This window comes from Acinetobacter sp. TUM15071 (assembly GCF_008980925.1).
Classification (GTDB): Bacteria; Pseudomonadota; Gammaproteobacteria; order Pseudomonadales; family Moraxellaceae; genus Acinetobacter; species Acinetobacter dispersus.
In genome coordinates, this window is the sequence record NZ_BKGB01000024.1 from 1 (window position 1) to 51,979 (window position 51,979).

At 39.8% G+C, this 51,979-nt stretch carries 51 protein-coding genes; 25 read left to right on the forward strand and 26 right to left on the reverse strand.

The genetic code is table 11. The annotated features are described in order from the left end of the window. The first annotated feature begins 194 nt into the window (after nt 1-194). Both GBI66_RS17565 and GBI66_RS17570 read left to right on the forward strand, forming a co-directional pair. Nucleotides 195-878, forward strand: a complete 684-nt coding sequence (locus tag GBI66_RS17565; protein ID WP_151716974.1) for a dihydrodipicolinate reductase C-terminal domain-containing protein — start codon at nt 195-197, stop codon at nt 876-878. 118 nt (nt 879-996) lie between these two features. Further along, the gene (locus GBI66_RS17570; RefSeq protein ID WP_151716975.1) at nt 997-1,722 is read left to right on the forward strand and encodes an AAA family ATPase; all 726 of its coding nucleotides are present in this window, start codon (nt 997-999) and stop codon (nt 1,720-1,722) included. A 198-nt stretch (nt 1,723-1,920) separates the two neighbouring features. Here the strand turns inward: GBI66_RS17570 and GBI66_RS17575 are convergent, their stop codons facing one another. From GBI66_RS17575 to ribF, 5 genes are all read right to left on the reverse strand, one after another. Next, entirely contained in the window at nt 1,921-2,463 is a 543-nt protein-coding gene (locus GBI66_RS17575; RefSeq protein ID WP_151716976.1) for an NADPH-dependent FMN reductase, read from the reverse strand. 105 nt (nt 2,464-2,568) lie between these two features. Continuing rightward, a complete protein-coding gene (locus GBI66_RS17580) occupies nt 2,569-3,051 on the reverse strand; it encodes a peptidylprolyl isomerase (RefSeq protein ID WP_005154218.1) in 483 nt (160 codons plus the stop codon). A 1-nt stretch (nt 3,052) separates the two neighbouring features. Continuing rightward, nucleotides 3,053-3,583, reverse strand: a complete 531-nt coding sequence (lspA, locus tag GBI66_RS17585; protein ID WP_171494338.1) for a signal peptidase II — start codon at nt 3,581-3,583, stop codon at nt 3,053-3,055. Between the two features lie 4 nt (nt 3,584-3,587). Continuing rightward, a complete protein-coding gene (ileS, locus tag GBI66_RS17590) occupies nt 3,588-6,425 on the reverse strand; it encodes an isoleucine--tRNA ligase (RefSeq protein WP_151716978.1) in 2,838 nt (945 codons plus the stop codon). Between the two features lie 328 nt (nt 6,426-6,753). Further along, entirely contained in the window at nt 6,754-7,755 is a 1,002-nt protein-coding gene (gene ribF / locus GBI66_RS17595) for a riboflavin biosynthesis protein RibF (protein ID WP_151716979.1), read from the reverse strand. 206 nt (nt 7,756-7,961) lie between these two features. Between ribF and GBI66_RS17600 the strand changes: the two genes are divergently transcribed. Continuing rightward, nucleotides 7,962-9,095 (forward strand): TDT family transporter, encoded by a 1,134-nt coding sequence (locus GBI66_RS17600; protein ID WP_151716980.1) that lies wholly within the window; start codon nt 7,962-7,964, stop codon nt 9,093-9,095. A gap of 63 nt (nt 9,096-9,158) precedes the next feature. Then, nucleotides 9,159-9,725 (forward strand): hypothetical protein, encoded by a 567-nt coding sequence (locus GBI66_RS17605; RefSeq protein ID WP_005218986.1) that lies wholly within the window; start codon nt 9,159-9,161, stop codon nt 9,723-9,725. A gap of 106 nt (nt 9,726-9,831) precedes the next feature. On the opposite strand, the gene GBI66_RS17610 is transcribed toward GBI66_RS17605, so the two are convergent. The 12 genes from GBI66_RS17610 to ubiG form a co-directional block, all read right to left on the reverse strand. After that, nucleotides 9,832-10,173 (reverse strand): hypothetical protein, encoded by a 342-nt coding sequence (locus GBI66_RS17610; RefSeq protein WP_151716981.1) that lies wholly within the window; start codon nt 10,171-10,173, stop codon nt 9,832-9,834. 321 nt (nt 10,174-10,494) lie between these two features. Then, nucleotides 10,495-11,106: a TetR/AcrR family transcriptional regulator gene (locus GBI66_RS17615; protein WP_005154234.1), complete on the reverse strand. Its 612-nt coding sequence runs from the start codon at nt 11,104-11,106 to the stop codon at nt 10,495-10,497. A 243-nt stretch (nt 11,107-11,349) separates the two neighbouring features. Continuing rightward, on the reverse strand, nt 11,350-12,150 hold the full coding sequence (locus tag GBI66_RS17620) for an ABC transporter ATP-binding protein (RefSeq protein WP_151716982.1): 801 nt from the start codon (nt 12,148-12,150) through the stop codon (nt 11,350-11,352). 13 nt (nt 12,151-12,163) lie between these two features. Next, nucleotides 12,164-12,967: an aliphatic sulfonate ABC transporter permease SsuC gene (gene ssuC, locus GBI66_RS17625; protein ID WP_005186375.1), complete on the reverse strand. Its 804-nt coding sequence runs from the start codon at nt 12,965-12,967 to the stop codon at nt 12,164-12,166. Continuing rightward, a complete protein-coding gene (gene ssuD / locus GBI66_RS17630) occupies nt 12,964-14,139 on the reverse strand; it encodes an FMNH2-dependent alkanesulfonate monooxygenase (RefSeq protein WP_151716983.1) in 1,176 nt (391 codons plus the stop codon). Before ssuD ends, ssuC begins: the two co-directional genes overlap by 4 nt. 32 nt (nt 14,140-14,171) lie before the next feature. Continuing rightward, nucleotides 14,172-15,158, reverse strand: coding sequence for an aliphatic sulfonate ABC transporter substrate-binding protein (locus GBI66_RS17635; RefSeq protein ID WP_151716984.1), 987 nt, complete (start codon nt 15,156-15,158; stop codon nt 14,172-14,174). A 12-nt stretch (nt 15,159-15,170) separates the two neighbouring features. Continuing rightward, on the reverse strand, nt 15,171-16,163 hold the full coding sequence (locus GBI66_RS17640) for a sulfonate ABC transporter substrate-binding protein (RefSeq protein ID WP_151716985.1): 993 nt from the start codon (nt 16,161-16,163) through the stop codon (nt 15,171-15,173). 319 nt (nt 16,164-16,482) lie between these two features. Further along, nucleotides 16,483-17,835: an amino-acid N-acetyltransferase gene (gene argA, locus GBI66_RS17645; protein WP_005209772.1), complete on the reverse strand. Its 1,353-nt coding sequence runs from the start codon at nt 17,833-17,835 to the stop codon at nt 16,483-16,485. A gap of 112 nt (nt 17,836-17,947) precedes the next feature. Next, entirely contained in the window at nt 17,948-18,331 is a 384-nt protein-coding gene (locus GBI66_RS17650; protein WP_005186388.1) for an RcnB family protein, read from the reverse strand. A 180-nt stretch (nt 18,332-18,511) separates the two neighbouring features. Continuing rightward, nucleotides 18,512-19,258 (reverse strand): YciK family oxidoreductase, encoded by a 747-nt coding sequence (locus GBI66_RS17655; RefSeq protein ID WP_004656765.1) that lies wholly within the window; start codon nt 19,256-19,258, stop codon nt 18,512-18,514. Nucleotides 19,259-19,288: 30 nt separating this feature from the next. After that, on the reverse strand, nt 19,289-19,987 hold the full coding sequence (locus GBI66_RS17660; RefSeq protein WP_004801757.1) for an HAD family hydrolase: 699 nt from the start codon (nt 19,985-19,987) through the stop codon (nt 19,289-19,291). Further along, entirely contained in the window at nt 19,984-20,700 is a 717-nt protein-coding gene (ubiG, locus tag GBI66_RS17665) for a bifunctional 2-polyprenyl-6-hydroxyphenol methylase/3-demethylubiquinol 3-O-methyltransferase UbiG (protein WP_004801759.1), read from the reverse strand. The genes GBI66_RS17660 and ubiG overlap by 4 nt, the downstream gene beginning before the upstream one ends. 421 nt (nt 20,701-21,121) lie before the next feature. Here ubiG and GBI66_RS17670 point away from each other — a divergent pair, with 421 nt between their 5' ends. Then, nucleotides 21,122-21,742: a thiol:disulfide interchange protein DsbA/DsbL gene (locus tag GBI66_RS17670; RefSeq protein WP_005209785.1), complete on the forward strand. Its 621-nt coding sequence runs from the start codon at nt 21,122-21,124 to the stop codon at nt 21,740-21,742. Between the two features lie 53 nt (nt 21,743-21,795). On the opposite strand, the gene GBI66_RS17675 is transcribed toward GBI66_RS17670, so the two are convergent. After that, a complete protein-coding gene (locus tag GBI66_RS17675) occupies nt 21,796-22,431 on the reverse strand; it encodes a TetR/AcrR family transcriptional regulator (protein ID WP_004801761.1) in 636 nt (211 codons plus the stop codon). 107 nt (nt 22,432-22,538) lie between these two features. Then, complete coding sequence (locus tag GBI66_RS17680; RefSeq protein ID WP_004801762.1) at nt 22,539-23,189, reverse strand: TetR family transcriptional regulator; 651 nt, start codon at nt 23,187-23,189, stop codon at nt 22,539-22,541. 312 nt (nt 23,190-23,501) lie between these two features. Between GBI66_RS17680 and GBI66_RS17685 the strand changes: the two genes are divergently transcribed. The 4 genes from GBI66_RS17685 to GBI66_RS17700 all read left to right on the forward strand — a co-directional run bounded on the left by GBI66_RS17685 (nt 23,502) and on the right by GBI66_RS17700 (nt 29,020). After that, complete coding sequence (locus tag GBI66_RS17685; RefSeq protein ID WP_151716986.1) at nt 23,502-24,527, forward strand: flavin reductase family protein; 1,026 nt, start codon at nt 23,502-23,504, stop codon at nt 24,525-24,527. Between the two features lie 33 nt (nt 24,528-24,560). Continuing rightward, complete coding sequence (locus GBI66_RS17690; protein ID WP_171494339.1) at nt 24,561-25,703, forward strand: acyl-CoA desaturase; 1,143 nt, start codon at nt 24,561-24,563, stop codon at nt 25,701-25,703. 108 nt (nt 25,704-25,811) lie between these two features. Next, entirely contained in the window at nt 25,812-26,528 is a 717-nt protein-coding gene (gene rph, locus GBI66_RS17695) for a ribonuclease PH (protein ID WP_004801766.1), read from the forward strand. A gap of 311 nt (nt 26,529-26,839) precedes the next feature. Continuing rightward, nucleotides 26,840-29,020, forward strand: coding sequence for a phosphocholine-specific phospholipase C (locus tag GBI66_RS17700; protein WP_151716988.1), 2,181 nt, complete (start codon nt 26,840-26,842; stop codon nt 29,018-29,020). Between the two features lie 64 nt (nt 29,021-29,084). Here the strand turns inward: GBI66_RS17700 and GBI66_RS17705 are convergent, their stop codons facing one another. Continuing rightward, nucleotides 29,085-29,324: a hypothetical protein gene (locus GBI66_RS17705; RefSeq protein ID WP_151716989.1), complete on the reverse strand. Its 240-nt coding sequence runs from the start codon at nt 29,322-29,324 to the stop codon at nt 29,085-29,087. A gap of 197 nt (nt 29,325-29,521) precedes the next feature. Between GBI66_RS17705 and GBI66_RS17710 the strand changes: the two genes are divergently transcribed. Then, the gene (locus GBI66_RS17710; RefSeq protein ID WP_151717010.1) at nt 29,522-29,707 is read left to right on the forward strand and encodes a hypothetical protein; all 186 of its coding nucleotides are present in this window, start codon (nt 29,522-29,524) and stop codon (nt 29,705-29,707) included. Here the strand turns inward: GBI66_RS17710 and nadC are convergent. After that, nucleotides 29,704-30,549: a carboxylating nicotinate-nucleotide diphosphorylase gene (gene nadC, locus GBI66_RS17715; protein WP_151716990.1), complete on the reverse strand. Its 846-nt coding sequence runs from the start codon at nt 30,547-30,549 to the stop codon at nt 29,704-29,706. The two genes, GBI66_RS17710 and nadC, sit on opposite strands and share 4 nt — an antisense overlap. 145 nt (nt 30,550-30,694) lie before the next feature. On the opposite strand from nadC, the gene ampD reads away from it, so the two are divergent. Continuing rightward, on the forward strand, nt 30,695-31,288 hold the full coding sequence (gene ampD, locus GBI66_RS17720) for a 1,6-anhydro-N-acetylmuramyl-L-alanine amidase AmpD (RefSeq protein WP_151717011.1): 594 nt from the start codon (nt 30,695-30,697) through the stop codon (nt 31,286-31,288). Between the two features lie 62 nt (nt 31,289-31,350). Continuing rightward, entirely contained in the window at nt 31,351-32,901 is a 1,551-nt protein-coding gene (murJ, locus tag GBI66_RS17725) for a murein biosynthesis integral membrane protein MurJ (protein ID WP_171494337.1), read from the forward strand. A 46-nt stretch (nt 32,902-32,947) separates the two neighbouring features. On the opposite strand, the gene GBI66_RS17730 is transcribed toward murJ, so the two are convergent. The 5 genes from GBI66_RS17730 to GBI66_RS17750 form a co-directional block, all read right to left on the reverse strand. Beyond that, nucleotides 32,948-33,631 (reverse strand): FKBP-type peptidyl-prolyl cis-trans isomerase, encoded by a 684-nt coding sequence (locus tag GBI66_RS17730; RefSeq protein ID WP_151716992.1) that lies wholly within the window; start codon nt 33,629-33,631, stop codon nt 32,948-32,950. A 46-nt stretch (nt 33,632-33,677) separates the two neighbouring features. Continuing rightward, nucleotides 33,678-34,385: an FKBP-type peptidyl-prolyl cis-trans isomerase gene (locus GBI66_RS17735; RefSeq protein WP_151716993.1), complete on the reverse strand. Its 708-nt coding sequence runs from the start codon at nt 34,383-34,385 to the stop codon at nt 33,678-33,680. Nucleotides 34,386-34,561: 176 nt separating this feature from the next. Then, nucleotides 34,562-36,745: a polysaccharide biosynthesis tyrosine autokinase gene (locus tag GBI66_RS17740; protein ID WP_151716994.1), complete on the reverse strand. Its 2,184-nt coding sequence runs from the start codon at nt 36,743-36,745 to the stop codon at nt 34,562-34,564. A 17-nt stretch (nt 36,746-36,762) separates the two neighbouring features. Next, nucleotides 36,763-37,191 carry a low molecular weight protein-tyrosine-phosphatase gene (locus GBI66_RS17745; protein WP_151716995.1) on the reverse strand — a complete coding sequence of 143 codons (429 nt, stop codon included), beginning with the start codon at nt 37,189-37,191 and terminating at the stop codon, nt 36,763-36,765. Nucleotides 37,192-37,196: 5 nt separating this feature from the next. Continuing rightward, nucleotides 37,197-38,297, reverse strand: a complete 1,101-nt coding sequence (locus GBI66_RS17750; RefSeq protein WP_151716996.1) for a polysaccharide biosynthesis/export family protein — start codon at nt 38,295-38,297, stop codon at nt 37,197-37,199. A 637-nt stretch (nt 38,298-38,934) separates the two neighbouring features. Here GBI66_RS17750 and wecB point away from each other — a divergent pair. From wecB to GBI66_RS17815, 13 genes are all read left to right on the forward strand, one after another. After that, a complete protein-coding gene (wecB, locus tag GBI66_RS17755) occupies nt 38,935-40,059 on the forward strand; it encodes a non-hydrolyzing UDP-N-acetylglucosamine 2-epimerase (RefSeq protein ID WP_151716997.1) in 1,125 nt (374 codons plus the stop codon). Between the two features lie 39 nt (nt 40,060-40,098). Next, nucleotides 40,099-41,355, forward strand: coding sequence for a UDP-N-acetyl-D-mannosamine dehydrogenase (wecC, locus tag GBI66_RS17760; protein ID WP_151716998.1), 1,257 nt, complete (start codon nt 40,099-40,101; stop codon nt 41,353-41,355). A gap of 15 nt (nt 41,356-41,370) precedes the next feature. Then, entirely contained in the window at nt 41,371-42,561 is a 1,191-nt protein-coding gene (locus GBI66_RS17765; RefSeq protein ID WP_151716999.1) for a UDP-N-acetylglucosamine 4,6-dehydratase, read from the forward strand. After that, entirely contained in the window at nt 42,561-43,709 is a 1,149-nt protein-coding gene (locus GBI66_RS17770) for a LegC family aminotransferase (protein WP_151717000.1), read from the forward strand. The genes GBI66_RS17765 and GBI66_RS17770 overlap by 1 nt, the downstream gene beginning before the upstream one ends. Nucleotides 43,710-43,714: 5 nt before the next feature. Beyond that, the gene (gene neuC / locus GBI66_RS17775; RefSeq protein ID WP_151717001.1) at nt 43,715-44,851 is read left to right on the forward strand and encodes a UDP-N-acetylglucosamine 2-epimerase; all 1,137 of its coding nucleotides are present in this window, start codon (nt 43,715-43,717) and stop codon (nt 44,849-44,851) included. After that, entirely contained in the window at nt 44,841-45,935 is a 1,095-nt protein-coding gene (locus GBI66_RS17780) for an N-acetylneuraminate synthase family protein (RefSeq protein WP_151717002.1), read from the forward strand. Before neuC ends, GBI66_RS17780 begins: the two co-directional genes overlap by 11 nt. Next, nucleotides 45,936-46,577, forward strand: a complete 642-nt coding sequence (locus GBI66_RS17785; protein WP_151717003.1) for a sugar O-acyltransferase — start codon at nt 45,936-45,938, stop codon at nt 46,575-46,577. Continuing rightward, nucleotides 46,570-47,631, forward strand: a complete 1,062-nt coding sequence (locus GBI66_RS17790; protein ID WP_151717004.1) for a nucleotidyltransferase family protein — start codon at nt 46,570-46,572, stop codon at nt 47,629-47,631. The genes GBI66_RS17785 and GBI66_RS17790 overlap by 8 nt, the downstream gene beginning before the upstream one ends. Continuing rightward, entirely contained in the window at nt 47,631-48,335 is a 705-nt protein-coding gene (locus GBI66_RS17795) for a cytidylyltransferase domain-containing protein (RefSeq protein ID WP_151717005.1), read from the forward strand. Before GBI66_RS17790 ends, GBI66_RS17795 begins: the two co-directional genes overlap by 1 nt. Next, nucleotides 48,332-49,222: a polysialyltransferase family glycosyltransferase gene (locus GBI66_RS17800; RefSeq protein ID WP_151717006.1), complete on the forward strand. Its 891-nt coding sequence runs from the start codon at nt 48,332-48,334 to the stop codon at nt 49,220-49,222. Before GBI66_RS17795 ends, GBI66_RS17800 begins: the two co-directional genes overlap by 4 nt. Nucleotides 49,223-49,233: 11 nt before the next feature. Continuing rightward, nucleotides 49,234-50,325, forward strand: a complete 1,092-nt coding sequence (locus tag GBI66_RS17805; protein WP_151717007.1) for a hypothetical protein — start codon at nt 49,234-49,236, stop codon at nt 50,323-50,325. A gap of 3 nt (nt 50,326-50,328) precedes the next feature. After that, nucleotides 50,329-50,817: a DapH/DapD/GlmU-related protein gene (locus GBI66_RS17810; RefSeq protein ID WP_151717008.1), complete on the forward strand. Its 489-nt coding sequence runs from the start codon at nt 50,329-50,331 to the stop codon at nt 50,815-50,817. A 37-nt stretch (nt 50,818-50,854) separates the two neighbouring features. Further along, nucleotides 50,855-51,979, forward strand: a 1,125-nt coding sequence (locus GBI66_RS17815) for a lipopolysaccharide biosynthesis protein (RefSeq protein WP_151717009.1), incomplete at its 3' end; no start/stop codon positions are given.

A 51,979-nucleotide genomic window follows, 5' to 3' on the forward strand; every position in this document is an offset into this window, starting at 1 on the left:
CTTCCCGAACTCAGAAGTGAAACCTCTTAGCGCTGATGGTAGTGTGGCACTTGCCATGTGAGAGTAAGTCATCGCCAGCTTTTAAATATCAAACACCCCCAACCTAACGGCTGGGGGTGTTTTTTATTGGGTGGAAGAAAATAGGTCGTGGGAAATAGATTAAAATAAAGAAAATCTTCTACAAATCTTAATTTATGACTAATGTATATATTATTGGCTCTGGTAAATTAGCGAATGAATTACTCAAAGGACTGGATTTTAATCAAGAATATAAAGTCTTCGCTTGGGCTGATCGAAATAATAATGAAGCTGAGATAGCGATTGTCGTACATGCTGGTTCTGGCAGAGAGCTAAATGAGGCAGTTTCTTATTGTAAACAAACAGGTTCTACGCTTATTGAGCTATCAACGGATATTGATTACAAGCAAGATTATTTGAATATCCCAGTAGTTTTATGCCCAAATACCAATATATTAATGCTTAAATTTATGAAAATGATTGAAAAAAGTGGGCGAAATTTCAGCCAATATCAAATAAGTATCATTGAATCTCATCAAGCCAATAAAACATCTGTACCTGGAACAGCGGTGGCGATGGCCAAGTCACTCAGTATGCAGGATGATGCAATCGAATCCGTACGTGATGTGAAAAGACAGCAATTTGAGCTTGGGATTCCTGAACAAAATCTAGCTCGACATGCATATCATCGTATTCAAATATCAGATGATAAATCGTGTTCAATTGTTTTGGAAACAAAGGTTTTAGGTGATTCACCATATGTAGATGGGGTGAAAGACATTATTTGTGCTGTAGGGAGCAATCACTTAGAAAAACGGTTATATGATGTCATGGAGCTCATTGATAATCATTGGATTTAGATAAGGTCTGAAGAGATCATTTGAGCAATACGACAGTACAAGACGTTCATAAATGAATGAAGGTATTTTTCGAACTTAAAATCTAGCATGCTATAACAAATCGTTTTGCCAATGTTTTATGCAAGAAAGACCTTATATTCGAGCTGTGAAGTTTAAATCTCCTGAGTCCTTGGATTGGGCCAGTTATCCTTATGTCGTTCCTGCTGTTAATGATTTAGAAAGTATCGAGTTCCATCCAGAAGTCACTTTTTTTGTTGGTGAGAATGGTTCAGGGAAATCGACTATTCTTGAAGCTTTAGCACTTGCTTTGGGTTTTTCAGAAGAAGGTGGAACACGGAATGTGCAATTAAATACGGCAACAACGGCTTCTGATTTGCATCAGGCGATTCGAACAATAAAAAGCTATAAGAAGCCTCAAGATTACTACTTTTTGCGTGCCGAGAGCTTCTATAACGTTGCAACCTATATGAAACAAGTAAACTATTTGGTGGAGTATGGGGGCGATATACATTTGCGCTCGCATGGAGAGGCTTTCTTAAAACTATTAACAATTAAATTAAAAGGGAAAGGTTTATATCTATTGGATGAGCCAGAAGCAGCCTTGTCTCCAACAATGTTGATGACAACTTTATCGGTTTTGGATCGCTTATGTCGGGAGCAATCTCAATTTATTATTGCCACCCATTCTCCCATTTTATTGGCTTATCCAAATGCCAAAATTTATCAGTTTTCGGATTCAGGGATTAAAGAAATATCTTATGAAGAAACAGAGCATTTTCGGGTAACAAAGGATTTTTTAAATAATTATCAAAAGAGAATCCAGCAGTTGTTAGAGAAAGAATAGATAAAAAGAAGCCCCATCATCCTGACGGGGCTTCTTCATATTCAGTTTATGTCGTTGATATCCTATTAACGACCACGTCCTGTGTGTTTTATTATTCTCAATGAGACTTCCTGTCTCTCTATGATTCATATATTAGCGACTAAGTCGAAAGTGGAACAGACGTAAATTGACCTGATCAATGTACGCTTAGGCGTACAACTAAGCGATATGATACTTCTGTAGTTTGCTAATCAGCGCTGCTAATCCTTTCACTTCAAACTCATTAGCTTCAAAGTTGTCGTCTTTATTACGTTTAAAGATGTCGCGAATTTCAATCACAGCATTTGGATCAACTAGACCTAAGCTTGAGGTTACTTGGCGAATTTGACTGATTGAACGTGAGCCATTGGTTGAACCATAGCCGATAAAGGCTGCAGGTTTGCCTTGCCATTCTTTACCCACATAATCCAAGGCATTCTTCAGTGCTGGACTATAGCCATGGTTATATTCAGGGCTAATGAAGATAAACGCCTGTGCCTGCGCAATTTTATCCGCCCATTGCTGTTGTTTCGGCTGATCATAGATGCCTGTCGCAGGTGGATGAGAACCTGCAAATAGCGGTAAGTCCCATTCCTTAAGATCAACAACTTCGGTTTGAATATCTTTTAATGCGAGTTCAGTTGTCGCTTGTTGTACCCAATTTGCGACTTTGATCGCTGTACGACCTTCCCGAACACTACCAACAATAATATAAATCAGCATGTTTAAATTCCTGTGTTATTGCTTTGATTTTAAAAATGAATGCCTTTAAATGATCTTATACTTTTTTTAGGCGATAAAAAAAGCTCTCATTTGAGAGCTTTTTTGTTACATCAATTTGATGCCTTGCTGGCCTGCTGGGGTGACTTTGAAGATTTCCACTTCAAAAGTAATATTTTTGCCTGCCAGTGGATGATTAAAATCGATTTCTGTGGTGTCATCATTGACTGATTTTACAACGCCAAACAGTGTAGCTTTGGCCTTGTCTTCAAACTCAATCATATGACCCACGATTGGGCGTTGTTCAAATTTAACCGTATCAAAGATTTGGATATTTTCGGCATTCCAAGGTCCAAAAGCATCTTCAGGTGGTAAATGTACAGTACGACGGTCGCCTGCACGTAAACCAAATAAAGCCTTTTCAAACCCTGGTAACAGGTTGCCATCACCAATCACAAGGCTGACAGGCTCTTCACGACCACGGGTATTGTCGATTTCAACACCATTTTCAACCGATACAGAAAAATGTAAGTCGACTTTTGAGCCTTCTTGAATACGGATTTCTTCGTTTGGTTGGATAATTTCGTTCATCTTATGCATCCGCATTTTGGTTGCGTTTCTTCTCTAAGAAGAAAGTATCAATCAGCAGCAAAATCGTGCCTAGGGTAATTGAGCTATCTGCAAGGTTGAAGGCTGGGAAATGGCTGTTTTGATAATAAACATGAATAAAGTCGACCACATAGCCTAAGCTGACACGGTCAATCAGATTGCCAATTGCTCCACCAAGAATCAATGCAATTGCCATCGGTAATACAATCATTTTCTTAGGCATGCGCATCAGCCAGAAAACAAAAATCACCGAAACAAAACCTGCTAATGAGGTAAAGAAGTAGCGTTGCCAGCCACCTGCATCCGACAAAAAGCTGAATGCTGCACCATAGTTATGCAACAGCGTCCAATTTAAAAAGGGCAGTACAGGAACAGGATCTGCATAATTTAAATGTGAACTGGCAATCCATTTGGTCCATTGGTCCAGCACAATGGCAAGGACTGAAAGTCCAAGCCAAAGCAGGTTATGCGGATAAAATTGGAATAAGCCTTTTTTTGCTGGGCTAGTTTGCACAGAATTATGCATATTTTCTCACTTCGCCACTGCCAGTGACATTGATAATACAACGAGCGCATAAACCAGTATGACCAACGTGTGTATTTACATCAGGCAATACATGCCAGCAACGTACACACTTTTCACCATCTGCCGCCGAAACTTGCACACGCAGACCTTGGAGGTCTGTACTTTCGCCTTGTTCAGCATAAGGGTGAACGATGACTTGAGAGGTAATCAAGACAAAACGTAATTCATCAGCCAATTGGTTTAACAATGTTTGTAATGCTTCATCTGCCCAAAGTTCAACTTTAGCAGATAGATTACTACCGATGAGTTTAGCGTTACGTGCTGCTTCAATCTGTTTATTTACTGCTGATTTTACGCTAATCAATGTTTGCCAATCTGCTTCAGACAGTAAGTTTGCTGTTGATGCAGTTGGGATGTCATACCATTCAGCGGTAAACACATATTTACCCGTTTGTTCAGGAATGAGTGGCCAAGCTTCTTGTGCCGTGAAGCTCAAGATTGGCGACATCCAGCGAACAAAGGCCTGTACGATATGATATAGCGCAGTTTGTGCCGAACGACGTGCCTGTGAATCCGCTTTGGTGGTGTACTGACGATCTTTGATGATGTCGAGGTAGAAACCACCCAAGTCATTAATACAGAAGCTTGTTAGTGCATTAGTGACGATATGGAAGTTCATCTCTTCATAGGCTTGCTGAATGGTTTTTTGAACCTCAGCAGCGCGTTGCAAGATGTACTGGTCCAATGCAATCAACTGGTCGACTGGTAACGCATCTGTTGATGGTTTGAAGCCATTCAAGTTTGCCAACAAGAAACGTAAGGTATTACGAATACGACGATAACCATCTGACGCGCGGCTAAAGATTTCTTTACCAGCTGTCATTTCGTAACGGTAGTCAGCAGATGCGATCCAGAAACGTAAGCCATCAGCGCCCATATCTTTGATAATGTCTTGTGGGGTAATGATGTTGCCTAATGATTTAGACATCTTACGACCTTTCTCATCAACCACAAAACCGTGGGTGAGTAGACCTTTATATGGTGCGCGTTCATTGATCGCGATCGAGGTTAACAACGACGATTGGAACCAGCCACGGTGTTGATCTGAACCCTCAAGATATAAGTCTGCTGGATCTTGTAGATCATCACGTTCACGCAGCACAGCGTAGTGTGTAGTTCCTGAGTCAAACCAAACGTCTAAGGTATCGCGTACCGCATTATATTGTTCTGCATCAGCACCGATGAACTCACTCGCTTCACGGTTATACCAACCATCGATACCTTCTTGTTCGATCAGTTTAGCCACTTCTTCGATCAATTCAGGCGTACGTGGGTGCAATGCATTGGTATCTTTGTGCACGAAAAATGGGATTGGCACACCCCAAGTACGTTGACGTGAGATACACCAATCTGGACGACCTTCAATCATCGACTGAATACGGCTTTGTCCCCAATCAGGCACAAATTCGATATCATTTTCAATTGCATTTAATGCATTTTGGCGCAGGCCATTGGCATCCATGCTGATGAACCATTGTGGTGTCGCACGGAAGATAATTGGAGTTTTATGGCGCCAGCAGTGCGGATAGCTATGTTTAATTGGCTGATGGGCCCATAGACGACCGACTGTACCCAATGCTTCAATGATTTGAGGGTTGGCTTTATAGATATGTTCCCCTGCAAAAATAGGTGATGTTGGTAAATAAACACCATTACCACCCACTGGGTTTTCAACTTTTAATTGATACAACAAACCGACTTTATAATCGTCTACACCATGGCCTGGTGCAGTATGAACGGCACCTGTACCGCTAGTTGCAATCACGTGCTCGCCTAAAATGACAGGGACTTGACGATCTGCCAACAGCGGATGTTGTAAAAGAAGGTTCTCAATTGCAGCACCTTTGAAATCAGCGAGTACAACTGGGTTTTCCAGTTTGTAACGTTCGATCGCTGACTCAACCAAGTCTTTCGCCAAAATAAAGTTTTGCGTACCGCGGTCAGTGGTCACTTGAACCAATTGATAGTCGATATCAGCATGTAGCGCGACTGCTTGGTTGGCAGGCAAGGTCCATGGTGTGGTGGTCCAAATGACGATATCCGTGGCATCTTGAACATCAACATTCAAACGTGCGCTGAGCTCTTTAAGATCAACAACCGTGAAGCCAACATCAATGGCATCTGATTTTTTATCTTCGTATTCAACTTCGGCTTCAGCCAATGACGAACCACAGTCCATACACCAGTTCACAGGTTTTAAACCTGGTTCGATATGACCTGCTTTGGCAATCGCACCCAAGGCACGCACGATGTCAGCTTCTTGCTTGAAGTTCATGGTGAGGTATGGATTGTCCCAATCACCAAACACGCCCATACGCACAAAGTCTTTCTTCTGTAGTTCGACTTGCGTATACGCATATTCACGGCAAGCCTTACGGAAAGTTGAGGCATCAACTTTAACGCCCACTTTACCGACTTTTTCTTCGACTTTAAGCTCAATTGGTAGGCCGTGACAGTCCCAACCCGGCACATACGGTGCATCGAAGCCATCTAAAACGCGGCTTTTAATAATGATGTCTTTTAACACTTTATTGACTGCATGGCCTAAATGGATTTGACCATTGGCATATGGAGGGCCGTCATGCAGTACATATTTTTTCTTGCCAATACGCGCTTCACGAATCTGCTGATAAATGTTGTCGGCATACCACTCTTCTAACCATTTGGCTTCACGCACAGCCAAGTTTGCCTTCATGGCAAATTCAGTCGCTGGCAAATTGAGTGTGGCTTTATAATCCACTGCATTTTCAGGAGTTTGCTTATCGCTCATGCAAGTTTTCTTCCAGTTTGATCAGTTTGTAAACTGACATGTATTACTTTAGGGTCTGTTAACACTTCAGCCATGCCTTGCGTTATTGGCTAAAACCACACAAACAAGGCATGAAACGTAGGCAATGGCGATCCCCTTGTCAAGTTTCATAACGATGTTTGGGGCAGTTTTAGCTATAACCCTTCAGGACAGGGATATTTTTTGCCGCTACTGCGTTATAACTTGGCTCATTTAGAATGACTAAATTTCGCAAGTCATGCCTTGTATCGTCTAAAAAACTCCTCTATCGCAAGCATTATGAAGTGTAAACAAACCCTACTAATTAAATTTAAAAAGGAAATTCAGCTGTGTTAGTACGATAGTCTCGTAACTTTTGCACATCATCATCAATTCCGGCTTTGAGGGCTTCAAGCGAAGGGTAATTCAGTTCACCATGCAAATAGTGAAGAAAGGTTACCCGCATCAATAAGCCATACAGATTAGCAGAAACATCAGGGAAATGTACCTCTAATCGCCATTCTGGCTGGTCTTGTTTGATGGCGGGGCGTGTCCCCACATGACCTGCACCAAACAAACTGTCAGCTTGATAGCCTGCAATCCCGTTTAGGGCTGGATTTGCATGTTGTACTTTCGCTGTAAGTGAAGCATTTTCACAGACCACATCCACCGCATAAATCCCGTTTAAACAGGGTTTATGACGGTTTAAACGCACATTAATCGTTGGAAAATCAAGGGTACGACCAATCTGATCGCCATATTGCACTCGGCCTGTGATGCTATAAGGACGGCCCAATAGTTTTGCCGCTAATGCCAGATCACCCTGTTGAAGGACCTGACGAATACGGGTTGAACTGACACGTTCATTATTTAAAGCCACAGTATTTAAATTGGTGACATCAAAACCGTAGTCACGTAAGAATTCACTGTTGCCTTGGCGGTCTTTGCCAAAATGAAAATCATCGCCTAGCACCAAGCTTTGTGCATTGAGTTTTAATTTGAGTAGGTCGGCAAATTCAGTGGCATTTAAACTTCTAAAATATTGGTCAAATTTCGCAACTGCAATGTAGTCCACACCGAGCTCAGTTAAATATTCTACTTTTTCTCTGAGCGAGCTGATTCGTGGCGGTGCATCATAACCTTTAAAAAATTCAAGTGGTTGTGGCTCAAAAATCATCACCAATGTTTTTAAGCCTTGCGCTTCAGCCAACGTTTTGAGTTGAGCAATCATCGCTTGATGGCCGAGATGGACACCATCAAAATTGCCAATCGTTACCGCAGTTGGGGGTAACTGAAAATCTGGCGATAATGCGTTGAGACGAAGCAACTTCATGGGCGTTAAATACAGTGATTTTGCAAAGGCTATATATTGCCATATTCTCAGCGTTTCGTCTTGTTGTTGTGTTTTTACACAGGAAATTTTCAATATTTAGAAGTTTTATATCAATTAAATTGATTCATTAAATAAAAATAAATCAATTTTTCTTATTTAGGGGTTCTATTAAAATAGCTTCATAGTCGCTTGATATCGAGATAGAGATGAAAAAGCCGTTTTATCAGCTAGAGCAGAGCACCGATGTGATTCGCCATTTTACCCCGAACTGGTTTACTGCAACCATGGGAACGGGTGTGGTGGCGATGATTTTAGCACAGCTGCCTTTCGCTTCATCTGTCTTATTTATGCTTGCGACCAAATTATGGCAATTTAATATTTTATTATTTAGCACCTTTAGCGTGCTGTATATCTTACGCTGGATTTTATTTCCAACTGAAGCCAAGCAGATTTTTACTCACCCCAACATGAGCTTATTCCTCGGTGCGATTCCGATGGGTTTAGCGACGATTGCCAATGGTTTTCTCAGTTTCGGTACCCATTTATATGGCGATATTGCCGTTCAGATTGCCACTTACCTTTGGTATATCGATGTGGTTCTTGCAGTAGTGATTGCGTGGGTGGTGCCATTTTGTATGTTTAGCTGCCAAGATCATCAATTACATCGTATGACTGCGGTATGGTTACTCCCAATTGTGGCCTGTGAAGTCGCTGCCAGCTCTGCGGGGCTGCTATTACAACACATAGCCTGTGATCAACATGCATTAACCATCTTGATCACAGGCTATGTGTTGTGGGGTATTTCTGTACTACCTGCTTTTGCGATCTTAACCATTTTGATGTTGCGTTTGGCCTTGCATCAATTGCCAGAGAAAGAAGTCGCAATTTCTAGCTGGTTATGTTTAGGGCCGATTGGAACAGGTGCATTAGCGTTATTATTACTGGGTGAGCAAGCGCCACGGATTATGCAGGCGATGGGCTTTGAAGGCTTAGCGACATTACTTCCAGCCTTGGGCATTGTGGCCAGTTTGGTGTTATTAGGTTTTGGTTTATGGTGGTTTGGGATTGCGATCTTGACCACACTGCGCCATATGCGTACTGGTATTCCATTTAACTTAGGTTGGTGGGGACTGACTTTCCCATTCGGTGTCTTTATCTTGGCAATCTTTAATTTAGCGCATCAATTACATATCGATTTCTTACAGTATGCGGCTGTGGTTTTAAGTGTGTTATTGGTTGGTCTATGGGCATTGGTAATGAAGAAAACACTGGCAGGGGCGTATAGCGGTCAATTATTTTTCTCTCCCTGTTTGGTCGCCTTACAGCAGAAGATGCAATAATATCAAGGTGTGCCGAAGCACACCTTTTTTGTGTCTCTATTTTGATTTGAACGAGTCTTTTTTATGAATGCTGATATTGCTCTGATTATGGCTTTGCCGAATGAATCTAAAGGTTTATTTGAGCAAGCAGGTATTGACGTTCATTACAGTGGCATCGGCAAAATTAATGCGGCATTCAAGGCATTTGAGGTGATTCAAAAGACGGGCTGTAAAACCCTCATAAATTTAGGGAGTGCAGGCAGTTCGCACTTTGATGCACACAGTTTGGTTGAGGTGATTACTTTCGTACAACGTGATATGGACGTGTCTCCTTTAGGTTTTGCAGTTGGGGTCACCCCGATGGATGATGAAATTCCAGCAGAGATCCATACTCAGCCACATTTTGAGCTTTTACCTAAAGGGATCTGTGGAACGGGTGATTCTTTTGAAACAGGGATTCCTAAAGTCAGTTGTAACCTCGTCGATATGGAAGCCTATGCCTTGGCTAAAGTGTGCCAAAAGTTAGGTGTGCGTTTGATTTCAGTCAAATATATTACAGATGGTGCCAATGATACTGCGCATCTGGACTGGGAGGAGAACTTGTTGCTTGGTGCACAAAAATTATTGGCGCTGTATCAAGCACATTTTTAAATGTAAATATCTAACGTTGTAGTATGTATGGGTAGACTTTTGTGTGTTGGTAGATTGTTGAAATAAAATAATTATTTTTTATTTAATTCGAGTGGTGGCAATTATATTAAATGAAAGGGTTTTCACTTTCCCATGGCTCATACTTAAAAATAATTTGACCATTTTCAACACAAATGATCCATGTATAAAAATACTCTTCACCAAGTCCACGACATTCAAAATTAGAACTAGGAAATAGCTTTATTATTTTTTCTATTAGCTCAAAACAATAAATAGGATCAACATTAAGACTATCTTTACCATTAGCAAATGCTGTGGCTAAATTGCTATAGACCTCTTCATGAATTCCATCATTTTTCAATATTTCCAAAATTTTTTGCTTTTCTGACGAAAGGTCCAACTCATCAAAGTCAGTATGTCTAATTTGTAATTCTGTGAAAAAACTCATTATTTTTAAATCTCCTATTATCAAGTGGAATTACTATACATTATAAAATTTATCTAAAATTAACATAATATACCTTATACAAGATGCTTGAGATTTTTAAATTTAGTATCAATATCTTAGCGAATACCGTTTTGTGTTCTGCGCACTAGAACGGTTTTTTCGTGATTCTTCATGTTTCATATAGGTTTATTGGTCATTGTTCCATTATTTTGTTTAGATCAACTTAATAAAATTCTCACGCATTTAATCGAAAAAAGCGACTCACAAAGTCGCTTTTTAAGTGTACGCCAATCGCTAAAACTCAGGCTTTTATAAGAAAACTTAACGAGGTAACACGCCGTATAGCATCACATGGATAGTATGTTCGATGGTACGTTGATACATGCTACGGTTACGTAAGGTTTTACCTGTGACCATTTCCATTTGCGTCGAAAAATCAGCATAATTTTGCGTGATCGCCCAAATGTTGAGAATCAATAGTTCTGGATCGACCTCTGCCGACAATTTTCCTTGTTCTTGCCAAGTTTGAATCACCTTGGTTTTACGCTTAAATAGCTTTTTCAAAGGGCCTTTTAAGATTGGCAAAATATGCGGCGCACCTTGAATAATTTCGAGAGCAAATAAACGTGACGCTTTCGGTTGATCACGTGAGCTTTCAATTTTTTGAATCAAATAGTGAGTAAGTGCTTCAGTTGGCTCAAGCTCAGACTCTAAGGTTTGTAAGGGTGCAAGCCACTTTTGCAATACAGTGGTGAGCACTTCGACATAAAGCGATTCTTTATTTTCATAGTAATAGAAAATATTCGATTTATGCATATTTGCGAGCTGTGCAATCTCATCGAGGCTGGCACCACTAAACCCATAGACGGAAAAAACATCTAGGGCAGCATTCAGCAGTTGATTGCGCTTTTGTGTACTTTTCTTCTGTTCCATCTGCGAGCTTGATTCAAAAAATGTCATTGACATTGTAAGATAAATTGTCGGATTTGTGCACAATTGCGCAATTTTTTTATCGAAAAAAATATACTTTTTAGGCCAATGCTAACGATGTATTTGATAATTATTGAAATCTAAAAAAATGCATACATATTTTGTAAATAATTTTTTTCTGATCAGGGAAAAAGAGCGCTAATTTTTTATTATTTTGGTCACATTTTAGTGCAAATGAATGCGGCTTTAGGTGGCTAAAACCGCATCGAGGACTTGTTGCTCGAGTTGAGCGAATGCAATACTTTTTTTACGTGGTCGTGGTAGATTGACCTGAAAACTATGGGCGATATGCCCTTGATCTAAAAGAATAATCCGATCGGCAAGTTGAACCGCTTCACTGACATCATGCGTAACTAAGATGGCGGTAAACCCTTGTTCTTTCCAAAGGCGTTCAATCAGGTTCTGCATTTCCAAGCGAGTCAGTGCATCTAAGGCGCCGAGTGGTTCATCTAGCAGCAAAATACGGGGTGTATGGGAAAGCGCTCGTGCAAGCGCAGCGCGTTGGCGTTGCCCACCTGAGAGCTGAGCTGGCCATTGCGTCGCCTTGTCTTTTAGCCCGACTTTTTCTAGCAATGCTTCTGCAAGCTGATGCTGATTTTTAGGCAAACCCAATTGTACGTTTTGTATTATGCTTTTCCATGGTAACAGGCGTGGATCTTGGAACATTACACGAATATCGTGGTTGATAATGCCTTCACGGAAATTGCGAGCGGATTGGAACTTGATTTCGCCATAACTGGCTTTTTCGAGTTGGGCAATCAAACGCAGCAGGGTGCTTTTACCACAGCCGCTACGGCCAACGATGGCAACAAACTCACCCGCTTGAATATTCAGATCAAGGTCTTCAAGGACTTTGACCTCGCCATAAAATTTATACAGTTGCTCAATCAGAATATGAGCACCATTGTCTGGCGAGGTTATGGTTTCTGGTTCAGTAACGGGCTGAATCAGGTTGTTATCGTAGAAATTTAAATTTAAGTTACTCATCTTTATGTCCTTATTATTTTTGATATCCTGCATGCCAGCGCAGTAGATAACGTTCCAACACTTGAGCCAATACATCTGCTAATTTTCCGAGCAGGGCATACAGTAAAATCCCGACCAAGACGATATCTGTTTGTAAAAACTCTCGTGCATTCATGGTCATATATCCAATTCCTGCTTGCGCAGAAATAGTTTCTGCGACGATTAACAGCACCCAAACCAGACCTAAAGAGAAACGTAGCCCAACTAAAATTGAGGGCATCGCACCGGGTAAAATAATGTCTTTATAAAGTTGCCAACGATTGAGTCCGTAACTTTTTCCCATTTCTATCAGTTGAGGGTCAACCGAGCGGATACCGTGATAAGTGTTGATGTACATTGGGAAAAACACACCGACGGCCACTAAAAATAGCTTGGCAGTTTCATCAATCCCAAACCATAAAATCACCAGTGGAATCAGGGCCAGCGCGGGGATATTACGGATCATTTGCAAGGTGGTATCCAGTAAAGTCGATGCGATACGGGACGAACCATTCAATAGCCCCAAAACCAACCCTAAGCCACCACCAATCAATAAGCCAAGTAAGGCACGACCAGCACTCACTTTGACATGTTGCCAAAGTTCACCACTGATCAGTAAGTGCCAGAAGGCACTCACGACAGCAGTTGGGGCAGGTAAGACCCGACTTTGCAACAAACCTGAGCTAGAAGCTGCTTGCCAAATTAAAATCAATAAAATCGGAAACAGCCAAGGCAGGAGACCTTTGCCTATTTTTTGTGTTCCACGTGAAACATCATTCAAAAAAGGTTTTGCACTCATGCGTCCTCCTTGATCAAGGTTTTTGGTTCCTTGGTCTCAGGGACATAGTTATTGGCAATGATTTCTCCGAAAGGCCCAGTTAAATGCGGTTGCGCCAGTTTTTCACGGGTTTTGAGTGGCAGTAAAGGGAACACCAGTTCGGCAAAGCGAATTGACTCTTCCAAATGTGGGTAACCTGAGAAAATAAAGGTATCAATACCCAAGTCTGCATATTCTTGAATTCGTGCAGCAACGGTTTCTGGGTCACCCACTAGCGCGGTACCTGCACCACCACGGACTAAGCCGATGCCCGCCCATAGGTTCGGTGATACTTCAAGTTGATCTTTACGACCACCATGTAATGCAGCCATACGTTGCTGACCTACTGAATCCATTTGCGCAAATTTTTTCTGTGCTGCGGCAATCGTTGCATCATCTAGGTATTGAATCAGTTCATCTGCAGCGGCCCAAGCCTGTTCATTGGTTTCGCGCACAATCACGTGTAAGCGAATGCCATAATTCAGGGTACGGCCTTTGACTGCGGCTTTGGCACGTAAATATTCAATTTTTTCTTTCACAGCAGCAGGAGGTTCACCCCAAGTTAAATAGGTATCAACTTGCTCAGCAGCAAGCTCGGTTGCCGCTTCTGATGAGCCACCGAACCAAAGCGGTGGATAAGGTTTTTGTACGGGTGGATAGAGTAGTTTGGCATCATCCACACTGAGACGCTCGCCGTGAAAGCTAAACGGTTCACCCGTATGTGAGCGAGTGAGAATTTCGCGCCAGATTTTGACATATTCAGATGCAGTTTGATAACGGGTACTGTGATCTTCATAGAGTCCATCACCTTTGAGTTCCTGTTCATCACCACCTGTGACAAGGTTGAGCAGGATACGGCCATTGGAGAGACGATCAAAAGTGGCTGCCATGCGTGCAGCAAGTGCTGGTGTGGTCAGCCCAGGACGAAGTGCGACTAAAAACTTAAGCTGGGTGGTTGCATCAATTAAACTGGCTGCCGTAATCCAAGGATCTTCACAAGAGCGTCCTGTTGGAATGAGTACGCCTGCATAACCCAGATTATCCACGGCAACTGCAATCTGTTTCATATAAGCATGATCGACCTGACGAGCACCCTTGCTGGTGCCTAAATAACGACTGTCACCATGAGTGGGGATAAACCAGAAAATATTCATGTCGATGTTCCTTATGAAAATGAAATCAATGTTTATTGGGCAGACCAGACACTGTGCTGAATATCAATTTGCACAGGAATGAGTTGCTCTTGTTTAAATAAATCGGCGATTTGTTGCTGACTCTTTATGACCTCAGTTGTGAGGATGTGCACAGGTGATGGTTTTGGTCGTTTGTCTAAAACACGTTGCGCCACAGGAAGGCTCAGCCCCGTACTTTGTGCGTAAATCTGTAGTGCCTGATCTTGATGCTGCACAATCCACTGATCCGCGATGTTGATGCTCTTAATCAGCTTTGGCGCAGAATCAGGATGCTTTTGAATAAAATCAGGATTACCAATATAAAAAGAATAAGTGGTTGGAAAAGCAGAGCCATCGACCAAGGTTTTGCTATGGCCTTGCAGTTCTGCTGTACCTAAGTAGGGTTCCCAAATTGCCCAAGCATCAACAGCCTGCTTGTCAAAGGCTGCGCGTGCATCGGCAGGAGGTAACCAAATCGGTTGAATGTCTTGCCACGATAGACCCGCTTTCTGCAAGGTTTTTGCCAAAAGTTCGTGTGCACTTGAGCCCTTTTGAACTGCGACACGTTTGCCTTTTAAGTCTTGCAGGCTGCTGATTTTATCGTTGGCATGTACCAATATAGCTTGGCCTGTTGGTGCAACCACTTCATAAGCCACATAGCTCAATGGTTTAGCTGCGGCTTGCGCAAAGATGGGTGGGGTATTGCCGACATAACCAAAATCGACTGCACCAACGGCAAGTGCTTCAAGCATTTGTGGACCTGCTGGAAATTCTCGCCATTCAATTTTGGCCTTCGGAAATTCTTGCTCAAATAACTTTTGTTGTTTGGCAACTAACAAATTGAGGGAGGATTTCTGGAAGCCAATGGATAGGGTTTTGACAGCCGTCTTTTCAGTTGCTGAAGTTGCCTTCTCCGTACTCTGTTCTGGCTTCTGGCAACCACCCAGTGAAAATGTAGAGATCAGTAATCCCAAAACAGAAACTTTAGCTAGCAACTTCATGGTGATCCTCAATTATTTAACGTCGTTCTTTAATACGGCATCTTGGATCACAAGCTGCTTCGGAATCAGTTTCTGTGCAAAGAAGGCATCAGCGACATATTGCTGCTCTTTTGCGACTTTTTCAGAGATCGGTTGAACCCCGAAGCCCATACGTGAAATGGAACTTTTTAAGACATCAAACTCAAGCCCAGTCGGCTTTTCCAGCAATTTTGCTGCATCATCTGGATTTGCTTTGACCCAATCCGTGGTTTGATTGAGTGTGGTGACTAAGGTCGTTAAAACCTGAGGGTGGCTTTCAGCAAATTGGCGGTCGGCCAAATAGAATTGATGATTACTGACTAAGTGTTCACCAGTGGCAATCACACGGGCATGTATTTGGTGTTCAGCTGCGGCGAAGAAAGGATCCCAAATCACCCAAGCATCTACAGCACCTTTTTCAAATGCCGCACGTGCATCTGACGGTGGCAGGTAAACAGGTTGAATATCGTTTAAGCTGAGATTGTTTGCTTCTAATAGTTTGAGTAAGAGGTAATGGACATTTGAGCCTTTATTCAACGCAACACGTTTACCTTTCAGATCTTGGATCGATTGAATCGGTGAATCTTTTTGTACAATTAACGCTTCTGCCGTCGGTGCAGGCGGTTGGTTGGCGACATACACTAAGTTGGGATTGGCTGCTTGAGCAAAAATTGGTGGTGCTTCTCCAGCCTCACCAAAGACCACACTGCCGACATTTAAACCCTCTAACAGTTGTGGGCCTGCAGGGAATTCAACCCACTTAACATTGACACCTTGAGCAGCAAGATTTTTTTCTAATTCACCTTTTGCTTTGAGAATCGGCAGGATGCCATACTTTTGAAAGCCGATATTTAATGTTGTGGTTTCTTGTTTTGTTGTCTCTTGCTGCTCTGGTTTTTTTGCACAACCCGCAACACCCATCAGGCTGGCAAGACTTGCTGCGATGATGCTATATGTTGCCCATGAACGATGGATTGAAATGGTCATGTTGGTTGTGCTCCCCGACAAATCAAAAGATTTAAATAAGATGAGCAACTAAACTAAAACTTTTTTTATTGCATAAAAAATAAGTAATCGGGCTTTGCTTATGCTGAAAAGTGCAAAATAGAAAATTGCATAATCTTATCTATGGATTGAATAAGTGTTGAAGAGCTTTTTTTGAATAAAATATTGTTTTTAATTGGATTATTTTTTATTTTATCGGTTGGTGAATTTATTCTTCATACTCACTTAAGCAGAGATAATGATGAAGTAGAGATATCTTTATCAAAAATAAAAATATCTCCTTCAGTCTGCGTTGCGATGACTACAATGCTTTTTTAAAGACGAGAGAATTACGTTGATAGTTATACAGTGCTTGGCGCGCATTGGGTAAATCATCTACGCTGGCAGGACTAAAGCCTTGCTCTAGGAACCAGTGAGCAGTTCTAGTGGTCAGCACAAATAGTCGCTGAATCCCTTGCTGTTTGGCTCTGCTTTCCAAGAATTGCAAAATTTGGCTACCACGATTGGATTTTCGATAGCTTGAATCCACTGCGACGCAGGCAATTTCAGCAGAACGAATTTCATCTGATCCAGCTGGAATTGGGTACAGTGCTGCACAAGCTAAAATCATACCGTCACGTTCAATCACTGCAAAATGTTCAATTTCACTTTCAAGACGTTCGCGAGAGCGATAAACCAGAATCCCTTCCTGTTCGAGCGGACGCAGTAGATTAATCAAGCCACCGACATCGTGAATATTGGCAATACGCACTTCTTCATAGTGGGCATCGGTGATCAAGGTACCAATACCATCGCGAGTGAATAGTTCTTCAATCAATGCGCCGTCATAAGCATATGAAATCAAATGTACGCGATGTACGCCAGATAAAGAGGCTTGTTGCGCTTGTTTGAGGTGTAAAGCAAATTCTGGATATTGTTGTTGGTTTTGTTGAATATAGGGTTCAAGCTGACGTGGACTTAATTCACGTAATAACTGTTGCTGTTCATTCATCAAGCCTTGTTTTTCGCCCAAGAAGATCAGTTTATCTGCTTTTAAAGCCGTCGCTGTTTTAGTGGCCACGTCTTCGGCCAGTAAATTAAATACTTCACCTGTGGTTGAATAACCTGTTGGTCCAAGCAAAACGATATTGTGATTGTCTAAATGACGTTGAATAGCATCGGTATCAATGGAGCGGACTTCACCTGTCAGTTGGAAGTCGATGCCATCGCGAATCCCATACGGTTTGGCGGTGACAAAATTGCCAGAAACGACATCAATGCGAGCACCATACATTGGTGAATTGGCCAAACCCATGGAGAGAAGGGCCTCAATTTCGAGACGAATAGAACCCACCGCATTCATGACACCACGTAAGGATTCACGTGTAGTAATGCGACGGCTTTGATGGAAGGGTGTTTCGATATTGCGTTCGAGTAGATTTTGATTAATTTGCGGACGTGCGCCGTAGACCAAAATTAAACGAATCCCTAAAGAATGTAATAGGGCAATATCGTGGATAATATGTTGAAAATTTTCGTGTTGGACTGCTTCACCAGAGAACATCAAAACGAAAGTTTTATCACGGTGAGCATTGATATAAGGTGCGGAGTGGCGAAACCAATGCACATAATCTTTTGTTGTACTATGTGAATTTTCAGTCATTTGCTTCGCCATGTTGATCTCAGATATGCAGCACTTGCTCTGATTCTAACGAAAAAAATCAAAAGATAAATCTATTCCTAAAGCATCTATTCAACTTTAATTCTGACGAACCATGAAAAAGGGCTTAGAAGCCCATGATTCGGATAATACTGTTGTCATCTGAGTTGACTAAAATGTAGTCATTATTGATTTTGTACCACTGTTCGTTACGACCTGGGCGAGGCAGATTACTGTCTTTATAGTCGACTTTATAGCCGTTACCACGATAATGTTGTGGCATGACGTAGCCTTCCTGCCAACGATGTTGTTTTAGGCGCTCTACACCACGTTCTTCACGCATACGACGTTCGCGTTGACGATTCTCACCATCTGGGCGATCAAAGTTACGACCACCTTGCCAGCCGCCACCGCGCGAATCATCGTCACGATCATGCGGGCCCGCAAAACTCCCCATACTACTAAACAGGACTGTCGAACCTAAAACCAAGATAATGAAAAATTTTTTCATGATGCACCTTATTGACTTCGGATGTCTCTCATGTGAAAACTGTACCTTAAAAATGCAGAGAAACTGTGAAGATCGATTCATTTTTCCATTAAAAAAATGAAGATCCACCACACATTTCTCTCAAAAAATCAGCTTTAAGGTCAGTGTTCAATGTTATTTAGAATTATTGTAAGGGTTGAATTAAGCTTGAGCATCAATACTTTGACCATTCATATCTAAACTGTCATCACCCATCAGATAAAGATAGGCAGGCATAATGCTGTCAGGTGTTGGAAGTACTTTTGGATCTTCCTCTGGATAGGCTTTGGCACGCATCGCTGTACGAGTACCCCCTGGATTGATACAGTTAAAACGAATGTTTGGATAGGTATTTTCTGCCGCAAAGATTTTGCTCATGGCCTCAGTTGCAACTTTAGACACTGAATAGGCACCCCAAAGCGCACGTGCTTCACGGCCTACGCTTGAACTGGTAAATACCACTGAGGCATGTTCAGATTTCTCTAGCAAAGGCAACAAGGCTTGAGTGAGGGCAAACGGTGCACGCAAATTTACTGCGAGTACATCATCCCAAACATCGACAGGATAATGTGCCAGTTCAACCCGATCACCCAACATGCCTGCGTTATGCAAGATACCATCCAAACGACCAAACTGTTGCTCCAGCGTACTGACAAGCAGCTCGTAATCATGTGTTGATGCGGTCGACAGTTGTAGTGGCAAAATTGCAGGTTGTGGTGCGCCTAAGCCTTCAATTTCATCATAAATGACTTCAAGTTTATTCAAGGTGCGACCATGTAATACAACGGTTGCACCGTGCAGGGCATAACTCATCGCAGCAGCACGACCAATCCCATCACCAGCGCCTGTGATCAGGATAATACGATCTTTCAATAAATCTGGACGAGGTTGATATTCTGAGTATTTCATTGTTATGCCTCCTATTCTTATCTTAAAAATTTAATTCATCATACCCTGATTTTCTGACAATACAGTGATTTTCTGTTTGATCAGCTGATGCAGTTCAGGAATGGTTTGAATAATGGCATCGGCTTGCCAAGCTGCAAGATCATCGCGTGATTCGACTGGCAAATAACCGTAAGCAGCCAAAATGGTATACATATCGGCATGACGACCTGCGTCAATATCGCGTGGATGATCACCGACATAGATAATCTCTTTCGCATCAAGCTCGAGTTGCTTTGCAGCCAAATACATCGGTTCTGGATCAGGTTTGGTTTTGCTGACATCTTCTGGGCAAACCAAGACTGCACAACGTTCAGTCAGATCCAATTTTGCCAATAGAGACTCACTTAGACCACGAGGTTTGTTGGTGACAATGCCCCACGGAATTTGATGTGCTTCCAGTTCTTCAAGTAATGGGTACATGCCGACAAACAGGTCGGTATCGACCACAATATTGTCACCATATACATCTAAAAAGCGTTGGCGATGCGCTAGAAATACAGGGTCTGTGACCTCTAATTCAGGATAAACCAACTTCACCATGGCACGCGCACCTTCCGATACTTGAGTACGAATGGTATCCGCATCAACTACTGGGCGTTGTTCATCACGACACATTTGTTGAATGATGCGAATGAAGTCTGCGGCAGTGTCAATTAATGTGCCATCTAGATCAAATAAAACCGCTTTCATTCAGCACCTGTATTGGTGGTATGCACCATGTAATTCACGTCAACATTGGGTGCTAACCAATAGTGTTTGGTAATTGGGTTGTAGTGCAAGCCTGTCATTTCTTTCAGCGTTAAACCTGCATTGCGAATATCATGCGCCATTTCTGAAGGACGGATGAATTTATGATAATCATGCGTGCCTTTCGGCAATAAACGCAGCACATATTCCGCGCCAATAATCGCAAATAAATACGATTTAGGATTACGGTTAATGGTCGAGAAGAACACATGACCGCCTGGTTTCACCAAGGTTTGGCAGGCTTTCACGATTGAAGCAGGATCAGGCACGTGTTCCATCATTTCCATACAGGTCACTACATCGTATTGACCTGCTTGCTCGAGTGCCAATTGTTCAACGGGGATTTGACGATATTCAATGTTTTGTACATTGTCTTGTTGTGCATGTAAACGACCTACAGCAAGGGGTGCTTCGCCCATATCGATGCCAAGGACATCTGCTCCGCGACGTGCCATGCTTTCAGCCAAGATGCCACCACCACAGCCGACATCCAGTACTTTTTTGCCAGCCAAACCACCGACACGCTCATCCACCCAGTTTAAACGTAAAGGATTGATTTGATGCAGCGGGCGGAATTCAGAATGTTGATCCCACCATTTGGCAGCCAATGCTTCAAATTTTGCGATTTCTTGTGGGTCAACATTCAATTGCGACATGGAAGTACCTCTATCAATATTTTATGGAGATGTTTTGTTGATCGAATCCTTAGAATATTAAACTCAGCAGTGTCTTGCTGAGTTCTCATCTCTCTTCAGGATAGACCTTCGGTTCGACCTACTTTTCTTTCGGGAAAAGTAGGCAAAACCATTGTCATCTGCAAAACCTGTTCACTTCTTGCATTTATCCAATCTATTGCAAAAACAATATATTGTAGATAGCCCGCAGGTTGCAGATGACGTTGTCGAGTATCTAGTTTCAGAGAATGTTTTGAGTCTGAATTTAGCCTAGTGTAGCGATTCTGGCAAAAAAAGCGATAAATCCAATAAAAAACTTCACAGAAGCAAAACGAATTGCTCGTGTTTGTTTTATATTTAGCATATAAACTTACGAAAAATGCTTAGAGGAAAAGCAAAGCCAATGAAAAAGTTAGTATTAGGTGGTTTGAGTGCAGTTGCGTTGGCATTCTCAATGAATGCGATGGCAGCAGATTTTGTGGCGGGTAAAGACTATACCGTGATTGCCAATCCGGGTAAGACATCAGCTCCTGCTGGTCAACTCGAAGTGCGTGAGTTCTTCTGGTACGGTTGCCCGCACTGTTTCAAGCTTGAGCCACATATGCAAACGTGGTTAAAACAAATTCCAAAAGATGTCTATTTCCTGCGTACGCCTGCGGCAATGAATAAAGTATGGGAACAAGGTGCGCGTGGTTATTACGTTTCAGAAGCACTCGGTGTGCGTAAGAAAACTCATATTCCGCTATTCCATGCCATTCATGAAGGTGGTCAGCAAATCTTTGACCAAGCCTCTCAAGCAAAATTCTTTGCGCGTTATGGCGTACCTGAGCAGAAATTTAACAGCATGTTTAACTCATTCCCAATTACGGCAAAAATTGCTGAGTCGAATAAATTGGCGCAGCAATACCAGTTGACGGGTGTTCCTGCCGTGGTCGTGAATGGTAAATATGTGGTTCAAGGTGAAGATGGTAAAGTGACTCAAGTGGTTGATTACTTGCTAGAAAAAGAGCGTAAAGAAAAATAATTTACGTCGATCTGCAATAAAAAAGGACTGTAGTGACAGTCCTTTTTTTTTATTTAATTTTGGTCAATCTGTAGATCTTTTAAATCAATCTGAACTTTCTGTGTTGGTAGAGACAAAGCCTGATTGACATAGAGATTAATCAACTTCTCACGCGAACCAATCGAGCGTTGGTAATAGCTTGAGTTTAATAATAATGCTGCACCGTAGGTCAAAGACCAGATATAAGACAGGTAATCACGAATCGACATATCGTAATTCTGTGATTTTAAATATTTTTCAGTCATATCTTTCAATGAAACAATACGCTGCTGACGAATCGCGTACAGTTCATCAAACAAATGTTTTAACTTCGACTCAGTCATCGTCAGATGTTCTTCTAGCTGATGCAGCAGAATGGTACGACTAGGTGAAGTTAAGTGATAAAGCATATAACGCGGTGCGTATTCTTTGACATCGGTATTGTATTTATCTGAAATTTTTAAGATTTCTTTTTCATTTTGAATAATCAGTTCCAGCAACAGTTCATTCTTGCTACGGAAATGTTTGTATAGCGTACCTTTGGCAATATCCAGTTCCGCAACCAGTTCATCTAAGGTCATTTCTTGGTTGTTTTCTAATAATAGCTTTTCCGCAACCTGCAAAATTTTTTCTTTACGAATTAAGAACTGAGTATGACGATCAGGATTCATGATGCTTATAAGCTCCTCATAGTGTTCTGGACTGCGTTTGCATTAGTGTCTAATGCATCATAACGCTAAGCAATGCTTTTATATATCAAACTTTGGTTTGGATCAGGTCAAGCGTTTTGTGGTTCCCAGTTAGAAATGCCACTGAAGAGTAAACGGACTTGAGTCGCTGCATTGTCGATAAATAAGTTTTGTTGTTCGAGCAGATGATCAATCGTGAATTGTTTGGGTAAATTGATCCACGTCATTGCCCATGTAAACGACATATTAATCAAAATCGTAGATAAGACTTGCAAGTCTTTGGCTTCTTTAATGTGTTTGAAGGTTTCGAGTTTGCACAGATCAATGGCGAGGTCTTCAATTAGAAACTCAATTTCTCGTGCGATCGCAATGCGGACTGTTTCTGAGCCACCCCAACGTTCTGCAATCATAAACTGCCATTGTTGTGGGCTATGATTCACGGCCTGTACAAAAAGTTCAATACTGGTACGGGTTTTGGCACTGCCACTGTGTTTCAAATAACTTTGCCCTAATTGATGGATCAAGCTTTTTAGATGTAAAGAGACTTGATCAACCAGTTCTTGGCCCAGTGTGTCCATATCTTGGAAATGACGATAAAACGCTGTTGGAACTAAACCAACCTCGCGAGCAACTTCACGCAAACTAATACTACTAAATGAGCGCCCAGCAGTGCTGAGATGAAGTGCCGCATCTAGTAGAGCCTGCCGACTCTGTTGTTTTCGTTCATCTCTAATCGACATGAATAAGACTCGTTGAAACCGTACAGCAGAGTCTAGCAAAAAAAACAGAAACTTTTTAGTCCTTGTCCATTGCTAAATGCCAATGTTTTTGATCTTTCACTGATCAACGCTTGCTAGATATGAGTTCAAAGCCTGCGCAAATTTTAAATTTTTTCCTTATTTTAAATGGCTTATTAAAAAGTATAAAAAATATTCAAAAAATTAGTGAACAAGTGTTGACTCAGTGAACACAAATAAATATAGTGTACATATGTTCACTACACGAACATTTGTTCACTCAAAATAAATAGCCAGATACAAAACGAGGAACGTATGAACGCAGAGTTAAGTTATCAGCCACATTGGATTCGAGAAGATTTCGTTGATTTTATTTTGCAAAAAATAAAGCCAACCTTTGCTTGGAAACGCATTCTTGCAGAAGTGACCGCCGTACAGCCACTCAGCTCGGATATGGTGTTATTGACGATAAAGCCAAATCATAATTTTGATTTTAGCCAAGTCCAAGCAGGTCATAGTGTTTTGATTACCTTGATGATCAATGGGGTATATCAACAACGTAGTTACTCAATTATTGATGTCACGCCACAGGGCGAAATTCGTCTTGGGATTAAAGTCCAAGGTGTGGTCTCGAAAGCAGCACAACAATTGCGTGTAGGCGATCGTTTCGAGATCTCACAGGCACAAGGTGACTTCGTCTTACATCAAGGTCAGCAACCTGCATTACTGATTGCTTCAGGTTCAGGGATTACTGCGATTTATTCTTTATTGCAACAAGCACTACAACAGCAGCTTGAACAGATTCATGTGGTTTATTTTAACCGTGCAGAAGTGTTGCATCAGGACATCTTGGCTTTGGCTGAGCAATATCCACAGTTGCACTATCATTTCTTTAATACCGCAGAGCAAAAACAGCATTTAGATGCAGCATTGTTAGAGAAATTAGTCCCAAATTTTAAAGAGATGCAAGCTTATGCCTGTGGTCACCACAGCATGATGCGCCAAGCGCAAGACATTTATACGCAACAGGATGCGGCTGGAAACTTTCATCAAGAGTTTTTCCAACCGATCCAGATTGAGCATTCAAGTACAGCTCAACCGATTAGTTTCCGTCGTGCGCAACAGAATTTTATTGCAACGACCAATCTATTAAGTAGTGCAGAACAAGCAGGTTTACGTCCACAACATGGTTGTCGTATGGGTGTCTGTAACCGCTGTAGCTGTACCAAAGTCAGTGGTGTGACGCAGAACGTGATCACAGGCGAAATTGATGATCAACCGAATCGTCCTATCAAGTTATGTGTGAGCCAGGCCTTAAGCCCACTCACGATTGACCTATAAAAACAAAGATATTTGAGGATTAGTACAATGAATATGGCATTAGAATTTAAAACCGTATCAAAGTCAGCGCATTTAACCCCTGAACAAGTTGAAGAGTTTGGTCGCCGTGTCGAGCAAATACGTCTAGATGTGATGCAAAATCTCGGTGAGCAGGATTCAAAATATATCTATAAAGTACGTAATTTTGTACGTTATACCGAAATCGCATCACGCGGCATGTTGATGTTCGGTGGCTGGATCCCACCCGTATGGTTGCTGGGGACAGCCATGCTGGGTGTGTCTAAAATCGTAGAGAACATGGAGCTTGGACATAATGTGATGCACGGTCAGTTTGATTGGGTGAATGACCCAAGCTTGCGTGGCGAAGACTACGATTGGGACAATACCTGTTCAGGCAATGACTGGCGCTATACCCATAATTATATGCATCACACTTATACCAATATTGTCGGTAAAGACCATGATGTCGGTTATGGCATTTTACGAGTAACAGAAGATCAAAAATGGGAAGTGCGTCATTTAGCCAATATTCCGTTGGCCTTACAGTTGATGTTCTTTTTCCAATGGTATGTCGGGGTACAAAACCTGCATTTGGAAGATGCATTGGTCTATAAAACCAAAACTTGGAAACAGGTTTGGGCGGATGCATCTGATTTCCGTAAAAAAGCGACGCGTCAGGTATTAAAGGACTATGTGTTTTTCCCTGCAATTGCAACGATTAATTTTATTCCAGTATTGGCTGGAAATGCAGTTGCAAACATCATACGTAATTTATGGTCATCAGCCGTGATTTTTAATGGTCACTTTACTGAAGATGCGGAAACCTTTGAAGCAGATAATACTGAGAATGAGACCAAAGCGCAGTGGTATCTGCGTCAGATCCGTGGTTCGAGTAACTTTACCGGCGGTAAATGGATGCACTTTATGAGTGGTAATTTGAGCCATCAAATTGAGCATCATTTATTCCCAGATATGCCTGCCAATCGTTATGAGCAAGTTGCACCACAAATCAGAGCTTTATGTGCTGAATATGGCGTGAACTACAACGAAGCTAACTTTATGAAGCAGTTCTGGACGGTTTGGGTTCGTTTAGCAAGATGTTCTTTGCCGAATGATATGGCTGCACAAGTGGCTCAAACTTGGACGAATTTCAAATCGAAGTTTAAGTTTGCTTAAGCGATGACTAATTCTGTGAATTGTAACGAATAAGTAAAACTGGAAGCACGTGTAATTGAGATATACTATGGCGCAATGATATTTGTGCCATAGTTTTAAGGAATCGTTATGCGTATTGACCAAAGAACATTAGACCAATTACGTGAGGTCAAAATTACCCGTAACTTTACTCGTTACGCAGAAGGCTCAGTTTTGGTTGAGTTTGGTCATACTAAAGTGTTGTGTACCGCAAGCATTGAGAACTCAGTACCTCGTTTCTTGAAAGGTCAGGGACAAGGTTGGGTGACGGCTGAATATGGCATGTTACCGCGCTCAACGCATACTCGCAGTGATCGTGAAGCGGCACGCGGTAAGCAAACAGGTCGTACGCAAGAAATCCAACGTTTAATTGGTCGTAGCTTACGTGCCATGGTGGATTTGAAGAAATTAGGTGAGAACACCATTACGATTGACTGTGATGTGATTCAAGCGGATGGCGGAACACGTACAGCAGCAATTACAGGCGCAGCAGTGGCTTTGGTTGATGCGATGAACGTATTGCTCAGCAACAAGAAAATTAAGCAGGATCCATTAAAAAGCTTAGTCGCAGCAATTTCTGTCGGGATGTATCAAGACGAAGTTTTACTCGATTTATGCTACGAAGAAGATTCAAATTGCCAAACCGATTTAAACGTGGTGATGACACAGGCTGGCGAATTTATTGAAATTCAAGGAACGGCAGAAGACAAACCGTTTACGCGCCAGCAGTGCAATGCCATGTTAGAGCTTGCAGAAAAAGGAATCGCGGAATTGATTCAGAAGCAACAGCAGGCACTCGGTTGGTAAGCTCCAGTTGATAGTGCGGGCGGTCTGGTTTTTTTAGACCGCCTTTTTTTTATCCATTTTTTGTCATCGAATTGCGATCAAATCATCATCGAATTGTCATTTAGATTGTATTGACTATCTGCACTGATATTTAACGGATAGTCAAATGCGAAATTTCCTTTTAGCGTTGCTCAGCAGCAGTTGCTTGTTACTCAGTGCCTGTAACGACAGCGATGGCGATAATAATAACCCAACGCCAAATCCAAAGCCGCCAACATCCACATGCAAAATTCACTGCGCGCCATAAACAATAACAATAAGGAAATAAATCAATGAATCGTCGTGATTTTTTATTAAACTCAACCAAAGCCTTGTTTGGAACAGCAGCTCTCACCAGTTTCCCAATGAGTATTCAAAAGGCACTTGCGATTGATGCCAAGGTAGAAACAGGCACCATCAAAGACGTTAAACATGTGGTGATTTTGACCCAAGAAAATCGTTCTTTTGATAATTATTTTGGCACGCTAAAAGGTGTGCGAGGTTTTGGTGACCGCTTTACCATTCCTTTAAGCCAAGGTCGTAAAGTCTGGGAACAGTATGATGCCAACAAGAATAAGGTCTATCCATATCACTTAGACAGCAGCCGCGGCAATGCACAGCGTGTCAGCGGTACACCGCACTCATGGACCGATGGACAATATGCTTGGGATCATGGTCGTATGGGCAGTTGGGTACAATACAAGCAACCGCAATCGATGGGCTATTACAAGCAACAAGAAGTTGAATTCCAGTTTGCTTTAGCCAACGCCTTTACCCTGTGTGATGCTTACCACTGCGCGATGCATACGGGAACCAACTCAAACCGTATGTTTATCTGGACGGGCACCAATGGTCCAACAGGTGCCAATGTTGCTAGTGTAGTCAATGATCTAGACGCCATTGGTCCATCGACCACAGGTTATGATTGGACCACCTATCCTGAGCGGTTACAGCAAGCTGGTGTAAGCTGGAAAGTTTATCAAAACATGCCTGATAACTTTACAGATAATCCATTAGCAGGATTTAAAAAGTATCGTCGTGCCAATGAGTTATCAGGCAAACCAGTCAATAACAGCACCATTTGCCCAGCCTATGATCCAGCAATTGATGCCAGTCAACCTTTGTATAAAGGCATTGCCAATACCATGCCCGATGGTGGTTTCTTAGGGACATTTAAAGAAGACATTGCTAAAGGGCAATTACCGCAAGTCAGTTGGTTGGTTGCACCCGCAACCTATAGTGAACATCCAGGGCCATCAAGCCCAGTGCAGGGAGCATGGTATATCCAAGAAGTTCTCAATGCGCTGACTGAGCGTCCTGAGCTGTGGAGCCAAACCGTTTTCTTGATCAATTTTGACGAAAATGATGGTTTCTTTGACCATGTGCCTTCACCAAGTGCACCTTCAATGGATACATCAGGCACGGTATATGGCAAATCGACGCTCAGCAAAGAACAAATGTCCTATGAGTATGCAACGCATGCTAAAGCGTCGAATGGACAGCCAAATTTCACTGACCCTAAAGTGAGTAATGGCGTTGGGGTCTATGGGCCAGGCATCCGTGTGCCGATGTATATCATTTCACCATGGAGTCGTGGTGGTTGGGTCAATTCCCAAGTGTTTGATCACTCTTCCGTGATTCGATTCTTGGAGCAATGTTTTGATGTGAAAGAGCCGAATATCAGTCCATATCGTCGTGCAGTGTGTGGTGACTTGACCTCGGCATTTAATTTTAAAACGCCAAACTTACTGCCTGTGCCAGATTTATCCGGTAAGAAGAGCAAAGCAGAAGCTGATGCGATTCGTAAAGCACAGGAACGTTTATCTCAGGTCAGCCGTCCGCTCAGTCAGACCGATCCAGTTCAGGAGATGGGGATTCGTCCATCGCGTGCACTGCCTTATGTCTTGCATAGCAGTGCAAAAGTCGATGCTGTGGCTAAAACCGTGAAATTGATGTTCTCAAATACGGGCACACACGCGGCCGTATTTCATGTCTATGACAAATTGAATTTAGAAGCAGTTCCACGCCGTTATATGGTGGAAGCAGGTAAGCAACTGGATGATGTTTGGCAGACTAAGGAAAATCAATATGATTTGTGGGTATTGGGGCCAAATGGTTTCCATCGCAGCTTTTCGGGTAATCTAACTCAAACCGCACAAATTCAATCACTTCCAGAAGTTCGTGTTTGTATGGAGGAGTGTGATGCAAAGATTTTCTTAAAAGTCCGCAATGACGCTACACAAACAGCAAAACTGGTGGTCAAAGCCAATGCCTATTTACCAAATAAGAGTTGGAAAATTGAAACGGCTGCGACTGAAAAAGAACTGAGTTGGGACATGACTGAGTTTGGTGGTTGGTACGATTTTACCGTCACCATTGAAAATGATCCGAGCTATAACCGTCGCTTTGCTGGACGTATTGAAATCAATGAAGACTCAATTTCTGATCCGTATATGGGCTTTTCAGGAAATTAAGGTTGTTTGATATGAGCCTAAAGCAGTCTAAGTAAATCTTAGGCTGCTTTTTATAGGTTGAAGATTATCGTAGTAGAAACCAGTAGATACACAGAAATATCAATGTGAGCAGCGTGATCAAACCGACGACAAATACTTCGGTACTGTCAAAATCTACTCGTTGTCCAAGCCGATAGCAACGTACAACGCCATAGCCAAGGCTACGAATTACACCTTCAAAAATAATCTCAAAAATCAGGTCAATGATTAGAAAACGGAACAGCTTAAACAGCATATGAAATATGGCTTCGAATACGGTATCCATACTTATTATTTTAATAAATTGAGCTGCTTAGCATTTTAAGCTTACATAGATCGAAATGAAAGTAGACACAAACACATCATCGTCAACAAATAGCTCACTGAGCATTTACATGCCTATAACACAGCCCACTGATTTGACTCATTTTAATTTGATAAATTGAGCCAAATTGAAAGAAACAAGTTTAAGGGGAAATAATGATGCTACAAGTATTTTTGGTCTTACTCACAGCAGTAACATTTGTATTAATGGCGGCTGACCCCCGTCCAACTGATTCGACCGAAGCCAAATCAGCGTGGCAAGTTGAAACGACACAATTGAATAAAACAGAGGTTTTAGTAGAACAAAAGCCTTTGAAACAAGAAAAAGATCTTGATCAGGCTTAAGCGTTAAAACGCATGGATAAATCAACTGCGCGTACGTCTTTGGTCAATACGCCCATGGAAATATAGTCCACACCAGTGCTTGCCACTTCACGTAAATTCTCAATGGTGATATTACCAGAGGCTTCTAATTTACAACGACCTGCCACATGTTTGACTGCATCAATCATCTGTTGCTGGCTAAAGTTATCCAGCATTACGATATCAGCCCCTGCTTCCAGGGCCTGATTTAACTCCTCCCAAGTTTCCACTTCGACTTCGACCGGTTTGCCCGGTGCGATTTCGTGGGCTTTGGTGATGGCTTGGGCAATGCCGCCCGCAGCCATAATATGATTTTCTTTAATCAGGAATGCATCAAATAAACCTAAGCGGTGATTTTGTCCGCCACCGATGGCTACCGCATATTTTTGTGCAATACGCAGGCCTGGCAAGGTTTTACGGGTATCCAGCAGTTTGGTATGTAAACCATCGAGCTGTTTAACGTAATTTGCAGTTTTAGTCGCAACCGCAGACATGGTTTGGATAAAGTTTAAAGCTGGACGTTCTACTGTGAGTAAGCTGCGCGCTGAACCAGCGAGTTTTAGGAACGCTTCATTTGCCGCAACAACGTCACCTTCTTGCTTTAACCAGGTCACTTGCACGCTGTTGTCATAGGCTTGAATCAAGGCATTCACCCAAGGCTGACCAGCCAAGACCATCTCTTCACGGCTAATGATGGTCGCAGTGGCTTGCTCATCGACTGGTGTAAGCATGGCGGTAATATCGCCGTCCCCAATATCTTCTTGTAATGCTTGTTGAATATTGATTTGAATAGATTGTTCAAGCAAAGATTGAGGAATACTCATACCAGTTCCAGTGTATGTTTGACTAAAAAACGTGTGTCATATATTAACACCCTCCCTGTAAAAAATAAGTATTTCATCTCGATTATTCTGGAGAAAGCATGGCAGAATGGCGCCTATACAGATTAAATTGCTGATTCGAGTCACAATGCAACACGCTAGATTTGCTCAAGTACAAGAGGGTGTATTGGTGGGGGCGACCCAGATTGCCTCGCCTAATTTTAATGCACGGCCTGCCGGAACCGATATTCAACTGATCGTTATCCACAATATCAGTTTGCCACCTTCACAGTTTGGTGGTGGCTATATCCAACAATTCTTTCAGAATCAGCTGGATTGGTCTGTACATCCTTATTTCCAAACCATTGAAGGGATGAAAGTTTCAGCGCATCTATTGATTTTACGTACAGGCGAAGTGATTCAGTTTGTGAATTTTAATGACCGTTCGTGGCACGCAGGTCGTTCTAGCTATTTGGCTTTGAAGGAATGTAATGATTATTCGATAGGAATCGAGCTTGAGGGAAGTGATGATCTACCTTTCGAACCTGAGCAATATCAAGCATTGGTTGAGGTTGTGAATACTTTACGCCAAGCATATCCAAAAATTCAAAATCATATTGCAGGCCATTCTGACATTGCGCCAAAACGGAAAACCGATCCTGGCTTATATTTTGATTGGCAATTGTTTCGGAACCTATTGTCCCAGCAAAAATTCGCCCAAAAAACATCGTTGGATTTATAATTTCACAACGAAATCTATTCGGACTTTCATTACAATAACGCTTTTTAAAATATAAGCCGTAGGTGAATGCGATGGCATTGTGGCGATCGACTGTAATTGTCAGTGCAATGACGATGTTATCCCGGGTGTTGGGTTTGGTACGTGATGTGGTGCTACTCAATGTGTTTGGTGCGGGTAAGGACTTCGATACCTTTGTCGTTGCCTTTCGTATTCCCAATTTTTTCAGGCGCTTATTTGCGGAAGGGGCTTTTTCTCAGGCCTTTATTCCTGTTTTAACAGAATATAAAACCAGCCGTGCGCATGCCGAAGTCCAGATTCTCATTAGTCGAGTGTTTGGCTGTCTGCTTACGGCCATGTCGTTATTGACCTTTGTGGCGATGGTGGCTGCACCTGCAATTATTTATTTGTATGCACCTGGTTTCCATAACGACCCAGAGAAATTCGATCTCGCCGTGGATATGTTCCGCCTAACTATTCCATATCTGATGTTTATGTCGTTGACGGCTTTTGCCAGCAGTATCTTAAACAGCTATGGTTCATTTGCTTCACCTGCTTTTTCTCCAGTATTGCTCAATGTGGCAATGATTGCAGGGGCATGGTGGCTGACGCCGTATATGGCGGAGCCAATTATGGCTTTGGGTTGGGCTGTGGTCGCCGCGGGTGTTTTACAACTGGCGATTCAGATTCCTGAATTGTGGAAAAAGAACTTACTGATTCCACCTAAAGTAGACTTCAAACATGAAGGGGTGGATCGTATTTTAAAACTGATGCTGCCCGCTTTGTTTGGCGTATCAGTGACGCAAATTAACTTATTGCTCAATACAATCTGGGCATCATTTATGCAAGATGGCTCAGTATCATGGCTATACAGTGCCGAGCGAATGACTGAGTTGCCATTGGGATTGATTGGTGTGGCGATTGGTACGGTGATTTTACCTTCGCTTTCTGCACGTCATGCAGAGCAAGATCAAGCTAAATTTAGAGGCATGATTGATTGGGCTGCCAAGATTATTATGCTGGTCGGTATTCCTGCAAGTATTGCGTTATTTATGTTGTCCACACCGATTATTCAAGCGCTGTTCCAACGTGGTGAATTTACCGTGGAAGATACACGAATGACAGCATTGGCCCTGCAATGTATGAGTGCAGGGGTCATCTCATTTATGTTGATTAAAGTATTTGCACCAGGCTTCTATGCACAACAAGATACCAAAACACCTGTTCGTGTTGGTTTAATGGCCGTCGCAGCCAATGCGATTCTAAATGTAGTCTTTATTGGTTTCTTTAAGTTAATCGATTGGCATGCAGAGCATATGGCACTCGCATTAGCATCTTCGGGTTCAGCTTTAGTCAATGCAGGTATGCTGTATTTCTATTTGCATAAACGTAATATCTATCGTTTTGGCGCACATTGGAAAAAACTGGCATTGCAATATGCGGTTGCCAATATCACCATGATTGCAGCACTTTGGTATGGCTTAACCTGGTACCAAGGAGATATTTCACAATGGCTACGTATTGCTGAAGTGACGGGTTTATGTGTACTTGGTGTGGTGGCTTATGTGGTGGGATTGTTGGTTATGGGCTTCCGCCCAAGACATTTGAAGGCTTAAATTAGATTCAATTAAAAAATTAAACCCTCCAACTGGAGGGTTTTTATTATTTCACTTCAAGTAATTCAATATCGAAAATTAAAGTACTGTTTGGTCCTATTGCATCGCCCGAACCGACATCACCATAGGCAAGATTTGCTGGAATAAAGAAACGTGATTTACCACCTTCTTTCATGGTTTGAACCCCTTCAGTCCAACCCGCAATCACTTGACTCAGTTTAAATTCAAGCGGATGGTTACGTGCAATTGAACTATCAAATACGGTGCCATCAAGCAGACGACCTTCATAATTGACTTTAACTGTAGAGCTTGCTTTCGGAGACTTGCCTTTACCTTGTTCTAGCACTTGGTATTGTAGGCCTGACTTCGTAGTAACGATATCAGCTTTCTTCGCATTTTCAGCTAAAAAGGCTTTGCCTGCTTGATCATTTTTTTGTGCTTGTTCTTGAAACTCGACCAGTTGTTTGGCTTCTAGGCGCTTTTTATATTGATTAAGTACAGTCGCCATTTCTTCATCGGTCAATGATGCAGCTTTACCTTGCACCGCTTCTTGTAAACCCTGTACAAAGGTCTCGATATTTAAATCTTTTAGTGTTTCGGCATTCCCTCTACCCATCAGATAACCGTAGCTATATCCGAGTTGATCTTTTTGTGGACTTTTTGTGGAAATGGGAGCTGCTTGAACCGTTCCGATGGTTGAAGCAATTAAAATGAGACCTAATCTTTTCATTATTTCTTCCAAAAAATAAAGGAGAGCACAGGCTCTCCTTAGATCATTATTTTACAGCGATTAATTCTACGTCAAAAATTAATGTGCTATTTGGTGGGATCGAACCAGGTACACCTTGTTCACCATAACCTAAGTTTGCTGGAATATAAAAAGTCGCTTTTCCGCCTTCTTTCATAAGCTGTAAGCCTTCAGTCCAACCAGGAATCACTTGATTCAGTGGGAACTCAATTGGCTCTCCGCGGTCATACGAACTGTCAAACACTTTACCATCAGCAAGTTGGCCTTTGTAATGAACTTTCACAACAGATGTTGCGACGGGCTGCTTACCCGTGCCTTCTTTGGTGATCTTATATTGCAAGCCTGAAGCTGTGGTTTTCACACCTTCTTTTTTCGCGTTTTCTGCTAAAAAGCTGTTGTTGGTTGCTTCAGTTTTTTTGGTTTCAGCGATTTGTTTTTGTTGTTGCTCTTTTTGGAACTCAACATAAGCGGCTTGTAACTCTTCTTCCGTATAGGCAGCAGGTTTTTGCGCATGAGCATCACGGAAACCAGTAATAAATGCACTGGTTTCTAATTCTGGTGGTGTTTGTTTTGCCACTTCATAACCTAATGCATAACTGATTTTTGCAACAGGCGCTGCATTTTTGTCAGCTTTGGCACCAAGCTCAGTTGTTGGGTTTTTGGTAGCGTAGTAAATAGGAACGAGCGCTGCACCGCCTAAAACAGCCGCTACAACGAAAGGTAAAGCTTTACTCATGAGATGTCCCAAAGCGAGATTTTAATAAAAAATATGCCATTGATCTTAGCATGCTTGAGCTTAAGCATTGAATAATAAACCGCAAAAATGCGTGAGTTTTTTATAAGATTTATGTGTTTAAGCATAAAAAACCAGATCATCTGATCTGGTTTTTTAAGAATCAATTTAAAGGTTGCTTAGTCATCTTTATTCGCTTTATAAGCATATGAATAGTTATATCCATAACCATAACCCGCACTTGAGCGTTGGATATCGTTCAAGATAAAGCCATTGACTTTTACATTGGCTTGTTCGAAACGATTCAAACTCAGTTCAAGCTCTTTCATTTGTGATTTAGCATAACGCGCAACTAATAAATTCACACCCGCATATTGCGAAATAATAATACCATCGGTCACAGCCAAAATCGGTGGGGTATCAATAATGATATGGTCATATTGCTGGCTCAACTGCTCCATCAAGGCTTTAAACTGTTCTGAACTAAGCATCTCAGATGGATTGGTTGGATTTTTACCACGTGCAATCACACTAAGTCCAGCTACATCGGTTTGACGGATCACTTGGCTTAAGTCAGCCAAATTACTTAAATATTCAGCTAAACCTGGTTTAACATCAAGATTAAAGTATTTATGCATATAGCCACGGCGCATATCGGCATCAATTAGCAATACCTTTTTATTACTTTGAGCAAAAATGGTAGCCAAGTTGGTGGAAATAAAAGATTTTCCGACTTCGGGTGATGGCCCAGCAATCATGATGATATTGTTTTTAGCATTCGCTAAAGCAAAGTGAATTGCGGTTCGGATACTACGTAAGCTTTCTACTGCAATATCGTCATTATGCTTGACTGCTAAAAGAGGGATCGATTTCTTTTTCTTCAAGATACTCATACGGGTTTCTTGAACAGGGGAACGCGGTACAGTCGCATACACGGGTAAATCGAACTCGTTTTCAATTTGTGCTGAATCTTTCACACCTGTACGTAACATATTACGCAATAGAGCAATTAAGGTTCCTAAGAAAGCACCGAGGAAGATTGAGAGTATCAGGATCTGTAGCTTTTTAGGTTTAATCGGTTCTACAGGCTCTACTGCAGTATCCACGATCCGTACATTACCAATTTCACCCGCTTTAGCAATACGTAATTGCTGATATGAGTTGAGTAATGCCGTATAAAGTTGGGTTTTAACTTCAACTTCACGATACAGTTGTAGGTATTGACGCTGAATATCTGGTAAACGTTTCAATGTACTATTTAATTCAGCAATTTGTTTATCAATTGCAGAGATCTGCGCATTGATTTCACGTATAGCGGGATGTTGAGCCGTATACTTGGCTGCAAGATCGGCTTGTTGTTGTTGTAATTCAATCTTTTTGGTTTCAAGGGTAATACTTTGGGTTAAATACAGTTCCGATTCTTTGGTGACATCAACGGTATTATATTGTTGACGGAATTTGTTAAATACCCGTTCTGCATCATCCAGTTGTTTTTTCAGATCCGGTAATTGTTCATCCAGGAATTTTAAGGTTTGTGCGGTTTCAGCAGAGCGACGCTCGACATTTTGTGCACTATAAGCGGCTAAAATCGCATTTAGTACTTTGGTAATGTGCTCTTTGTCCTGACCTTGATAATTTAAGCCTAAAATTCCAGTGAGTTTACCTTTTTCTGCTACAGAATAGTTGGCATTAATCGCTTGCGTGGCGGCGGGTAGTGAACTCTTTTGTATAAAATAATGTGTATCAAAAGTATCTTTGCTAAAGATTGCAATCTTCCAAACACCATAGCTGGTACTAAGTTGATTGAGTTGATTGAGTGGTGCAGTTAAGATGACTTCATCAGTTTTAGGATCGGTTAAACTAAAATTTTGACCTTTAAAACTTAAGTTCAGTTTTTTATCCAAATAGTAGTTGGGCACTTCAAATTGACGGATATCAAAGGATTTCTGTTCATCATGAAAAGTAACTGCTTTGGGGCCATATTCAGTCGCATAATCGGATTTGTTAAATAAACGATGCGAAAAAGTATCTTCTGGACTTGAAATATCAAGATTAAGATGGAGGGCTTCTATGACCGAACCCAGTACCAGACGTGACTTTAGAATTTCGATTTCAGATTGAGCAGGAGATTTTTGCTCAATCATTTGTGAGAGATCACCCAGTAAAGCTGCAGATGCACCTTTACTGTCTTCTACTTGGACTAAGGCATCGACTGAATAGGTATCTGGTGTTGCACGTAAGTAAAGCAAAGCAAGCACCAAGCTTAGAATAATACACAGTGCAATGAGCTTCCATTGTGCGATCAGAGCAAAGAATAGCTCTTTCAGGTCAATTGTATCTTCAGTATTGGTATTTTGGCTCATAATCTTAATCTAAAAAGTTAAATATAATTTTTCCAGTCCGTAACGCACTGCTGAATCAACTGACAGGTATTATCAAAAAATGCTTGATCGTGTTGATACGGGTCAGGTACATTTTTATTTTGCCAGTGTCCCAAGCGAAACACTTTCCCTTTCGCAAACGGCCACATTTGCTCGATATGCTTTTGCTGATTATGGCTCATCACTAAAATCAGATCTGCCTGTTTTAGCTGCTCTGCATTCAGCTTTTTGGCGATATGTGCACCCATATCAATATTTAAACGTTGCATACATAATTGGGCTTTGCCATCGGCTGGATGCCCAATCAATCCGGAAATACCTGCAGATTCAATCTGCAGGTTAGGATGTTGCTGTTTAAGCATATACTCGGCCATCGGGCTACGGCAAATATTGCCTACACAAACAACCAAAATGCTTTTAATCTCCATATTAATTATTGTCCCAAACGATCTATATTATATAAGGCGCTTGAGAATGGGATAATCTGGTTGACAACACGTTGCCAGCGCGTCAGACCAGTGGCATCCACATAGACAATATCATTACTACGTAGTCTAAACTGATTGGCGAGACCAAAATCACCCAAACTTACTAAATTCAAATGATAGAGTTCAGTGTGACGATCATTCGGGTTGGTGCGGAGTACATAAATACGACTAGCACTGGCCGAAAGTGGGTTGAGACCTAAACTTTCACCTAAAGCATCACTTAAGGTCATGCCTTGGTCGCGCATTGGCAAGGCTTGGTTTTTACCAGACTCCCCCATCACATAAATTTTTTGATTTTCTCTTGAACTGACATAAATCGTATCATTGGGTTGTACCAATAGTTTATGTAGTGAATAGCCAGATTTTTCTAGTGCAATGGTATTAAGGTCATAAGTAATACCATTGCGAATGAGTTGGATAAAGGTATTATCACCTTTATCTGTGATACCTCCAGCCATTCCTAGAGCTGTATAGATACTAATTGGTTGGTCATTCAGAAAGAATTGACCGCCCTTAATGACACTACCTTGAACCGAATAGCGTTGACCTTGATAAGACAGTACTCGCACAATCACATCAGGGTTTTTTAGATAACGCGCAAATTGACTACGTAGGTCAGTGTTGAGTTGTGCGAGTGTTTTGCCTGCAGCTTTATAGCGGCCAACCAAAGGAACTTGAACAAAACCATTATAATCAATTGGATAGCCATTGGCTTGAATTGATTGGTCATTGGTGAGGTTGTTGACTGGCGGAGTAATTTCGGGATACGCCCAAAGTTGAATAGAGAGCACATCCCCAGAGCTCAGACGGTAGGCTTGTTGCTGTTGTTTAAAAAGTGCGGTGTAATTATTTCGATAATCGATTTGAGCGGGCTGAATCGCGGGTAAATTTTCCTGCGTAATTTTTATAACATTAACATCAGTTCCTTGGTCTGTGGTGTAAACGCCTTCACTCGGAATATCGTATGTTTGTAAGCCAGAAGTAACAGCACAAGCTGTAGCACTAAGACTAATCGCAATAATGGAAAAAAGTTGATAATGCTTCACACTCGACCCTTGAATAGTTATATCTGTTGTTACACAACAACATATCTTTGGACTTAGAATTGGGCTAATTCTAGCTGAAAAAGATCAAAAAAGCATAAAAGAATCATTTCGGTTTGTATGTTTAGTTTATCTGAATAATATAGAAGTTAGCATTTGGAATGCTTAGAATTGGGTTGTTAAAAACAATCATACAATTCAAATGGGGGCTAAATTAAAAATCTGCTATAGTACGCCCGTTTCGCAGTAATAAAGGGATAGCATAGTTCCCATTAAAGCGATGAGGGTATTCGAAAGGATTGGAAGATGGAGCATTTGTGACATTGATGCATAAAATCTGAGTCACTACAATGTATTAGAAAAGTTAAAGAGTTTTGCTTTGACACATTGAAGTGGTAAAGAGTTTTAGTGGCAAAAACAATGTTGGATTGCTTTAAATAAGAGATCAAGATTACTTGTTATTTGTTGCCATTTTAGGTTGTGTTTGATTGAATTTATTGATTTAAGTTCATCTTGCGGCGATCATTCTTTCGCACTATATGACACGACAAAATTGGCAAATAGAATGAAATATTTTATGGGTTAATTTGATTTAAACTCATAAATAGATAGAACGTCATACATAAAAAGGGTGAATTGGGTGAAAAAAGTTTTATTAGTATTTGGTACTCGACCAGAAGCGATAAAAATGGCCCCTTTGGCCTTAAAGTTACAACAGTTTAATGAAGACTTTGAAACTAAAGTCTGTGTGACAGGTCAACATCGTCAAATGTTGGATCAGGTGTTGAGTTTATTTGAATTAACACCAGACTTTGATTTGAATTTGATGAAACCAGGGCAAACACTTTCAGATGTGACCTCTGGGGTACTTAAAGGGCTAGAACAGGTTTTTGATGCATGGACGCCCGATGTGGTTTTGGTGCATGGTGATACCGCTACGACCTTTGCTGCTTCATTGGCAGCGTATTATCACAAAATAAAAGTAGGTCATGTCGAAGCGGGTTTACGAACAGGTGATTTGTATTCCCCTTGGCCAGAAGAAGCCAATCGAAAATTAACGGGCGTACTTGCTAATTATCATTTTGCACCGACCCAATCATCGTATGAAAATTTAATTAAAGAAAATGTGAATCCTGCAAATATTATCGTGACAGGAAACACGGTGATTGATGCTTTGCTGCAAGTCAAACAGAAGGTTGAACAAGACCAGGCTTTGGTCACTCAATTTCAGCAAGAGTTTTCATTTCTTGATGCAGATAAAAAACTGATCTTAGTCACAGGACATCGTCGTGAGAATTTTGGCCAAGGCTTTTTAAATATCTGTAAAGCATTGGCCAATCTGGCTAAAAAATACACCGACATACAAATTGTTTATCCTGTGCATTTAAATCCGAATGTACAACAACCTGTTAACGAGCTGTTAGCTGGTATCGCCAATATTCACTTGATCGCCCCACAAGATTATTTGCCTTTTGTGTATTTGATGAATCGTAGTTGTCTGATTCTGACCGATTCTGGTGGTATTCAAGAAGAAGCACCATCATTGGGTAAGCCAGTTCTGGTTATGCGAGATACCACTGAAAGACCTGAAGCGGTTCGTGCAGGAACGGTACGTTTAGTTGGTACAGATACAGAAACTATTGAGCGTTCAGTCATAGAGTTACTTGAAAATCCAAATATTTATGCTGAGATGGCTGAAGCCCATAATCCGTACGGAGATGGTGATTCATGTCAGCAAATTATTGATTTTCTTAAAGCGAACTAAGCCGAAATTTCCATTTATTTTGATTTAAAAGTATAGAGTATGAGCAATTCATTCAAGCATATCTGCGTTATAGGGTTAGGTTATATTGGTTTACCAACAGCTGCGACATTTGCTGCGCATGGGGTAAAAGTTACTGGTGTTGATGTGAATCAACATGCGGTAGATATGATTAATCAAGGTAAAGTTCATATTGTTGAACCTGATTTAGATGCTTTGGTCCGTGACGTCGTTGCTCAGGGTAAATTGTCTGCTCAATTGGCGTCGACTGAAGCAGATGCTTATATTGTTGCAGTTCCGACACCTTTTAAAGATGATTATCAGCCAGATCTAAAATATATTGAATCTGCTGCTAAGGCTTTAGCACCTTTTTTAAAGCCAGGTAATTTGGTTATTTTGGAGTCGACATCACCTGTGGAAGCGACTGAACAAATGTCGGCTTGGTTAAGTGAAGCGCGTCCAGATTTAAGCTTCCCGCAACAAAAGGGAGAAGAGGCTGATATTTTAGTCGCGCACTGCCCAGAACGTGTGTTGCCAGGTAAAGTTTTACAAGAATTGATCAGTAATGACCGTATTATTGGCGGAATGACACCACGTTGTTCAAAAGCAGCATGTGATTTATACAAAATCTTTGTAAAAGGTGCATGTATTGAAACCAATGCTCGTACTGCAGAAATGTGTAAATTGACAGAGAACTCATTCCGTGACGTCAATATTGCTTTTGCAAATGAGCTTTCAGTTATTTGTGACAAGTTAGATATCAATGTATGGGAGTTGATTTCACTAGCGAACCGTCATCCGCGCGTCAATATTTTACAGCCAGGACCAGGGGTCGGCGGTCACTGTATTGCGGTTGATCCTTGGTTTATTGTGGCAAAGACACCAGAACAAGCACGCTTGATTCGTACTGCACGTGAAGTGAATGATGCCAAACCTGAATGGGTTATTGATCAGGTTAAAATTAAAATTGCGGATTTCTTACAAGCAAATCCAAATAAGACGATTCAAGATGTCACGATCGCTTGCTATGGTTTAGCTTTTAAACCAGATATCGATGATCTACGTGAGAGCCCTGCGCTAGAAATTACTAAGAAATTGGCAGAGCAAGGTTTAAATATTTTGGCGATTGAACCTAATATTGAAAAACTACCTCAAAACTTACCAAGTAACATTCAATTGGTTGATTTAAAAGAACGAGATATTGCGGATATTCATGTTGTTTTAGTTGACCATAAAGAATTCAAGTTAAACAAACCGTTGGAAACCTTAATTGTTGATACAAAAGGTATTTGGGGTTGAGGTCGAGAAAATAATATGAGTAATTACTTAGAGTTAATTGGCAGAACACAAGAGCTTTTTGTTGATGATATTCAACATTGGAATAATACGTTAATCGAAATTGTTTCCTCGTCAAAGTTTTTAGTTTTAGGTGGGGCGGGATCTATTGGTCAAGCAGTTGTTAAAGAAATTTTTAAACGTAATCCTAAAAAACTACATGTTGTTGATATTTCAGAAAATAATTTAACAGAAGTTGTTCGTGATATTCGTAGCTCGTTTGGCTACATTGATGGTGATTTCCAAACATTTGCATTAGATATTGGCTCTGCTGAGTATGATGCATATATTCAGAATGATGGTGATTTTGACTATGTTTTAAATCTTTCCGCTTTAAAGCATGTGCGTAGTGAAAAAGATCCGTTTACATTAATGCGAATGATTCATGTCAATATTTTAAATACTGAAAAAACGATTGAACAGTCTATTGAAAAAGGCGTGAAAAAGTATTTCTGCGTTTCGACAGATAAAGCTGCTAACCCTGTAAATATGATGGGTGGCTCAAAGCGTATTATGGAAATGTTCCTTATGCGCCAAAGTCAGCATATTGATATTTCCACGGCTCGTTTTGCGAATGTTGCATTTTCAGATGGTTCTTTACTACATGGTTTTAATCAACGTATTCAGAAAAATCAACCAATTGCTGCACCAAATGATATTCGCCGTTATTTTGTTACGCCAAAAGAATCAGGTGAGTTGTGCCTGATGTCTTGTTTACTAGGTGAGAATAGAGATATTTTCTTCCCTAAACTTAGTGAGCATTTACACCTTATTACTTTTGCTGATATCGCAGTCAAATATCTTACTAACCTTGGATATGAGCCGTATTTGTGTGAGTCTGAAGATGAAGCGCGTAGCTTAATTCAGACTTTGCCAAAACAAGGGAAATGGCCTTGTTTATTTGCTGGAAGTACAACTACTGGTGAGAAAGATTTCGAAGAATTCTTCACCGATAATGAAACTCTAGATATGCAACGTTTTAATAATTTAGGTGTTATTAAAAACGAGCTAAATGTTGAAGAAGATAAATTGCATGTATTTGAAGAAAAAATTCATGCGATGCTATTAAACAAGCAATGGAATAAAGAAGAAATAGTTGATCTATTTAACTATATGATGCCTAATTTTGGACACAAAGAAACAGGTTTATATTTAGATGGGAAAATGTAATGGATACTTCTAAATTTAATCAATTTGTACGAGACATTTATCGTACCAAGAATTTTATTCCATTACATGAACCTCGTTTTCTTGGTAATGAAAAGAAATATGTACTAGATACAATTGATAGCACTTTTGTCTCTAGTGTTGGTGCTTATGTAAATGATTTTGAAGCTAAGGTTCAACAGTTTACAGGTTGTGTTAAAGCCATTGCGACTGTTAATGGAACAGCGGCACTACATATTGCTCTATTGTTGGCTGGCGTAAAGCGTGAAGATATTGTTATTACACAGGCTTTGACTTTTGTCGCAACATGTAATGCTTTATCTTATATTGGTGCTGAACCATTATTTATTGATGTTTCATTAAAAACCCTAGGCTTATGTCCGAAGGCATTGGATACCTATTTACAAGACAATGCTTTTATTGATGATCAAGGTATCTGCAAGCATAAAACTACGAATAAGCGTATTTCTGCAATTGTTCCTATGCATACCTTTGGCCATCCGGTAGAACTGAATGAACTCCAGCAGGTCGTAACAAAATGGAATATTGCCTTAGTTGAAGACGCTGCTGAAAGCTTAGGGTCTTACTATAAAGGTAAGCATACAGGTACATTTGGGTTAGTATCGGCGCTTAGCTTTAATGGTAATAAAGTCATTACCACGGGTGGTGGTGGCATGGTGTTATGTCAAGACGAAGAGCTTGGTGTAAGAGCGAAGCATATTACGACAACCGCCAAGCTGCCTCATCCGTACGAGTTCTATCATGATGAGAATGGATTTAACTACCGCTTACCAAATCTGAACGCTGCTTTGGGTTGCGCGCAGATGGAAGGTCTAGAAGGCTTCCTTGCTAAAAAGCGTGATTTAGCCCAGCAATATCAAAACTTCTTTAAAGATAGTGATGTTTCATTTGTTGTGGAACCTGAAGATTGTCAATCGAACTATTGGTTAAATGCCATTCTTTGTCAGGATAAAAACCAACGAGATTTAATATTGGCTGAAACTAATTCAAACCAAATCATGACTCGTCCAATCTGGACACTGATGACTAGATTGCCAATGTATCAAAATGCGTTACAAGGTGATCTAACAAACTCTTTATGGTTGGAAGAGCGCGTTGTAAATATTCCAAGTTCGGTTCCTCTGGAGTAATTTAGATGAAAAAAATAGCTGTTTTTACAGGAACTCGAGCTGAATATGGTTTGCTGTACTGGTTGATGCGAGATATTCAGCAAGACCCTGAACTGGAATTACAAATTCTGGCAACGGCTATGCATTATTCTCCTGAACATGGTGAAACGTGGAAAACGATTGTACAAGATGGTTTTGAGATTACTGAATCAATAGAAATGCTCTTGTCTGCTGATACCTCGTCCGCAGTCGTGAAATCGATGGGCGTTGGTCTGCTTGGATTTGCAGATGCGCTTAAACGTATGCAACCCGATTTGTTAGTTGTTTTAGGTGATCGTTTTGAAGCTTTGGCAGTAACGCAAGCTGCTTTAATCATGCATGTGCCTGTTGCACATTTGCATGGAGGTGAAATTACTGAAGGTGCATACGATGAGTCAATTCGTCACGCCATTACTAAAATGTCCAATATTCATTTTGCAGCAGCGGAAGAATACAAAAAACGAATTATTCAGTTGGGCGAGCAGCCAGAAAAGGTGTTCAATGTTGGTGCGCTTGGTTTAGATCATATCCAACGTACAGTATTTAAAAATATTGCAGAACTGAGTGAGTTATATGATTTTGATTTTTCAAAGCCATATTTCCTAATCACGTACCATCCTGAAACCAATTTGCTAGAAGAAAATGTCACACCCTTATTTGATGCGCTTAAGCAGATTAAAGATGTCAACTTTATCTTTAGTTATCCAAATGCGGATAATGGCAATACCAATATTGTGAAGGCAATGCTAGGTTTAAAAGCACAGTTTCCTGATCGTGTCTTACTTGTGAAAAGCTTTGGTATTCAGAACTATTTAAGTGTTTTGAAAAATGCTTTAGCAATGGTAGGTAACTCATCAAGCGGATTATCAGAAGCTCCAGCTTTACAGGTTCCAACAGTCAATATTGGTGATCGTCAAAAGGGGCGTCTACGTTGCGAATCTATTTTAGATGTTAGATTAGATGAAAATGAAATTTTAGACGCATTGCAAAAAGCGATAGATTTTCCAGATGACCAATTGAGTCAAGTTGTTCCACCTTTAGGGCAGGGAAATACTTCTCAAAAAATAATTGAACTCATTAAAAAGATTGATTTTAAAAAGAAGGCGCCATTTTATGATCTTTAATCAAGACGAAGTTTATGTTATTGCCGAAATTGGTGTAAATCATAATGGCTCTGTCGAATTGGCAAAAGAGCTTGTTTTAAAAGCCAAAGATTGTGGTGCAAATGCAGTTAAATTCCAGACCTTTAAAGCGGATAGTCTTCTGTCTGACCAGACTGAAATGGCGGCGTACCAAAAGGAAAATACAGGCTCTAGTCAGAGTCAGTTAGAGCTTGTGAAAAGTTTAGAGTTGACTTATGAGCAAACAGGAGAAATAAAAAAATTCTGTGATGAACACAAAATTACGTTTATTTCGACACCTTTTGATTCAGATAGTTTGCAGTTTTTAGTAAATGAAATTGATGTTCCTTACTTAAAAGTATCATCTGCAGATATTTCAAATTTACCGTTTCTTTATGAAATTGCTTGTTCAAAAAAGCATGTCATTTTATCTACAGGAACAGCTAGCTTAGGTGATATTGAACAGGCCTTATCAGTATTTGCATTTGTTATCGATAAGGGAACAGATGTTCGACCATCTCAGCAGTTATTTAGAGAAGCTTATTCTAAAATTTCAGTACGTAAACAGTTGAAGCAACAGGTTTCTATTTTACACTGTGTGACTCAATATCCAGCATTATTTGAAGAAAGTAATCTTAAATCCATTTCAACTTTAAAAAATGTATTTGATTTGGCAACAGGATTTTCTGACCATACGCTTGATGAATATGCAGCAGTTATCGGTGTAAGTCTTGGTGCTCGCATTTTCGAGAAGCATATTACATTAGATAAAACGATGACTGGCCCAGACCATGCAGCATCAATGGAACCAGATGAATTTAAGCATTATGTCGAAATTTTGCATAAAACACATGCAGCTTTAGGCGATGGTATTAAATTTATGCTAGAGCAAGAGAGCGATAACTATTACCTAGTACGTCGTAGTATTGTGGCTAAAACAGATATTGCGGAAGGGGAGCTTTTAACCTCTGACAATGTCACAACAAAACGAGCAGGTCGCGTTTGTTTAGAACCAAATAAGTATTGGGATGTTGTTGGTACAAAAGCAAAACGTAGTTTTAAAAAGAACGATTTTATTGAAATTTAAATGAAAAAACTGGCGATTTTTGGTTCAGGTGGCTTTGCAAAAGAGCTAGTAGATTTAGCAATAGATCAAGGCTACCGCCATATATTTTTTTTAGAAAGAAATGCCAAAGATGGTGACACCTTACTTGGTTTCCCCATTTTGCCTGAATCAGCAATATCGACGTTAACGGATACGGTATATGCGATAGGTATTGCTGATCCAAAGATTCGTAAAAGAATATATGAAGCTTATCCCGATTTACCTTATCCCAATTTGATTCATTCTCAATCATCACTTGGCTATGGGATTCGAGAATTGCTAGAACATAGTAAAGGTGTGGTAATTGCGGCTGGAGCACGAATTACAAATTCATGTCGTTTTGGTCATTTTATTATAGTAAGTTTTAACAGCACAATTGGGCACGACTGCATTCTAGAAAACTATGTTTCTGTCATGCCTGGTGTTAATGTATCTGGTTGTATTCATTTGAAGCAAGGCACTTACATTGGAACAAATGCTGCTATTTTGCCAGGAAAAAGCCCAGAGCAATTGAAATATTTAGGTGAAAACTCCGTTATAGGTGCGGGTACTGTGGTTGTGAAACATACCGAACCGAATAAGGTATATATTGGATCACCTGCTAAGGAATTAAATCGTGACTAGAGATGTTAATAATATAATTTTGCATAAAAATGATTCAATTTTGAAAGCATTAGAGCTACTTGATTTATATGCTTTAAGAATTGTTTTAGTCGTTGATGATCATAATCAATTGATCGGAAGTATTACAGACGGTGATATTCGTAGAGGTCTTTTAAAAGGACAGGATTTACACGCAGCTGTAGAAACAATCATGCATACTAATCCTTATCGTATTGAAGAAGGTAGCTTAAATAACCGTCAGATTTTTGAGATCATGCGTGAAAAAAGTTATTTGGCATTACCAGTAATTAAGAATAATCAGCTAGTTAATATTATTACGCTTGATGATTTGATTCGTAAAAAACGTAAAGAAAATCCCGTTTTTATTATGGCTGGTGGTTTTGGTACGCGTTTACGCCCACTCACCGATACATGCCCAAAACCAATGTTACCTGTTGGTGGTAAGCCCTTACTAGAAGCCATTATCTCTAGCTTTAAAAATCAAGGCTTTTACAAATTTTATATTTCTACCCACTATTTACCAGAAGTGATTAATGAGCATTTTGGTAATGGCGAGAAGTTTGACGTACAGATTCAATATGTACATGAAAATGATCCGCTTGGAACTGGCGGTGCATTAAGTTTATTGCCAGCATCAGAGATTAAATTGCCATTCATTGTGATTAATGGTGATGTATTAACAAATATGAATTTTGAAAAATTATTGGACTTTCATGAGAAGCGTGAAGCTATTGCAACAATGTGTGTGCGAGAGTTCCAATATCAAATTCCTTATGGCGTAGTAAACTCCGAAGATAACGTAATACAAAGTATGACTGAAAAACCAAGTTATTTCTTTGATATTAATACAGGTATTTATGTCATTTCACCTGAATTGTTGGCCCAAGTTAATGCACAGTTTATTGGTATGCCAACTATCTTAGAACAGCAAATGGAAAAGAAAAATAAAGTTTTAAGCTATCCTTTACATGAATATTGGCTCGACATCGGTCATATGGAAGACTATAACCGCGCGCAAAAAGATATTGTTAATTTAGATTTTGGTAAGTTCTAATGATTGAGCAATATCGGGTTACAGCTTTGATTCCTGCTCGTGGTGGCAGTAAACGATTGCCACGTAAAAATGTAAAATTATTAGGTAATAAACCCCTAATTGCATGGTCTATAGAGACAGCCAAAGCATCTAAGTATATCGATCGGGTGATTGTATCTACTGATGACGAAGAGATTAAAGAGGTTTCTGAGTTCTATGGTGCAGAAGTGCCATTCGTGCGTCCAGAATATTTGTCACATGATCATGCATCAAGCTTCGATGTTATAAAGCATGCTATTGGTTTCTTGCAGATAAATAAGATAAATGAACTTATTGTTTTACTTCAACCTACATCTCCATTGCGTTTGGTTTCGGAATTAGACGCCGCATTAGAGTTTTTTGTTGCGAAAAGCGCTAAAGGGATAGTTTCAGTTTCTGAAACTGAGCACAGTCCAATGTGGACAAATACATTGCCAGAAAATGGCTGTATGTCTAATTTTATTCGTCCAGAGGTACAGGGGAAAAGAAGTCAGGACCTGCCTAAGTTTTTCCGTTTGAATGGTTCAATCTATATTTATGAAACTCTATCTTTGTTAGAACAAGCTAAAATATTTTTTGATGAAAGTGTGTATGGGTTTGAGACACCTTTAAAAACAGCCGTTGATATTGATACAGCTTTAGATTTTAAAATTGCAGAGGCTATTTTTAAGGATAGAATAAAATGAATTTATACATAGTTGAGTCACCGTTACAATTGCTTTGTGCATATGAAGCAATACATGTTAATAGAAATGTACCTTATCAATTACTTATACGGCAAACAGGAAGAGGGCTGAATGATAAGCATCTAATTAACTGTGCTAATCAACTAGGATTAGATTATAAAATATTTGTTTTACATGCCGATAATATATATGTGGGTTTGTTGAGAAATTTATTTTTATTATTTTGTTTATATTTTAAATATTATGAGAGAGTATATTTTGGAAGTGTTTATTCTTCAGCATTAAATTTTATAAGTTATTTTATTAGGAGGCGAGAGCTTGTATATCTTGATGATGGTGCTGCTACATTAAGAGCGCAATTCGAGATGTCAAAGAAAGAAAAAAAAGTTTGTAATTGGTTTACTTTTTTTAATATTGACCCCTTGAGTGGTCAAAAAGTGATAAAACATAATTTCGAAAAAATTAAAGAAAAAAATAAAAAAAATATTAATGAGGGGAAATATTTTATTGGTCAGCCTGTATCGGCTATGAAAGGTTTCTCGTTGGAAGATTATATGCGCTGTGTTCGTGAAATTGCAAATAAGTGTGAAAGTAATGAATTTCTTTACTATATACCTCATAGGGTTGAAAATTTAGATTTAATTAATAATATACCTAATATTAAAGTGGTTAAACCAACAGTTCCAATAGAAATTTACTTTTTGGAAAATAAAGGTTCTATTCCTAAAGAAATTTATTCTTGCTATTCCACGGCATTGATTACTTTACCCGTTTTGTTTTTAGGGATAAAAGCAACAGCTATAAAAAATAAATATATGATAAAAAATGAAATGGATTTTATGTATACATATTTTTTAATGAATAATATTAGTGTGGTCGAATTGTAAGGTAGTTAAATATGGTGGCATTAATTTTATTCCTTTCAACAACTGTTTTTTTTCCAATAGCGATATTGGTTTTATTGGTGCCATTTATTTTTATTAGAGAAACTATTATTCACAAGAGCGATATTTTTTTTTACAAAAAAGAGGTTTATGCATATATCGCAATGTTTTTTGTTGCAATAGTTGTTACTTATTTAAATATTTTTTACGGTGCTATAATTTCTAATGTTCAGGAAAATAGTATTTTGGGGAATATTCCCTACATTATATTGCTGCCAGTTGCATTTATAATTGGTAAGTTTTTAAATTTAAAAGACTTAAGGTTAATACAATATTTAATATTAATAGAAATTATTGTTGGTTGTTTTGAGTATTATCATGGTGTCCCAACTTTCTTTATGAATAAAACTCCTATTTCTGAGTTGGCCGATACTGATATTTTATATCAGAAGCGTGTTTTTGGTTTTAGTGCAAATTCAAGCAACTTGGCAGCTAAAGTTGTATATCTCGCAATAATAACTATGATGCAAATTAAATTAAATAAAAAAATTAATAAAGAGCTAATACTATTTTTAATATTTATTTTATTGGGTCTAATTGTTACATTTAATAGAACTGCAATTATTTCTATCATTATATCTGCATTTATACTATTTGGAATGTCACTTAGGGGGCTTTTCTTTATATCTATACCAATATTTGGAGGAGTAATTTATAAATGGGAGTCAATTTATGAACAATTAACAAGAGGGAAAGGAACTGTAGATCTCTCAGGAAGGGACCAAATATTTTCTTACTTTTATAATTTTTGGAGCGAGAATCTTTTATTTGGTAATTTTGGTACGAAACTCTGGTGGAATACTTCAGGGTCTATTTGGCATGCTCATAATAGTTATTTAGAGTTTCTCGCATCAAATGGCTTGTTGATAACACTATTCTTTTTTATTGCATTTTTAATATTATTTGGTCGTGGGCTATTGATTGTTCTTCCTATATTGTTTTTTTCTTTATCTCAATATGGTTTTCTTTGGGGGTTGTCATTCTACGATATCATTTTCTCGGCAATAATATATAATTACATTAAGTTCAATTTTAAAGGTGGTTAAACTATGCTGGTGTTAAAGAAGTTTGTATGTTTATTTTATTATATAATTTATAGAAATATTTTAAAGAAAACAAATAAACCAAAAATTAATGGGAGAGTTAGATTAATAGGATCTATAGAGTTTGGTAATAATAATCACTTAAATGGTGCTGAACTGCAAGGTCAAGGCGGGATTATTATAGGAGATAACTTTCACTCGGCAAAAGGGTTGGTTATCTTGACTCAGAATCATAATTGGAAAGGTAGTGCCTTACCTTATGATAATACGGTAATAAAGAAGGAGGTCGTAATTGGTGATAATGTTTGGGTTGGTATGAATGTAATTATTTTGCCAGGTGTAAAAATTGGTGAAGGCTGCATTATTCAAGCTGGATCAGTAGTAAGTAAAGATATTCCTGATTTGGCAGTTGCTGGTGGGAATCCTGCAATTGTAATTAAGCAACGGGATCATAATCACTATTATGGATTAAAGAAAATTGAAAAGTTTCATTAATGAAAGATATAAGGTTTTTCGATATGCATCTGTCCAGATGTTATCTAAGAGTCTAACTCTTTTATCAACATATATTATAGCTATGCATGCAACAAATGAAGTATTTGGTTATATTTCTTTAATTCAATCTAGTCTCGTTGTAGCAATAACCTTTCTGAGTTTTAACCTTTCTAGTGGCGTTGTTAGGTATTTTTATGAGAAAAACACGTTAAGGATTTTTAGCCGTATTAAGCCTATTATCACCTTTCTCTTTTTTTTATCGCTTTTTATTTCTATATTTTTATTTGTTTTTCTAAAAAATAGTAATTTTTTTTGGTTTTCTTTATTACCTATTATTGGGTACATAAATGGATTGCTGTTGATAGTTTCTATGCTTTCAAGAGCTAATAATAATTTATCTATTTACATGCTAGCAGAGCTCACGAGACCATTTTTTTTGATTATTGTGGCTATTATGTATATATATATGGATTTTGATATTGTTTCAATTTTTTTGCTAGCTTTGTTGCTTTCTTGTCTTTTATCATTTTTCTTATGTGTTTTTAAGTCAGAGAGTCTAATTAATAAAAATATTGAGGAAGAAAGTAGTGCTTATTTTTCTACTAAAACAATAATCATCTATACAGCACCTTTGTTTTTTGTACAAATAATGTCTTTAGTTAATAATGTTTCGGATAAATATATATTACAGCATTATATAGGGGTTGAAGAGGTTGGTTTGTATGGCAAAGCTTATTTGATTGGCTCTTCCTTGGGGCTTTTTCTTGATAGTTTAATGCTTTTGTGGACACCATTTGTTATTAAAAATAGAATTAAATTAATTGGTGGATTTTTCGGCAGGCTGCTATTGTGCTCAGTAAGCGTATGTATTTTTAGTTTGATTGTATTGTGTATAGCATATATTTCTTTTTACTTTAAAGTGGAATTTGGATTTATAAGTAATCAGCTGATTGTTATCAGTTTAATCGTCATTTCTGCATTTATCTCTAGAATAGGATACCAAATTTTAACACCTTTAATTAATGCTTATGATAAAACTAGTTGGGTTGCTAAAATATCTTTTATTAGTATGCTGTTAGGTGTTTTGTTGAATTTATTACTTATTCCAGCTATTGGGGGGTATGGGGCTGCAATAGCTACTTTTATTTCATTTATTACATAT

Bases quoted from the DNA above. Each gene is read 5' to 3' on its own strand.
- GBI66_RS17565 (WP_151716974.1), top strand. From the start codon at position 195: ATGACTAATGTATATATTATTGGCTCTGGTAAATTAGCGAATGAATTA.
- GBI66_RS17570 (WP_151716975.1), top strand. From the start codon at position 997: ATGCAAGAAAGACCTTATATTCGAGCTGTGAAGTTTAAATCTCCTGAG.
- GBI66_RS17575 (WP_151716976.1), bottom strand. From the start codon at position 2,463: ATGCTGATTTATATTATTGTTGGTAGTGTTCGGGAAGGTCGTACAGCG.
- GBI66_RS17580 (WP_005154218.1), bottom strand. From the start codon at position 3,051: ATGAACGAAATTATCCAACCAAACGAAGAAATCCGTATTCAAGAAGGC.
- ileS (WP_151716978.1), bottom strand. From the start codon at position 6,425: ATGAGCGATAAGCAAACTCCTGAAAATGCAGTGGATTATAAAGCCACA.
- ribF (WP_151716979.1), bottom strand. From the start codon at position 7,755: ATGAAGTTGCTTCGTCTCAACGCATTATCGCCAGATTTTCAGTTACCC.
- GBI66_RS17600 (WP_151716980.1), top strand. From the start codon at position 7,962: ATGAAAAAGCCGTTTTATCAGCTAGAGCAGAGCACCGATGTGATTCGC.
- GBI66_RS17605 (WP_005218986.1), top strand. From the start codon at position 9,159: ATGAATGCTGATATTGCTCTGATTATGGCTTTGCCGAATGAATCTAAA.
- GBI66_RS17610 (WP_151716981.1), bottom strand. From the start codon at position 10,173: ATGAGTTTTTTCACAGAATTACAAATTAGACATACTGACTTTGATGAG.
- GBI66_RS17615 (WP_005154234.1), bottom strand. From the start codon at position 11,106: ATGGAACAGAAGAAAAGTACACAAAAGCGCAATCAACTGCTGAATGCT.
- GBI66_RS17620 (WP_151716982.1), bottom strand. From the start codon at position 12,150: ATGAGTAACTTAAATTTAAATTTCTACGATAACAACCTGATTCAGCCC.
- ssuC (WP_005186375.1), bottom strand. From the start codon at position 12,967: ATGAGTGCAAAACCTTTTTTGAATGATGTTTCACGTGGAACACAAAAA.
- ssuD (WP_151716983.1), bottom strand. From the start codon at position 14,139: ATGAATATTTTCTGGTTTATCCCCACTCATGGTGACAGTCGTTATTTA.
- GBI66_RS17635 (WP_151716984.1), bottom strand. From the start codon at position 15,158: ATGAAGTTGCTAGCTAAAGTTTCTGTTTTGGGATTACTGATCTCTACA.
- GBI66_RS17640 (WP_151716985.1), bottom strand. From the start codon at position 16,163: ATGACCATTTCAATCCATCGTTCATGGGCAACATATAGCATCATCGCA.
- argA (WP_005209772.1), bottom strand. From the start codon at position 17,835: ATGGCGAAGCAAATGACTGAAAATTCACATAGTACAACAAAAGATTAT.
- GBI66_RS17650 (WP_005186388.1), bottom strand. From the start codon at position 18,331: ATGAAAAAATTTTTCATTATCTTGGTTTTAGGTTCGACAGTCCTGTTT.
- GBI66_RS17655 (WP_004656765.1), bottom strand. From the start codon at position 19,258: ATGAAATACTCAGAATATCAACCTCGTCCAGATTTATTGAAAGATCGT.
- GBI66_RS17660 (WP_004801757.1), bottom strand. From the start codon at position 19,987: ATGAAAGCGGTTTTATTTGATCTAGATGGCACATTAATTGACACTGCC.
- ubiG (WP_004801759.1), bottom strand. From the start codon at position 20,700: ATGTCGCAATTGAATGTTGACCCACAAGAAATCGCAAAATTTGAAGCA.
- GBI66_RS17670 (WP_005209785.1), top strand. From the start codon at position 21,122: ATGAAAAAGTTAGTATTAGGTGGTTTGAGTGCAGTTGCGTTGGCATTC.
- GBI66_RS17675 (WP_004801761.1), bottom strand. From the start codon at position 22,431: ATGAATCCTGATCGTCATACTCAGTTCTTAATTCGTAAAGAAAAAATT.
- GBI66_RS17680 (WP_004801762.1), bottom strand. From the start codon at position 23,189: ATGTCGATTAGAGATGAACGAAAACAACAGAGTCGGCAGGCTCTACTA.
- GBI66_RS17685 (WP_151716986.1), top strand. From the start codon at position 23,502: ATGAACGCAGAGTTAAGTTATCAGCCACATTGGATTCGAGAAGATTTC.
- GBI66_RS17690 (WP_171494339.1), top strand. From the start codon at position 24,561: ATGGCATTAGAATTTAAAACCGTATCAAAGTCAGCGCATTTAACCCCT.
- rph (WP_004801766.1), top strand. From the start codon at position 25,812: ATGCGTATTGACCAAAGAACATTAGACCAATTACGTGAGGTCAAAATT.
- GBI66_RS17700 (WP_151716988.1), top strand. From the start codon at position 26,840: ATGAATCGTCGTGATTTTTTATTAAACTCAACCAAAGCCTTGTTTGGA.
- GBI66_RS17705 (WP_151716989.1), bottom strand. From the start codon at position 29,324: ATGGATACCGTATTCGAAGCCATATTTCATATGCTGTTTAAGCTGTTC.
- GBI66_RS17710 (WP_151717010.1), top strand. From the start codon at position 29,522: ATGCTACAAGTATTTTTGGTCTTACTCACAGCAGTAACATTTGTATTA.
- nadC (WP_151716990.1), bottom strand. From the start codon at position 30,549: ATGAGTATTCCTCAATCTTTGCTTGAACAATCTATTCAAATCAATATT.
- ampD (WP_151717011.1), top strand. From the start codon at position 30,695: ATGCAACACGCTAGATTTGCTCAAGTACAAGAGGGTGTATTGGTGGGG.
- GBI66_RS17730 (WP_151716992.1), bottom strand. From the start codon at position 33,631: ATGAAAAGATTAGGTCTCATTTTAATTGCTTCAACCATCGGAACGGTT.
- GBI66_RS17735 (WP_151716993.1), bottom strand. From the start codon at position 34,385: ATGAGTAAAGCTTTACCTTTCGTTGTAGCGGCTGTTTTAGGCGGTGCA.
- GBI66_RS17740 (WP_151716994.1), bottom strand. From the start codon at position 36,745: ATGAGCCAAAATACCAATACTGAAGATACAATTGACCTGAAAGAGCTA.
- GBI66_RS17745 (WP_151716995.1), bottom strand. From the start codon at position 37,191: ATGGAGATTAAAAGCATTTTGGTTGTTTGTGTAGGCAATATTTGCCGT.
- wecC (WP_151716998.1), top strand. From the start codon at position 40,099: ATGAGCAATTCATTCAAGCATATCTGCGTTATAGGGTTAGGTTATATT.
- GBI66_RS17765 (WP_151716999.1), top strand. From the start codon at position 41,371: ATGAGTAATTACTTAGAGTTAATTGGCAGAACACAAGAGCTTTTTGTT.
- GBI66_RS17770 (WP_151717000.1), top strand. From the start codon at position 42,561: ATGGATACTTCTAAATTTAATCAATTTGTACGAGACATTTATCGTACC.
- neuC (WP_151717001.1), top strand. From the start codon at position 43,715: ATGAAAAAAATAGCTGTTTTTACAGGAACTCGAGCTGAATATGGTTTG.
- GBI66_RS17780 (WP_151717002.1), top strand. From the start codon at position 44,841: ATGATCTTTAATCAAGACGAAGTTTATGTTATTGCCGAAATTGGTGTA.
- GBI66_RS17785 (WP_151717003.1), top strand. From the start codon at position 45,936: ATGAAAAAACTGGCGATTTTTGGTTCAGGTGGCTTTGCAAAAGAGCTA.
- GBI66_RS17795 (WP_151717005.1), top strand. From the start codon at position 47,631: ATGATTGAGCAATATCGGGTTACAGCTTTGATTCCTGCTCGTGGTGGC.
- GBI66_RS17800 (WP_151717006.1), top strand. From the start codon at position 48,332: ATGAATTTATACATAGTTGAGTCACCGTTACAATTGCTTTGTGCATAT.
- GBI66_RS17805 (WP_151717007.1), top strand. From the start codon at position 49,234: ATGGTGGCATTAATTTTATTCCTTTCAACAACTGTTTTTTTTCCAATA.
- GBI66_RS17810 (WP_151717008.1), top strand. From the start codon at position 50,329: ATGCTGGTGTTAAAGAAGTTTGTATGTTTATTTTATTATATAATTTAT.